The sequence below is a fragment of the Serratia sp. OS31 genome (assembly GCF_014164835.1).
Lineage (GTDB): Bacteria > Pseudomonadota > Gammaproteobacteria > Enterobacterales > Enterobacteriaceae > Serratia > Serratia liquefaciens_A.
Genome location: NZ_JACJFQ010000010.1, coordinates 1 through 56600 on the forward strand (window position 1 = coordinate 1; position 56600 = coordinate 56600).

General features: G+C 57.6%; 53 protein-coding genes and 1 tRNA gene (1 of these 54 running past the window's edge). 34 read left to right on the top strand and 20 right to left on the bottom strand.

Annotated elements, in window-relative coordinates; translation table 11 throughout:
* The first annotated feature begins 218 nt into the window (after positions 1 to 218).
* The 9 genes from citC to H5P17_RS10685 all read left to right on the top strand — a co-directional run bounded on the left by citC (position 219) and on the right by H5P17_RS10685 (position 9147).
* Positions 219 to 1292, top strand: a complete 1074-nt coding sequence (citC, locus tag H5P17_RS10645; protein ID WP_182822785.1) for a [citrate (pro-3S)-lyase] ligase — start codon at positions 219 to 221, stop codon at positions 1290 to 1292.
* Positions 1289 to 1597, top strand: a complete 309-nt coding sequence (citD, locus tag H5P17_RS10650) for a citrate lyase acyl carrier protein (RefSeq protein ID WP_182822787.1) — start codon at positions 1289 to 1291, stop codon at positions 1595 to 1597. The genes citC and citD overlap by 4 nt, the downstream gene beginning before the upstream one ends.
* A complete protein-coding gene (gene citE, locus H5P17_RS10655; protein WP_020827712.1) occupies positions 1581 to 2501 on the top strand; it encodes a citrate (pro-3S)-lyase subunit beta in 921 nt (306 codons plus the stop codon). The genes citD and citE overlap by 17 nt, the downstream gene beginning before the upstream one ends.
* Positions 2501 to 4006 carry a citrate lyase subunit alpha gene (gene citF / locus H5P17_RS10660; RefSeq protein ID WP_182822789.1) on the top strand — a complete coding sequence of 502 codons (1506 nt, stop codon included), beginning with the start codon at positions 2501 to 2503 and terminating at the stop codon, positions 4004 to 4006. The genes citE and citF overlap by 1 nt, the downstream gene beginning before the upstream one ends.
* Before the next feature lie 4 nt (positions 4007 to 4010).
* Complete coding sequence (gene citX / locus H5P17_RS10665; protein ID WP_182822790.1) at positions 4011 to 4559, top strand: citrate lyase holo-[acyl-carrier protein] synthase; 549 nt, start codon at positions 4011 to 4013, stop codon at positions 4557 to 4559.
* Positions 4540 to 5463, top strand: coding sequence for a triphosphoribosyl-dephospho-CoA synthase CitG (gene citG / locus H5P17_RS10670; RefSeq protein WP_370570036.1), 924 nt, complete (start codon positions 4540 to 4542; stop codon positions 5461 to 5463). The genes citX and citG overlap by 20 nt, the downstream gene beginning before the upstream one ends.
* Before the next feature lie 39 nt (positions 5464 to 5502).
* Positions 5503 to 6966: an anion permease gene (locus H5P17_RS10675; RefSeq protein WP_020827708.1), complete on the top strand. Its 1464-nt coding sequence runs from the start codon at positions 5503 to 5505 to the stop codon at positions 6964 to 6966.
* A gap of 151 nt (positions 6967 to 7117) precedes the next feature.
* Positions 7118 to 8347 carry a bifunctional glucose-1-phosphatase/inositol phosphatase gene (agp, locus tag H5P17_RS10680; protein ID WP_182822794.1) on the top strand — a complete coding sequence of 410 codons (1230 nt, stop codon included), beginning with the start codon at positions 7118 to 7120 and terminating at the stop codon, positions 8345 to 8347.
* A gap of 104 nt (positions 8348 to 8451) precedes the next feature.
* Positions 8452 to 9147 carry a 4'-phosphopantetheinyl transferase superfamily protein gene (locus tag H5P17_RS10685; protein ID WP_182822796.1) on the top strand — a complete coding sequence of 232 codons (696 nt, stop codon included), beginning with the start codon at positions 8452 to 8454 and terminating at the stop codon, positions 9145 to 9147.
* Positions 9148 to 9190: 43 nt separating this feature from the next.
* Here H5P17_RS10685 and rarD read toward each other — a convergent pair whose 3' ends face one another.
* Positions 9191 to 10078: an EamA family transporter RarD gene (rarD, locus tag H5P17_RS10690; RefSeq protein ID WP_044552429.1), complete on the bottom strand. Its 888-nt coding sequence runs from the start codon at positions 10076 to 10078 to the stop codon at positions 9191 to 9193.
* A 139-nt stretch (positions 10079 to 10217) separates the two neighbouring features.
* On the opposite strand from rarD, the gene alkB reads away from it, so the two are divergent.
* On the top strand, positions 10218 to 10865 hold the full coding sequence (gene alkB / locus H5P17_RS10695; RefSeq protein WP_020827704.1) for a DNA oxidative demethylase AlkB: 648 nt from the start codon (positions 10218 to 10220) through the stop codon (positions 10863 to 10865).
* Here the strand turns inward: alkB and H5P17_RS10700 are convergent.
* A complete protein-coding gene (locus H5P17_RS10700) occupies positions 10848 to 11783 on the bottom strand; it encodes a LysR family transcriptional regulator (RefSeq protein WP_370570035.1) in 936 nt (311 codons plus the stop codon). The genes alkB and H5P17_RS10700 overlap by 18 nt on opposite strands.
* Positions 11784 to 11867: 84 nt before the next feature.
* Here H5P17_RS10700 and H5P17_RS10705 point away from each other — a divergent pair, with 84 nt between their 5' ends.
* Complete coding sequence (locus H5P17_RS10705) at positions 11868 to 12497, top strand: alanyl-tRNA editing protein (RefSeq protein ID WP_182822800.1); 630 nt, start codon at positions 11868 to 11870, stop codon at positions 12495 to 12497.
* A 16-nt stretch (positions 12498 to 12513) separates the two neighbouring features.
* Here H5P17_RS10705 and H5P17_RS10710 read toward each other — a convergent pair whose 3' ends face one another.
* Positions 12514 to 12762 (bottom strand): hypothetical protein, encoded by a 249-nt coding sequence (locus tag H5P17_RS10710; protein WP_044552423.1) that lies wholly within the window; start codon positions 12760 to 12762, stop codon positions 12514 to 12516.
* A 175-nt stretch (positions 12763 to 12937) separates the two neighbouring features.
* Between H5P17_RS10710 and H5P17_RS10715 the strand changes: the two genes are divergently transcribed.
* The 10 genes from H5P17_RS10715 (at position 12938) to H5P17_RS10760 (ending at position 24410) form a co-directional block, all read left to right on the top strand.
* Positions 12938 to 14563, top strand: a complete 1626-nt coding sequence (locus H5P17_RS10715; RefSeq protein WP_044552422.1) for a TIGR04028 family ABC transporter substrate-binding protein — start codon at positions 12938 to 12940, stop codon at positions 14561 to 14563.
* Between the two features lie 10 nt (positions 14564 to 14573).
* Positions 14574 to 15518 (top strand): ABC transporter permease, encoded by a 945-nt coding sequence (locus tag H5P17_RS10720; protein ID WP_044552420.1) that lies wholly within the window; start codon positions 14574 to 14576, stop codon positions 15516 to 15518.
* Positions 15515 to 16405, top strand: coding sequence for an ABC transporter permease (locus H5P17_RS10725; RefSeq protein ID WP_182822802.1), 891 nt, complete (start codon positions 15515 to 15517; stop codon positions 16403 to 16405). Before H5P17_RS10720 ends, H5P17_RS10725 begins: the two co-directional genes overlap by 4 nt.
* Positions 16402 to 18078, top strand: a complete 1677-nt coding sequence (locus H5P17_RS10730; protein ID WP_182822804.1) for an ABC transporter ATP-binding protein — start codon at positions 16402 to 16404, stop codon at positions 18076 to 18078. The genes H5P17_RS10725 and H5P17_RS10730 overlap by 4 nt, the downstream gene beginning before the upstream one ends.
* On the top strand, positions 18068 to 19114 hold the full coding sequence (locus H5P17_RS10735) for a putative FMN-dependent luciferase-like monooxygenase (RefSeq protein WP_182822806.1): 1047 nt from the start codon (positions 18068 to 18070) through the stop codon (positions 19112 to 19114). The genes H5P17_RS10730 and H5P17_RS10735 overlap by 11 nt, the downstream gene beginning before the upstream one ends.
* Positions 19111 to 20226 carry an alkylhydroperoxidase domain protein gene (locus tag H5P17_RS10740; protein ID WP_182822808.1) on the top strand — a complete coding sequence of 372 codons (1116 nt, stop codon included), beginning with the start codon at positions 19111 to 19113 and terminating at the stop codon, positions 20224 to 20226. Before H5P17_RS10735 ends, H5P17_RS10740 begins: the two co-directional genes overlap by 4 nt.
* A 274-nt stretch (positions 20227 to 20500) precedes the next feature.
* Positions 20501 to 21124 (top strand): hypothetical protein, encoded by a 624-nt coding sequence (locus H5P17_RS10745; RefSeq protein ID WP_182822809.1) that lies wholly within the window; start codon positions 20501 to 20503, stop codon positions 21122 to 21124.
* Entirely contained in the window at positions 21121 to 22056 is a 936-nt protein-coding gene (locus tag H5P17_RS10750; protein WP_182822811.1) for a phage exclusion protein Lit family protein, read from the top strand. The genes H5P17_RS10745 and H5P17_RS10750 overlap by 4 nt, the downstream gene beginning before the upstream one ends.
* A 292-nt stretch (positions 22057 to 22348) precedes the next feature.
* Positions 22349 to 23257, top strand: coding sequence for a sugar glycosyltransferase (locus H5P17_RS10755; protein ID WP_182822813.1), 909 nt, complete (start codon positions 22349 to 22351; stop codon positions 23255 to 23257).
* A complete protein-coding gene (locus H5P17_RS10760) occupies positions 23235 to 24410 on the top strand; it encodes an O-antigen ligase (protein ID WP_182822815.1) in 1176 nt (391 codons plus the stop codon). The genes H5P17_RS10755 and H5P17_RS10760 overlap by 23 nt, the downstream gene beginning before the upstream one ends.
* On the opposite strand, the gene H5P17_RS10765 is transcribed toward H5P17_RS10760, so the two are convergent.
* Together H5P17_RS10765 and H5P17_RS10770 are read right to left on the bottom strand one after the other, a co-directional pair.
* Positions 24391 to 25497, bottom strand: a complete 1107-nt coding sequence (locus H5P17_RS10765) for a glycosyltransferase family 9 protein (protein ID WP_182822817.1) — start codon at positions 25495 to 25497, stop codon at positions 24391 to 24393. The two genes, H5P17_RS10760 and H5P17_RS10765, sit on opposite strands and share 20 nt — an antisense overlap.
* Before the next feature lie 146 nt (positions 25498 to 25643).
* On the bottom strand, positions 25644 to 26279 hold the full coding sequence (locus tag H5P17_RS10770; protein WP_182822819.1) for a flavodoxin family protein: 636 nt from the start codon (positions 26277 to 26279) through the stop codon (positions 25644 to 25646).
* A gap of 121 nt (positions 26280 to 26400) precedes the next feature.
* Between H5P17_RS10770 and H5P17_RS10775 the strand changes: the two genes are divergently transcribed.
* The 3 genes from H5P17_RS10775 (at position 26401) to H5P17_RS10785 (ending at position 28405) form a co-directional block, all read left to right on the top strand.
* Positions 26401 to 27282 (top strand): LysR substrate-binding domain-containing protein, encoded by an 882-nt coding sequence (locus H5P17_RS10775; protein WP_182822821.1) that lies wholly within the window; start codon positions 26401 to 26403, stop codon positions 27280 to 27282.
* 87 nt (positions 27283 to 27369) lie between these two features.
* Entirely contained in the window at positions 27370 to 27957 is a 588-nt protein-coding gene (locus H5P17_RS10780) for a nitroreductase family protein (protein ID WP_182822823.1), read from the top strand.
* A 154-nt stretch (positions 27958 to 28111) separates the two neighbouring features.
* Positions 28112 to 28405: a DUF2623 family protein gene (locus H5P17_RS10785; RefSeq protein WP_044552400.1), complete on the top strand. Its 294-nt coding sequence runs from the start codon at positions 28112 to 28114 to the stop codon at positions 28403 to 28405.
* Between the two features lie 27 nt (positions 28406 to 28432).
* On the opposite strand, the gene H5P17_RS10790 is transcribed toward H5P17_RS10785, so the two are convergent.
* Positions 28433 to 29002 (bottom strand): XRE family transcriptional regulator, encoded by a 570-nt coding sequence (locus tag H5P17_RS10790; RefSeq protein ID WP_116690177.1) that lies wholly within the window; start codon positions 29000 to 29002, stop codon positions 28433 to 28435.
* Positions 29003 to 29041: 39 nt separating this feature from the next.
* Between H5P17_RS10790 and H5P17_RS10795 the strand changes: the two genes are divergently transcribed.
* Positions 29042 to 29560, top strand: coding sequence for a GNAT family N-acetyltransferase (locus H5P17_RS10795; protein ID WP_048762556.1), 519 nt, complete (start codon positions 29042 to 29044; stop codon positions 29558 to 29560).
* Between the two features lie 25 nt (positions 29561 to 29585).
* Positions 29586 to 30029: a DMT family transporter gene (locus tag H5P17_RS10800; protein WP_182822825.1), complete on the top strand. Its 444-nt coding sequence runs from the start codon at positions 29586 to 29588 to the stop codon at positions 30027 to 30029.
* A 52-nt stretch (positions 30030 to 30081) separates the two neighbouring features.
* Here the strand turns inward: H5P17_RS10800 and H5P17_RS10805 are convergent, their stop codons facing one another.
* Together H5P17_RS10805 and H5P17_RS10810 are read right to left on the bottom strand one after the other, a co-directional pair.
* Positions 30082 to 32268, bottom strand: coding sequence for a TonB-dependent siderophore receptor (locus tag H5P17_RS10805; protein WP_182822826.1), 2187 nt, complete (start codon positions 32266 to 32268; stop codon positions 30082 to 30084).
* Between the two features lie 250 nt (positions 32269 to 32518).
* The gene (locus H5P17_RS10810; RefSeq protein ID WP_182822828.1) at positions 32519 to 33406 is read right to left on the bottom strand and encodes an SDR family oxidoreductase; all 888 of its coding nucleotides are present in this window, start codon (positions 33404 to 33406) and stop codon (positions 32519 to 32521) included.
* 144 nt (positions 33407 to 33550) lie between these two features.
* Between H5P17_RS10810 and H5P17_RS10815 the strand changes: the two genes are divergently transcribed.
* Positions 33551 to 34483: a LysR family transcriptional regulator gene (locus tag H5P17_RS10815; RefSeq protein ID WP_182822830.1), complete on the top strand. Its 933-nt coding sequence runs from the start codon at positions 33551 to 33553 to the stop codon at positions 34481 to 34483.
* Between the two features lie 32 nt (positions 34484 to 34515).
* Here the strand turns inward: H5P17_RS10815 and H5P17_RS10820 are convergent, their stop codons facing one another.
* The 3 genes from H5P17_RS10820 to H5P17_RS10830 all read right to left on the bottom strand — a co-directional run bounded on the left by H5P17_RS10820 (position 34516) and on the right by H5P17_RS10830 (position 37746).
* Positions 34516 to 35115 (bottom strand): hypothetical protein, encoded by a 600-nt coding sequence (locus H5P17_RS10820; RefSeq protein WP_182822832.1) that lies wholly within the window; start codon positions 35113 to 35115, stop codon positions 34516 to 34518.
* 594 nt (positions 35116 to 35709) lie between these two features.
* Positions 35710 to 36741, bottom strand: a complete 1032-nt coding sequence (locus H5P17_RS10825; RefSeq protein ID WP_044552387.1) for a methionine synthase — start codon at positions 36739 to 36741, stop codon at positions 35710 to 35712.
* A gap of 27 nt (positions 36742 to 36768) precedes the next feature.
* Positions 36769 to 37746 (bottom strand): DUF1852 domain-containing protein, encoded by a 978-nt coding sequence (locus H5P17_RS10830; protein WP_044552999.1) that lies wholly within the window; start codon positions 37744 to 37746, stop codon positions 36769 to 36771.
* A gap of 564 nt (positions 37747 to 38310) precedes the next feature.
* On the opposite strand from H5P17_RS10830, the gene H5P17_RS10835 reads away from it, so the two are divergent.
* Together H5P17_RS10835 and H5P17_RS10840 are read left to right on the top strand one after the other, a co-directional pair.
* Positions 38311 to 38568, top strand: a complete 258-nt coding sequence (locus tag H5P17_RS10835; RefSeq protein ID WP_182822834.1) for an antitoxin — start codon at positions 38311 to 38313, stop codon at positions 38566 to 38568.
* A complete protein-coding gene (locus tag H5P17_RS10840; RefSeq protein WP_044552383.1) occupies positions 38569 to 38901 on the top strand; it encodes a type II toxin-antitoxin system PemK/MazF family toxin in 333 nt (110 codons plus the stop codon). It begins immediately after the preceding gene.
* Positions 38902 to 38971: 70 nt separating this feature from the next.
* Here the strand turns inward: H5P17_RS10840 and H5P17_RS10845 are convergent.
* A tRNA-Asn gene (locus H5P17_RS10845) sits at positions 38972 to 39047 on the bottom strand.
* 348 nt (positions 39048 to 39395) lie between these two features.
* On the opposite strand from H5P17_RS10845, the gene nac reads away from it, so the two are divergent.
* Entirely contained in the window at positions 39396 to 40319 is a 924-nt protein-coding gene (gene nac / locus H5P17_RS10850; RefSeq protein WP_182822836.1) for a nitrogen assimilation transcriptional regulator NAC, read from the top strand.
* A gap of 1 nt (position 40320) precedes the next feature.
* Here the strand turns inward: nac and H5P17_RS10855 are convergent, their stop codons facing one another.
* The gene (locus tag H5P17_RS10855; protein WP_182822974.1) at positions 40321 to 41778 is read right to left on the bottom strand and encodes a heavy metal sensor histidine kinase; all 1458 of its coding nucleotides are present in this window, start codon (positions 41776 to 41778) and stop codon (positions 40321 to 40323) included.
* Positions 41775 to 42482 (bottom strand): heavy metal response regulator transcription factor, encoded by a 708-nt coding sequence (locus tag H5P17_RS10860; protein WP_044552367.1) that lies wholly within the window; start codon positions 42480 to 42482, stop codon positions 41775 to 41777. Before H5P17_RS10860 ends, H5P17_RS10855 begins: the two co-directional genes overlap by 4 nt.
* A gap of 288 nt (positions 42483 to 42770) precedes the next feature.
* On the opposite strand from H5P17_RS10860, the gene H5P17_RS10865 reads away from it, so the two are divergent.
* From H5P17_RS10865 to H5P17_RS10875, 3 genes are read left to right on the top strand one after another with little or no spacing between them, the layout of a single operon-like run.
* The gene (locus H5P17_RS10865) at positions 42771 to 43973 is read left to right on the top strand and encodes an efflux RND transporter periplasmic adaptor subunit (RefSeq protein WP_182822838.1); all 1203 of its coding nucleotides are present in this window, start codon (positions 42771 to 42773) and stop codon (positions 43971 to 43973) included.
* Complete coding sequence (locus H5P17_RS10870) at positions 43966 to 47139, top strand: efflux RND transporter permease subunit (RefSeq protein WP_182822840.1); 3174 nt, start codon at positions 43966 to 43968, stop codon at positions 47137 to 47139. The genes H5P17_RS10865 and H5P17_RS10870 overlap by 8 nt, the downstream gene beginning before the upstream one ends.
* Positions 47136 to 48539 (top strand): efflux transporter outer membrane subunit, encoded by a 1404-nt coding sequence (locus H5P17_RS10875; protein WP_182822842.1) that lies wholly within the window; start codon positions 47136 to 47138, stop codon positions 48537 to 48539. The genes H5P17_RS10870 and H5P17_RS10875 overlap by 4 nt, the downstream gene beginning before the upstream one ends.
* Before the next feature lie 47 nt (positions 48540 to 48586).
* On the opposite strand, the gene H5P17_RS10880 is transcribed toward H5P17_RS10875, so the two are convergent.
* From H5P17_RS10880 to opgB, 3 genes are all read right to left on the bottom strand, one after another.
* Positions 48587 to 49504 carry a bestrophin family protein gene (locus H5P17_RS10880; protein ID WP_182822844.1) on the bottom strand — a complete coding sequence of 306 codons (918 nt, stop codon included), beginning with the start codon at positions 49502 to 49504 and terminating at the stop codon, positions 48587 to 48589.
* A 119-nt stretch (positions 49505 to 49623) separates the two neighbouring features.
* Positions 49624 to 51084: an AMP nucleosidase gene (locus H5P17_RS10885; RefSeq protein ID WP_182822846.1), complete on the bottom strand. Its 1461-nt coding sequence runs from the start codon at positions 51082 to 51084 to the stop codon at positions 49624 to 49626.
* Positions 51085 to 51248: 164 nt separating this feature from the next.
* On the bottom strand, positions 51249 to 53552 hold the full coding sequence (gene opgB, locus H5P17_RS10890; RefSeq protein WP_182822848.1) for a phosphatidylglycerol--membrane-oligosaccharide glycerophosphotransferase: 2304 nt from the start codon (positions 53550 to 53552) through the stop codon (positions 51249 to 51251).
* A gap of 290 nt (positions 53553 to 53842) precedes the next feature.
* On the opposite strand from opgB, the gene H5P17_RS10895 reads away from it, so the two are divergent.
* Entirely contained in the window at positions 53843 to 54574 is a 732-nt protein-coding gene (locus H5P17_RS10895; RefSeq protein WP_182822849.1) for an ABC transporter substrate-binding protein, read from the top strand.
* Positions 54575 to 54627: 53 nt separating this feature from the next.
* On the opposite strand, the gene H5P17_RS10900 is transcribed toward H5P17_RS10895, so the two are convergent.
* The 3 genes in view from H5P17_RS10900 to H5P17_RS10910 are tightly spaced (at most 28 nt apart) and all read right to left on the bottom strand, a layout consistent with a single transcriptional unit that may run on beyond the window.
* A complete protein-coding gene (locus H5P17_RS10900; protein WP_182822851.1) occupies positions 54628 to 55563 on the bottom strand; it encodes an ABC transporter substrate-binding protein in 936 nt (311 codons plus the stop codon).
* A 28-nt stretch (positions 55564 to 55591) separates the two neighbouring features.
* Positions 55592 to 56359, bottom strand: coding sequence for an ABC transporter permease (locus tag H5P17_RS10905; RefSeq protein WP_182822853.1), 768 nt, complete (start codon positions 56357 to 56359; stop codon positions 55592 to 55594).
* Positions 56356 to 56600: the 3' end of an ABC transporter ATP-binding protein gene (locus tag H5P17_RS10910; RefSeq protein ID WP_182822856.1), read on the bottom strand. 511 nt of this gene lie beyond the right edge of the window; the window shows 245 of its 756 coding nt (coding positions 512–756); its start codon lies beyond the right edge, outside the window — the gene reads right to left on this strand; the stop codon is at positions 56356 to 56358. Before H5P17_RS10910 ends, H5P17_RS10905 begins: the two co-directional genes overlap by 4 nt.

Below are 56600 nucleotides of genomic sequence, written 5' to 3' on the forward strand. Positions count from 1 at the left end.
GATGTGTATAAGAGACAGTTAAATAACTTATTAACCGAAAGGGGTTTGTGAAATAGGTCAATAATTCGCTATTTTTTTCTGTTTACCATTGTTTCATTAGATGTCCTTGGTGGATTTATCTCCATGGTTTTTAAGGTTTTAATTCCGGTGATAAATGTTAATCGACACTCTTTTTTGTATTTATTTTGTTATTTAATAGTTAACCCAGAGAGCGTGTTATGTTGGGCGACACCCTATTTAATCGAGTCAAAAGGTCGGATCATAAAAGTATCGCGCAGATTAATGCTTTCCTGCGCAGTAACGATCTGAATATTGACACCACGGTTGAAATATTTATTACCGTGACGCAAAACGATAAGTTGGTCGCCTGCGGCGGCATTGCCGACAATATTATCAAATGCGTCGCCATCAGCCCGCAAATGCGCGGCGAAGGTTTGGGGCTGACGTTGGCAACGGAGCTGGTGAATCTGGCTTATGAACGTCACCACACCCAGCTGTTTATCTACACCAAAATCCAAAATGAGCCGCTGTTCCAGCAATGCGGTTTCTACCCCATCGCCCGGGTGCCGGGCATCGTGGTGCTGATGGAAAACAGCCCGTGCCGGCTGAAACGCTATGCCGCGCAGTTAGCGGGGCTGCGCCGGCCGGGTACCACCATCGGCAGCATCGTCATGAACGCCAACCCCTTTACCCGCGGCCACCAATACCTGGTGCGCCAGGCCGCTGCGCAATGCGACTGGCTGCACCTGTTTTTGGTCAAGGAAAATACCTCGCGCTTCAGCTATGAAGATCGGCGGCGGCTGGTGCTGGCGGGCACCGCAGACATTCCTAACCTGACGGTGCACGAAGGGTCGCAATACGTCATTTCACGCGCCACCTTCCCCTGTTACTTCATTAAAGATCAAGGCATTGCCGACGACTGCTACACCGAAATCGATCTGAAGATCTTCCGTCAGTATCTGGCGCCCGCGTTGGGCATTACCCACCGCTTCGTCGGCAACGAGCCTTTCTGCGCGGTCACCGCCAAGTACAACCGTGACATGCGTTATTGGCTGGAAACCCCGGCGCTGCCCAGCCCGCCGATAGCGCTGGTGGAAATCGAGCGTTTGCAATATCAGGGCACGGCGATCTCCGCCTCCTGGGTGCGCAAGCTGCTGGCCGCCGGGGACTTTCACGCCGCCGCGCCGCTGGTGCCGCCGGACACCCTGTATTACCTGCAAGATTTGCAAACGCAGCGCCGGGCCAAGCCAGCGGCACACCCCTTTGAATCCGCACAATCAGGTGAAAGATGAAAATTATCCGAGAAGCAATGGCCGGCACGCTGGAATCCAGCGATGTCATGGTGCGCATCGCCCCCGCCGAGGGGCCGGAACACGATCTGCTGATCGCCAGCAGCGTAGAGAAACAGTTCGGCGAAGCCATCCGCCAAACGTTGCTGGAAGTGCTGCAACGTTATCAGGTGGAGCCGGTGCAGGTGATGGTGGACGACAAAGGCGCGCTCGACTGCGTGCTGCGGGCCCGGCTGGAAACCGCGCTGATGCGCGCCAGCGACAATGGCCAATTGCCATGGGGGACGCGTCATGAAAACGCTGAATAAACACCGTCTGCGCCGCAGCATGCTGTTCGTGCCCGGTGCCAATGCGGCCATGGTGAGCAACGCCTTTATCTATCAGGCCGATGCGCTGATGTTCGATCTGGAAGACTCGGTGATCCTGCGCGAAAAAGACGCCGCGCGGCGACTGGTGTATCACGCGTTGCAACACCCGCTGTATCAGGAAGTGGAAACCATCGTGCGCGTCAACGCACTGGATTCCGCCTACGGGCTGGCGGATCTGCAGGCGGTAGTGCGTGGCGGGGCCGACATCGTGCGGCTGCCGAAAACCGACAGCGCGCAGGACGTGGTGGATATGGATCGCGAAATTGCCGCCATCGAAGCCGACTGCGGGCGCCCGGTGGGCAGCACCGGTCTGTTGGCGGCGATTGAGTCGGCGGCGGGGATCACCCAGGCGGTCGCCATCGCCCATGCCTCACCGCGTTTGATCGGCATCGCGCTCGGCGCGGAAGACTATGTGCGCAACCTGCGTACCGAACGTTCGCCGGAGGGCATTGAGCTGCTGTTTGCGCGTTGTTCGATATTGCAGGCGGCGCGGGCCGCGGGCATTCAGGCGTTCGACACCGTGTATTCCGATGCCAATAACGAAACCGGCTTCCTGCAGGAAGCGGCGCTGATCAAACAGCTTGGCTTCGACGGCAAATCCCTGATTAACCCACGGCAAATTGAACTGCTGCACAACCTGTATGCGCCAACCGCCAAAGAAGTGGCTCACGCCCAGCGGGTGGTGGATGCCGCGGCGGCGGCGGAGCAGGAAGGGCGCGGGGTCGTGTCGCTCAACGGCAAGATGGTCGACAGCCCGGTGATTGAACGCGCGCGGCTGGTATTGCAACGCGCAGCGCTTTCCGGCATCCGCGAAGCGTCGGTTCAGCACGGAGAGGAAGCATAATGAAACGCCAACAACGACAGATGACCCTGAACAACCTGGCGGACCTGCGCTGCTATCAGGATGCCTCCAAGGCCAACCTGCAGGCGCGCAAGCCGCGCGATATCAAACGCTGCGACACGCTGGAACAGGCGGTACGCCGCAGCGGTTTGCAGGACGGAATGACCATCTCTTTCCACCATGCGTTTCGCGGCGGCGATCTGGCGCTGAACCAGGTGATGGAAACGCTGGCGGCGATGGGGTTCCGCAACCTGACGCTGGCCTCCAGCTCGCTGAGCGAATGCCATGCGCCGCTGGTCGGCCATATCCGCAACGGGGTGGTGAGCCGCATTTACACCTCCGGCCTGCGCGGTCCGCTGGCGGATGCCATCTCACGCGGCCTGCTGGCCGAACCGGTACAAATTCACTCCCACGGTGGCCGCGTCAACCTGATCGAGTCCGGTGAACTGTCCATAGACGTCGCCTTCCTCGGGGTTCCGGCCTGCGACGAATTCGGCAATGCCAACGGCTACAGCGGCGAAGCCTGCTGCGGTTCGCTGGGCTACGCCAAAGTGGATGCCGATACTGCAGGCACCGTGGTGTTACTGACCGAAGCGATCCTGCCTTATCCGCATCATCCGGCCAGCCTGGCGCAGGATCGGGTCGATCTGATCGTTCAACTCGAGCGAGTGGGGGACGCCGACAAGATCGGTGCCGACGCCACCCGCATGACCTCCAACCCGCGTGAATTGCTGATTGCCCGCCGCGCCGCCGAAGTGATTGCCGGTTCCGGTTTCTTTACCGAAGGTTTTTCACTGCAAACCGGCACCGGTGGGGCGTCGTTGGCGGTGACGCGTTTTCTGGAAGACAAAATGCGCGCGCGTGGCGTTCGCGCCGGGTTCGCCCTCGGCGGCATAACCTCGACCATGGTGGATCTGCATGAAAAAGGACTGATTGCTCGTCTGCTGGACGTGCAGAGCTTCGACCGCGCGGCGGCGATGTCGTTGGCGCGCAATCCCAACCACATTGAGATCAGCGCCAATCAGTATGCCAACTTCAGTTCGAAGGGCGCTTCGGTCGACCGGCTTGACGTAGTAGTACTGAGCGCGCTGGAAATTGATACCGGTTTCAACGTCAACGTGCTGACCGGTTCCGACGGCGTGCTGCGCGGGGCTTCTGGCGGCCACTGCGACACCGCGGCGGCGGCACGGTTGGCGATCATCGTCGCGCCGCTGGTGCGCGGACGCATACCAACGCTGGTCGAGCAGGTGACCACCTGCGTCACGCCGGGCTCCAGCATCGACATTCTGGTTACCGATCACGGTATTGCCGTTAACCCGGCGCGGCCGGAGTTGGCGCAGCGGCTGCAAGAGGCCGGGCTGCCGGTGGTTGGCATCGACTGGCTGCGTCAGCGTGCGCTGTTGCTGACCGGCGAACCGCAGCCGATCGCCTTCACCGACAAAGTGGTGGCGGTCGTGCGTTATCGCGACGGTTCGGTGATCGATGTGGTGCATCAGGTGGCGGAGTAACCTGATGACCTGCGTCCCTCCTGAACTGGCCGCCAACCGTGCCGTCAGCCTGCCGGAACTGCTGACCAGCCGCGAATGCCGCCAGGCGCGGCAGCAGGCGTGGCAGGCTCAGCACGCTTCCACGTTGCTGGTGCTGACGCTGGTGGTGCCGGGTGCGGTAAAAGACAGCGCCCTGACCCGCAATATCTTCAACCTTGGCTGGCAGGCGCTGCAGCAAATGGGGCGCGAGCAAAACTGGCACTGCCTGCAGGCGGAAATGCTGGCGCTTTCCACCGGTTGCGAAGGGTTTATGGCGCTGCAGGACGATGCCCAACGGGTGAAAGACTGCGCCATGCAGTTGGAAGTTCAGCAGCCGATAGGCCGGCTGTGGGATATCGACGTGCTGGATCCCGAGGGACGTATTTTATCGCGTCGTGATCTGGGGCTGGCGGAACGCCACTGCCTGCTGTGCAACCAGCCGGCCAAAATCTGCGCCCGTCAGCGGCGACACAGCAGCGAACAGCTGCTGCAGGAAATGGAAAGGATGCTCAATGATGCGCTCTCACCCCGTTGAACTCGCACGGTGTAGCCCAGCGGCGCCGGCCAGTGGTTTTGCCCATGCCGCCTACCGTGCCCTGTTGGTCGAAGTGAACCTGACGCCCAAACCGGGGCTGGTGGATCGCCACAACAACGGCGCCCACCGGGACATGAACATCGGCCATTTTTACCGCAGCGCCCGCGCTATCGGTATCTGGCTGCCGCGCTTTGTCCGCCAGGGGCAGGAAGACGCCCGTTGCCCGGCTGCCGAGCAGTTGGTCAGGCTGCGCCCGCTGGGGCTGGCATGCGAAAGCCACATGTTCCAGGCCACCGGCGGCGTCAACACCCATAAAGGCAGCGTATTTTCCCTCGGCCTGCTGTGCACCGCTTTCGGCCGTTTGTCCCAGAAGCCGCAGCCTGTCGACGCAGCCACGCTGTGCGCCGAAGTGGCGTCGATGTGTCGCGGGCTGGTGGCGCGCGAGCTGCAACAGCGCAATGCGTTGCAGACCGCCGGCCAAAGGCTGTTTGCCCAACACGGCCTGAGCGGCGCGCGCGGCGAGGCAGAGTCGGGCTTCGAGCGGGTGATTAACGGTGCGCTGCCGCTGTACCTGCAACGGCTGAACGCCGGGTGCGATGAGCAAACGGCGCTGATGGACAGCCTGCTGTGGCTAATGGCCAACAACGATGACACCAACGTCGCCTCACGCGGCGGTCTCGAAGGCCTGCGCTGGTTGCAGCGTCGCGCAAGTGAACTGCTGGCGCAGGGCGGAGCCCCGGGCGAGCAAGGCATAGCGCGCCTGTGGCAGTTCGACGCCGAGTGCATTCACCGCAATCTCAGCCCAGGCGGCAGTGCCGATCTGTTGATCGTCACCTGGCTGCTGGCGCAATTACCGAATTCCACTAAGCCCGCCGCCTTTCAAGCCGCAACTTGGAATCCCTAGGGCATAGCTAAAAAAATAACCCGTCTTCAGGAGAAACTTATGTCCGAAACCAAGGAAAAAATCTGGAAAGCGCTGGCGCCGCTGTTGGTGCTGGCGATCCTGCTCTGGATACCCACGCCCGACGGCATGCCGCCGCAGGCCTGGCGCTACTTCGCCATTTTTGTGGCGATGATTGTCGGCATGATCCTGGAGCCGATCCCGGCGACGGCGATCAGCTTTATCGCCGTGACCCTCAGCGTGCTGAGCGCCAACTGGGTGCTGTTCGGGGCTCAGGAGTTGGCGGAGCCGGGCTTCAAGGCCGGTAAAGAGGCGCTGAAATGGGGGCTGGCCGGATTCTCCAGCACCACCGTCTGGCTGGTGTTCGGCGCATTTATCTTTGCGCTCGGCTACGAAGCCACCGGGCTGGGGCGACGCATCGCGCTGTTTTTGGTGAAGTTTATGGGCAAGCGCACCCTGACGCTCGGTTATGCGGTGGTGATCATCGATATCCTGCTGGCGCCTTTTACTCCGTCCAACACTGCCCGCACCGGCGGCACCGTGTTCCCGGTGGTGAAAAACCTGCCGCCGCTGTTTGACTCCTTCCCCAACGATCCCTCCTCACGACGCATCGGCGGTTACCTGATGTGGATGATGGTGGTCGGGACCAGCATCAGCTCCTCGATGTTCGTCACCGGCGCCGCGCCTAACGTGCTGGGCATCGAGTTCGTCAGCAAAATCGCCGGCGTGCATATCAGCTGGATGCAGTGGTTCCTGGCCTTCCTGCCGGTCGGCCTGCTGCTGCTGGTGATTGCGCCGTTGATTTCCTATTACCTGTACAAACCGGGCGTCACGCACAGCAGCGAAGTCGCTTCCTGGGCCAATAGCGCGCTGGGGGAAATGGGCAAGCTGACACGCAAGGAGTACACGCTGATTGGTCTGGTGCTGCTCAGCCTGTGTCTGTGGGTGTTTGGCGGCAAGATATTGGATGCCACCACGGTCTGTTTGTTGGCGGTGTCGCTGATGCTGGCGTTGCACGTGGTGTCGTGGAAGGACATCACCAAATATTCCAGCGCCTGGAACACGCTGGTTAACCTGGCGACGCTGGTGGTGATGGCCAACGGCCTGACGCGCTCTGGCTTTATCGACTGGTTCGCATTGACCATGAGTACCCATCTGGACGGATTCTCGCCGGATATGACGGTCGTGGCGCTGGTCCTGGTGTTCTACTTCGCTCACTACCTGTTTGCCAGCCTGTCGGCGCACACCGCAACCCTGCTGCCGGTGATACTTGCCGTCGGTAAAGGCTTGCCGGGCGTGCCTATGGAGCAGCTGTCGATGCTGCTGGTGCTGTCGATCGGCATTATGGGCGTGCTGACGCCGTACGCAACCGGCCCTGGGGTTATCATCTACGGCTGCGGCTACGTGAAGTCGAAAGACTACTGGCGGATGGGCGGTATTCTGGGCGTGGTGTACATCGCCGCGCTGTTGTTGATCGGCTGGCCGATCATGCGTTTGTGGATGTGAGTTTCTAAATTATCGGCGGCCCTCGACGAAGGGCCGCTGAGCAGACCTTTCCCTGTGATGCTCATCACACACTTTCGGCGTTAACCTCTCCATGATAGCCAAGCAATAGCTAACACATTAAAAATAATCACAATCCTGGAGCCCTCTGCGGATGAAAAGAAAAACTTTATTGCTGTGCTTGCCGTTATTTATGACCGGGACTGCCTTGGCGGAAACCAACGACTATCAATTGGATCAGGTGCTGGTGATGAGCCGCCATAACCTGCGTGCGCCGTTGGCCAACAACGGCAGCGTATTGGCGCAGTCCACGCCCAAAGCCTGGCCGGCCTGGGATACGCCGGGGGGCCTGCTGACCACCAAGGGCGGGGTGCTGGAAGTGTATATGGGCCACTACTTCAATGCGTGGCTCAAGCAGACCGGGGTACTGCCGCAGGAAGGCTGCCCGACCGCCGGCAGCGTTTACGTCTATGCCAACAGTTTGCAACGCACGGTGGCGACCGCGCAGTTCTTTACCAACGGCGCTTTCCCCGGTTGTGACGTCAGCGTGCATCATCAGGACAAAATGGGGGAGATGGATCCGACCTTCAACCCGATCATCACTGACAACAGCGAAGCTTTCAATCAGCAGGCGCTGAGCGCAATGAACGCCGAGCTGGCCTCGTTGAAGCTGGGCGCCTCCTACAAGCAATTAGAAAAAATCATTGATTACAAAGATTCCAGCGCCTGTAAAACCGACAAGCACTGCGATTTGACCAAGGAAGCCAGCAAAATGAGCGCGGTGCCGGGCAAAGAGCCGGGCGTGGCCGGGCCGCTGCGGGTAGGGAACTCGCTGGTGGACGCCTTTATGCTGCAATATTACGAAGGCTTCCCGATGAAGGACGTGGCCTGGGGCAAAATCACCACGCCGCAGCAGTGGAAACAGTTGGCGCAGCTGAAGGACGGCTATCAGGATTCGTTGTTCACCTCGCCGGTGGTGGCGCAAAACGTGGCCAAGCCGCTGCTGACTTACATCAACGGTGCATTGATTGGCGAACGCAAGCCGGATTCACCGAAGGTGACGGTGCTGGTGGGGCACGACTCCAACATTGCCTCGCTGCTGTCGGCAATGGAGTTCAAGCCGTACCAACTGCCGCATCAGTATGAGAAAACGCCGATTGGCGGCAAGCTGGTGTTCCAGCGCTGGCACGATAAGAAAAACGATCGTGATTTGCTGAAAATCGAGTACGTGTATCAATCCACCGACCAGTTGCGCAATGCCACTCCGCTGACGCTGAAAACCCCGCCACAGCGCGTGACGATGGCGTTAAAAGGCTGCCCAATCGATAAGCAGGGCTACTGCGCCTGGAGCGACTTTGAAAAAACCATGAAAGGGATTCTGTAATCCCGTGGTGCCTCTCCCTCGATAACGGGGGAGAGGAATAATCATTGTTGATCAGGAGCTCGGCGTCTAAAATTAGCGTTCTGCACACCCAATATGGATAACCCGTGTTCTCTTCTTTTATCCCTACCTTTGAACTGTTGAACCTGGGCGATTACCCGGGGCAGGTTGCCCGTTGCCGCTTTTCTGTGGTGCACTATCAGGATGACTGTTTCGCTGCCATGGGCATGGCTTTCCCCGACCATCTGGTGCGTGCGGTGCCAAAGCGGCGGGCGGAGTATCTGGCTGGGCGTTACCTGGCGCGAGCGTTGTTGGCGCCGCTGGGGTTTGCGGATTTCACGTTACTGCCTGGCGAAGACCGGGCACCGCAGTGGCCGCCGGGTATCGCCGGTGCGCTCAGCCACAATGCGGATACTGCACTTTGCGCGGTGCATCCGGAAACCGGGTTGGGCGGCGTGGGGCTGGACGTTGAAACGCTCATTCCCGCCGCGCGTGCGCAGGAGCTGCAGCGTGCTATCGTCAGCGAGGCGGAGTCTGCCCAACTGCACACTCATCCACAGCCATTTAACCACCTGCTGACCTTGGCGTTCTCCGCCAAAGAGAGCCTGTTCAAAGCGCTATATCCGCAGGTGCGCTGCTATTTTGACTTTCTCGACGCACGTCTGGTTACGCTGGATACGCAACGACAGACGTTCGAACTGGAACTGCTTAAAACCCTCACGCCGCAGTGCCATGCCGGTCGCCGCTTCAGCGGACGTTACTGGCAGGAAGGTGACGATGTCACAACTTTTATTTATTTATAAATCAGATAAATAACCTAAAAAATTCAGCGTTGCACTGTCACTTTTACCGGTGAATTCGCCTGCGACGCAGCAGGTGACGGGCCCCTTCCGACACCAGCAGCAGCACCGCCAGCCAGATAGGAATATAAGTCAGCCATTCATCCCGGCCGATGCTCTCACCAAGCAGCAGGGCTACCACCACCAACAGCACCGGCTCCACATAGCTCAGCAGGCCGAACAGGCTGAACGGCAGCAGGCGGCTGGCCAGGATATAGCACACCAGCGCCGCGGCGCTGATCACCCCCAACAGAGGAATTTGCCAATAAAGTGCCGGGCTGATGTTCAGCGCCGCCAGCGGCCCGTTGCCCCCGAAGGCGAACCAAGCGGCGACCGGCAGCATCAGCGTCAGCTCACACCACAAGCCACCCAGGTTGTCGGTGCCGAAACGGCGGCGCAGAATAAAGTACACCGGGTAACCCAGCGCCACCAGCAGGGTGGTCCAGGACACGCCGCCGACCTGATACAACTCGTTGCCGACGCCGATAATCGCGCAGCTGACCGCCAGTTTTTGCAGCAGCGAAAGGCGGTCGCGGAATATCAGGCGTCCTGCCAGCACCATGGTCAGCGGCAGCAGGAAATAGCCGAGCGACACCTCCAACGCCTTGCCGTGCAGCGGTGCCCAGAGAAACAGCCAGAGCTGAACCCCCAGCAGCGCCGAACTCAGCGGTAAAAACAGCAGGCGGCGCGGTCGCTGTTTTATCCAACTCAAGGTCTCGCTGACCTTGCGCCAGTCGGCGGAAAGCACCATAAACAAGGTCAAAAACGGTACCGTCAGCAGGGTACGCCAGCCAAAGACTTGCTCACCGTCAAGCGGGGACAGGGTAGAGGTGTAGTAATACATCACGCCAAACAACACCGAGGCGATGACGGAAAGAACGATCCCTTTAATCACATGCGATCCTGAAAAGTTATTGATTTTATTGCCGGTACTCTAGAGAAGTTTAGCGCTAACAACAATGCGGCGCATCAGGCTGGACAATCGGCAACGGCAAGTTAAAATGAATACTGTGTATTAATACAGGTGTTTTGTCATGACCCTCGATCTTTTTGAAGACTCCGTGCCGCCGCCGTGGCGGGAACAGATTGCCCCAGGTGCGGTGGTGATGCACGGTTTTGTGCGCGATCACGGCCCGGAGCTGCTGGCGGCGGTGCATGGGGTGATTGCCCAGGTGCCCTGGCGGCACATGACCACGCCGGGCGGCCATGTGATGTCGGTGGCGATGAGCTGGTGCGGCAACGGCTGGAGCAGCGACAGCCGCGGTTACCGCTATTCGGAGCGCGATTCGCGCAGCGGCAAACGGTGGCCGCCGATCCCGGATATCCTGATGGCACTGGCGGATGAGGCGGCACAGCAGGCGGGTTTTGCCCCTTTCGTGCCGGATTCCTGCCTGATGAACCGCTACGATCCGGGCAGCAAGCTGTCATTGCATCAGGACAAAGACGAGCATGACTTCGGCTCGCCGATCGTTTCCGTTTCCCTCGGTCTGCCGGCGGTATTCCAGTTCGGCGGCATGCAGCGCAGCGATCGGGCCCAGCGCATTCCCTTGGCGCACGGCGACGTGGTGGTGTGGGGCGGCCCGTCGCGACTGTGTTTTCACGGCATTATGCCAATTAAGGAAGGCTATCATTCGCTGGTGGGCCCACACCGTATCAATATCACCTTACGCAAGGCGCTTTAGCTGCGGCTCTTTCGCCAGGCAGGCCACCAGATAATCGATAAACACCCGCAGCTTGGGCGGCAGGTGCTGATTGGGGGCATACAGCAACCACAGCCCGCCGTGATAACTGCTGAGGAAGTCCCACTGCGGCAGCACCTGCACCACTTCGCCGTCGTCCAGCGCCTGGCGGGCGGTAAAGTAAGGCAGGCTGCCAATGCCAATGTGCTGTTTCACTGCATCCAGCCGCACGCCGGTATGGTTGGCGGCGTAGCGTCCGCGCACGTTGACCGTTACCGTTTTTCCGGCCTGGCGGAATTTCCAACGGGCGTCGTTCGGCGTTTCACCCAGATAAATGCAGCTGTGCTGCGCTAAATCCTGCGGATGCTGCGGCGTTCCCTGCTGCGCCAGATAAGCCGGCGTGGCGCACAGCAGGTGGTCGATGGTCATCAGTTGGCGGCCAATCAGCCCAGGGGAAGGGCGTTCGGTAATGCGCAGCGCCAGATCGACCCGGTCATCAATCAAATCCATATAGCGGTCTTCCAGCCGCAGGCGAACGTCTACTTTGGGGTAGCGGCGTAAAAATGCCGATATGTGCGGGTGCAGCACATAGCGTCCCACCGCCTTGGGCACGCTGACACTGACCAACCCTTCAGGCTCTATGGCACCGCGCCCGCTGAACTCCATCACCGAGTGCGCGGCGTCCAACATGCTGCGGCAGCGCTGAAACACCTCTTCACCTTGTTCACTTAGACGCAGTTTTCGCGTGGTGCGATGCAGCAGTTGCAGCGCCAAAGCCTGTTCGAGCCTGGCGACGCTGCGGCTGGCGGCAGAGGGGGAAGTGCCCAGTCGACGGGCGGCGGCGGAAAAGCTGCCGCTCTCCACCACCTGAACAAACACCGCCATCTCGGCCAGCAGCGAATGAGAAAGATTTGTGCTCACAGCGCAAAGGTCCATTGTCTTGTTGGTGGATTATCCTTTGATTATGGCATGAATATAATGGGCTCTCTAATCAGGAGAATAACCATGACCGAACGCCTTTATTATTACAGCGACGACTTACAGGGCGAAGCGCAGGTGCTGGCCTGCACCCCGATGGAAGAGGGAGGATACGCAGTAGAGCTGGACGCCACGCTGTTCCACCCTCAGGGAGGCGGGCAACCGGCCGACGGCGGTAAACTGGGTGGCATAGCGGTGCTACGGGTGGCGCAGCAGGGCGACAAGGTGCTGCATTTCACCGCCGAGCCGTTGGCCGCAGGGCCGGTGAGCGTGCAGGTTGATGGCGAACAGCGCCGTTTGCATACCCGTTGGCACTCCGCCGGACATCTGATCGGCTGGCTGGGGGAAATCCGCGGCTGGCAACCGGTGAAGGCGCACCATTGGCCGGGCGAAGGGCGGATCACTTTCGCACCGGGCGCGGAGCCACAAACGCTGGATCAGGATTTTCTACAGGCGGAGCTGGCGCGGCTGATTGCAGCCGATTTCCCTCGCAGACAAGTGGCGGTCGACGGCCTGCGGCAGGTGGGGTTTGGCGAGCTGCCGGCCTATGGCTGCGGCGGGACCCATGTGTCTTCACTGGCGGAGCTGGGGGCGGTAAATATCACGGCGCTCAAAGTGAAAAAAGGCCAGCTGATTGTTCAGTACGCGCTGGATTAAAACGTCGTCCGGGCGGCTATTTCGCCGGCCCGGCCTGCCGCAACATGGTGCAGAACGCGCACTGGCATCCCGCCTGCGGCAGCGCGGCGCAGGTACCGATATTGACCGCCTGCGCGTCCATCGCATGAAAACCGTAAAACATATTCTCCAGGCTGTTTTCCGCTGCACGCGCCTGCTCAGGCTGTGGCTCGGGCACTTTGGATTGAAACGCAGCTGCCCGCCCGGCCAACAGGCCAAGGAACAGCAGCGAAAGCTGAATCTTCATTTTCGTCTCCCTGATGTGATTTCTGATACGTTATAACAAAACCCCCGTTCTGCCAACCGTCGCTGCCTTGTGCATTTTCCGCCATAGGTTAGCGAAATTAGTTCGTTCAACTCCCCGCCGATTTGGTTTGTTATCTAATCCATAACATTCCGAAATAAAGAAGGCGTGGCTCACTATGTTTAAGTTCTCTTTCAATAGATTAACCAGCGGAATAACAGTGGCATTAGGCTTGACGGTGGCGGCTACCCCGGCGCTGGCGTCGGTGCAGGGGGGAACGCTGATCTATCTGGAACAGCAGGCGCACACCAACCTTTATCCGCCTTCCGGCGGCTTCTACCCCAACGGCGGCATTCTCAACCAGATCACCGACAAGCTGACCTACCAGAACCCTAAAACGCTGGAGATTGAACCGTGGATCGCCGAATCCTGGAGCAGTAACGCCGACAAAACCGAATACACCTTCAAGCTCCGGCCGGGGGTGACCTTCTCGGACGGGACGCCGCTGGACGCCAACGCGGTGGCGAAGAACTTCGATACCTATGGCCTGGGCAACAAAGAGAAGCGTCTGCCGGTCTCCGAGGTGATCAATAACTACGACCGCAGTGAAGTGATCGATCCCTTGACCGTGAAGTTCTACTTCAAGCGCTCTTCGCCGGGTTTCCTGCAGGGCACGGCCACCATAGGGTCAGGGCTGGTTTCTCTCAGCACCTTAAACCGTAATTATGACGAATTGGGTGACGCGCGCCATATCATCGGCTCCGGCCCATTTGTGGTCAGTGCCGAAACGCTGGGGCGCGAAGTGGATCTCAGCGTGCGCAAAGATTACCGCTGGGGCCCGGCCAAACTGACGCAGCAGGGGCGCGCCAATCTGGACGGTATCAAGGTGATCGTGACCGGCGAAGACAGCGTACGTATTGGCGCATTGCAGGCCGGGCAGGCGGACTTTATTCGCCAGATCCAGGCCTACGACGAGAAACAAACCCAGGATCAGGGTTTCACTATCTACGCCGCCCCAACGCGCGGCGTCAATGACAGCGTGGCCTTCCGGCCGGACAACCCGTTGGTGAGCGACTTGCGCGTGCGTCAGGCATTGCTGCACGCCACCGACAGCAAGCAGATCGTCGAGACGCTGTTCTCCGTTAACTATCCGCAGGCCAAATCGGTGATTGCTTCTTCCGCCGCCGGTTTTGTCGACCTCTCCGCCAAACTGAAATTCGACCCGGAGCTGGCCAACCGTCTGCTGGATGAGGCGGGCTGGAAAAAGGGCGGCGATGGCCTGCGTGAAAAAGACGGCAAAAAACTGTTGCTGAACGTCTATGAGTCGCTGCCGCAGCCCCAGAACAAGGCGGTGCTGCAGCTGGTTTCGCAGCAGTGGGGCAAAGTTGGCGCGCGCTTGAACATTCTGGCGGGCGACGCCGGCAGCAAGGTGGCGGATAACCTGGATCCGCAGAAAACCCCGGCGGCGGTGGTGGAAGTAGGACGAGCCGATCCGGATGTGATTAAAAGCCAGTTCTACCCGACCAACCGCGATGCGCTGTTGCAACAGGGCGGGACGGGCAAAAACAGCGCATTTAAAGACGACAAGCTGAACGCGCTGCTGCTGGGTATCGCCTCAGAGGTGGACGCGCAAAAACGCCTGCAGATTGCCGGCGAGGCGCAAAACTACCTGCTCGATCAGGCCTACGTGATCCCGTTCTTCGAAGAGCCGCAGGTGTTTGCCGGGGCGCCTTATCTCAAGGGCGTAAGTTTTGAAGCGGTCGGCCGCCCGAGTTTCTACGGCGCCTGGTTGGAAAAACGCTGAGGAGAGCATGATGAGCCGATATCTGGCACGGCGTATCGGGCAGGCGCTGCTGGTGCTGTGGGCGACCTTTAGCCTGTCGTTTATCTTGCTGCAGGTGCTGCCCGGCGATGCCATTCTGATTAAGTTTCAGAACCCGGACATGGGCCTCAGCCCGGCGCAGATCGCCGATATGCGCGCGGCCTATGGCGCCGATGTGTCGCTGTGGCAGCAGTATCTGCATGCGCTGGGCAACGTGCTACGCGGGGATCTTGGCTATTCCATTCAGGCCGGTGTGCCGGTGACGGAGCTGCTGGCCACCAACTTGCCCGCCACGTTGCAACTGGCGCTATTGGGGTTTTCGCTGGCGCTGATCCTGGCGCTGGCGCTGGCCTTTATCTCCAATTTGACCCGTTTTGGCTGGCTGCGGTCATTGCTGCAGTCGCTGCCCTCGCTGTTTGTCTCGGTGCCGACCTTCTGGTTGGGCATCGTGCTGATCCAGCTGTTTTCATTTCAGCTCAAGCTGATCCCGGTGATCAATCCGGGGGAGTGGGAAGGGTTGATATTGCCGATTGTGACGCTGGCAATACCGATTTCCGCCCCGCTGGCGCAGATCCTGATCCGCAGTATCGATCAGGTACAGACTCAACCTTTCGTTGCCGTGGCCCGCGCCAAGGGGGCCAGCCGCAGCCGGGTGCTGTGGCGGCACGTGGCCCGTAACGCCATGCTACCGGTGCTGACCATCGCCGGTATTTTGCTCGGCGAACTGATCGCCGGTGCGTTGATCACTGAAACCGTGTTCGGCCGCAGTGGGCTGGGGCAGCTTACCTTGCAGGCGGTGCTGAATCAGGACGTCGCGGTGCTGCAAGCGATCGTGGTGATCTCCGCCGCCGCTTTCGTCACCCTCAATCTGCTGGTGGATCTGCTGTTCCCTCTGCTGGATCCACGATTGAAAACCGCTACAGGAGCCGCCGTATGAGCAGTATCTCCTTTGAGAAATCCAGCGCGCCGGAGCGCGATCTGGGCGGTGTGGAAAGCGAAGGCACCTTGCCAACGCACCGCCCGCGCCGCCGTCGTGTGCCGCTGACGCTGTTGCTGGCCTGGACGGTGATTGCCATCGCGGTGCTGTGGGCGCTGGCGCCGCAGCTGTTCACGGCCTACAGCGGCACCGAAGGCATTGCCGGGGCGCAGCGTCTGGCACCGGGGGGCGAACATTGGCTGGGTACCGATCAGTTGGGGCGCGATTTGTATGCGCGCATTGTTTATGGCGCTTCGCAGACGCTGTCCGCCGCGCTGGTGGCGGTCGCTTTAGGCCTGCTGTTGGGCACCGCGCTGGGGCTGATTGCCGGTGCGGTGGGCGGCATCGCGGATGACGCGGTGATGCGCCTTGTCGACGTTTTGCTGTCGATTCCCGGTCTGCTGCTGTCGTTGAGCATCATTATTTTGCTGGGCTTCGGCACGGTAAATGCCGCCATCGCCGTGGGGATCACCTCGGTGGCGAACTTTGCCCGCCTGGCGCGCGCCGAGGTGGTGCGGGTACGCCACAGCGATTACGTCGAGGCGGCCTATGGTAGCGGCGGTACCTTCTGGGCGGTGCTGTGGCGGCACATTTTGCCGAACTCGTTAACCTCGGTAATTGCCTTCTCGGCATTGCAGTTCGGCAGCGCGATTCTGGCGATTGCCACCTTGAGCTTCCTGGGTTACGGCACGCCACCGCCGACGCCAGAGTGGGGGTTACTGATCGCCGAAGGGCGCAACTATATTTCCACCGCCTGGTGGCTAACCACCTTCCCGGGGCTGGCGGTCGTGGCGGTGGTTCTGGCGGCCAACCGCATCAGCCGCGCTTTGGGGAGAACGCCAGTATGAGTATTCAGAGCGCATTACAACGGGCGAGCGCCACGCCACCGGTACTGGAGCTGGAACAGGTTTCGATCGCCTATCAGGGCGCGGCCGGCAATCAGCGGGTGGTGCATCAGGTGTCGTTTGCCATTCAACCTGGGGAAGTGGTGGCGCTGGTCGGCGAGTCCGGTTCCGGCAAAACCACTACCGCGCAGGCAATCATTGGTTTGCTGACGGAAAACGGTCGCCTGGAGCAGGGGGCGATACGGCTGAACGGCACCGACATCAGCCACTGGTCATCAAAGCGTCTGGATGCGGTGCGCGGGGCGCAAATCAGTTTGATCCCACAAGATCCCTCCAGCTCACTCAATCCGGTGAAGACCATTGGCGATCAGGTGGCGGAGATCATCAACATTCACCGTCGGCTACCGCGCAAGCAGCTGCAGCAGCGGGTGGTGGCGTTGCTGACCCGCGTCGGTTTGACGCATCCGGAGCTGCGGGCGCGTCAGTATCCGCACGAACTTTCCGGCGGCATGAAACAGCGGGTATTGATCGCCATCGCGATGGCGCTGCAACCGGCGTTGATTATCGCCGATGAGCCGACCAGTGCGCTGGATGTCACGGTGCAAAAACGTATTCTCGATCTGATCGACGAGCTGCGGCAGGAGTTTGGCACCGCGGTGCTGCTGGTGACCCACGATCTGGCGGTGGCGGCGGAACGCGCCGATCGGCTGCTGGTGTTTCGCCATGGCCGGGTACAGGAGCAGGGAGTGACTGCCGAAGTGCTGCGCTCGCCAGCCAGCGATTATACCCGCCAACTTTTTGCCGACGTGCCGTCGTTGACCCGGGCGGTGGTACCGCAGCCCCGCCACAGCACGCAAGAACTGGCAATCCAGGTCAAGGGGCTGGTGAAAGACTTTCCCCTGGCGGGCAGTGGCGGGAAAAATTATCGGGCACTGGATCAGGTGTCGTTCAGCGTGCCTGGCGGTACGACCCATGCGCTGGTGGGGGAGTCCGGATCCGGCAAGACCACGCTGGCACGCTGCCTGCTCGGTTTCCAAAGGCCGAATGCCGGGCAAATCATTATCGACGGCGTCGACTTCACCCGCTTGAAGGGCGAGGCGCTGCGCCAATTCCGTCGCCGCATTCAGTTGGTGTATCAGAATCCGTTCGGCTCGCTCGATCCATCCCAGACGCTGTACCAGGTGATTGAAGAACCGCTGCTGAATTTCGAGCCGCTGGCCCAGGCTGAGCGCTATCGTCGGGTGCGAGATTTATTTGAACGCGTGGCGCTGCCGAGTGAATTGCTGAGCCGTAAACCGCGCGAGCTTTCCGGCGGCCAGCGACAGCGGGTGGCGATCGCCCGGGCGCTGGTGCTGCAGCCACGGGTGCTGGTGCTGGATGAAGCCACTTCGGCATTGGATGTCACGGTGCAGGCGCAGATCCTGCGGTTGCTGCAGGATTTGCAGCAGGAGTTGGGGCTGACCTATTTGTTTATTTCACACGACCTGGCCACGGTAAGGCAGATCTCCCACAGCGTATCGGTGTTGCACCGTGGCGTGCTGGTGGACAGCGGGCCGACCGGTGAGCTGTTCGCCATGCCGGGCAGCGATTACACACGCCAGTTGATTGAAGCCATTCCCGGCCGTCAGTTTTATGCCGAACAGCCCCAGATTGAGGATGCATTCTATGAGCAGTAAAAGACTCGGTTTTTTCACCCGGCTGCTGGATCAGGGCAGCGCGCAGCAGCGTTACCGGCTGGCGACCGAACAGATCGTGCATGCCGAACGGGCCGGCTTTGACAGCGCCTGGGTGGCGCAGCACCATTTTCATGAGGATGAGGGCGGCCTGCCTTCGCCACTGGTGTTTCTGGCGCAGGTGGCGGTGCGAACTCGCCATATCCGGCTCGGCACCGGGGTGATCACGCTGCCGATGGAGTCCGCGATTCGGGTAGCCGAAGACACTGCGGTGCTGGATCTGCTGTCCGACGGCAGGCTGGAAGTCGGCATCGCTGCCGGCGGCACGCCTTCTTCGTTCAGCGCTTTCGGTTTCGACGCCGCACAGCGTCACGCGGTGTTTGCCGACAATTTCAGTACCCTGCTGCGAGCCTGGCGCGGTGAGGCCCTGGGTGGCGAAGATAACCGCCTGTATCCGGCGGCACCGCAGTTGGCCGAGCGGGTCTGGCAGGCGACCTTCTCGGTGGAAGGCGGAGAGCGCGCCGGGCGGGCCGGGGACGGTCTGATGTTGTCGCGTACCCAACCGCGCCCGGCAGATGCGCCGGATTTGCCGCTGGACGAATTGCAAAACCCGATTATCGACGCCTATCTGGCGGCGCTGCCGCCCGGCATTGCGCCACGCATTATGGGGTCGCGCACCGCGCTGGTGACCGACCACGGCCAGCAGGCACGGGACTTTGCCGCCAAAGGCTTGAGCCGCGGGCTTGAGCGCCAGCGTGCCAGCGGTCACCGGCCGTCCGACGAATCCCTTGATGGGCTGATCCGCGCCTTCGACGTGCATCTGGGTACTCCGGATCAGGTGATCGCCTCACTGCAAAAAGACAGCGCGCTGGCACGAGTGACCGATCTGGCGTTCCAGGTTCACTCCATCGATCCACCGCACGCCACCATTTTGCGTTCTATTGAACTGATCGCTCGCCACGTTGCCCCGGAGCTGGGCTGGCAACGCCGCAATCCCGCATCCGTCTCCTACGAACATCACGCTGAGGAAAAGGTATGACTGCAACATTGCACCCTAAAGATTTGCTGGCTGAGCTGGCAGAGATCGCCCCCGGTTCTGCATTGGCTAAGGCCAGAACCACGCGGCAAGCGGCAACAGATGCGATCCAGGCCAGCTATCTGGCGCTGTTTTCCCCCGCTGATGCCGGAGATTTCCCCGTGGCGCAACGGCTGCAGATCGCGCAGCGCATCAGCGAATGGCATGCGGACAAGCTGCTTTCTGCGCACTATGGCACCCTGCTGCAGCAGGAGGGCGACGTTGAGCATGGCCCACATTTACAGGCAGCGTTTGATCATGCCGAACGGTTGGCGTTCAAACCCGCCAGCGCCGACGCGCAGCATCTGCAGGCGTTGCAACAGGCCGGCTGGTCGCTGAACGCTATCGTCACCCTGTCGCAGTTAATCGCCTTCATCAGTTTTCAGAGCCGTCTGCTGACGGGATACCGGTTGCTTGACGGAATCCCCCTCGAAAGCGCGGGTGGGGCACCGGTCAGGGCGGGCCGTTGGCGTACCGAATCCTTGACCCTCGGCGGTCGTCACGCACCGCCGGTGTTTACCCGCCAGGAACTGGGTTGGGAGCCCTGGATAGCCGCCAAACCGCTGGCGGAGTTTGATGAGCAAGGCCAGGCGCTTTTGACGCGCTTCGGGCACAGCGACTCGGATTACTTCCGCCTGCTGGCGCGTAATCATCCGGTGCTGGAGCAGAGAACGTTGGCGGATCGGGCCATTTTCTATACGCCCGGCGGGCTGGAGCGTAAGGATCGGGAACTGGCGGCAACGGTGGCCAGTAAGGTGAATGGCTGCATCTATTGCGCTTCGGTACATGCCCGCAAGGCGGCGCAGTTGTCCAAAAACGCGGATGAAGTACAGCACCTGCTGGATGTGGCACCGGGCGGCATTTTGAGCGAGGGGCAAGGGGAGCCGTGGCGGACGCAGATAGACTTTGCCGCTGCGCTGTCCGCCACGCCGCCGCAGGTCAATGCCGGGCATCTGGCGGCGTTGCGCGAGCAAGGGTTGGATGAACTGGCGCTGCTGGATCTGGTGCAATCGACCGCGTTCTTTGCCTGGGCCAATCGGCTGATGCTGACGCTTGGCGAGCCTTTCGACGATTGAATATATTTCGTGTTGAAAATATAAGTTTATTTAGAAGAAACGTTTTTTATAAATAATACATACGGTTTTTTATCGTTACTATTTTTTAGTGGCAGGCTGTTGGTTAGGCCTGCTGCTATTACTACTATGATTTTTATTGTATATTTATTTCATTCTCCTGCTAATCGTTTTCCTGTCACCTTAAGTTTTTTATTCCATCGTTTACATGATTGTGGTTATGCCTGATTGTTGTTCTATATTATCAGAGAGCGTAAACATTTCTGAGGCGATGATAATGCTTATTCGGCTTATGATTTTTGTTTTTTTATGCATATTCAATACGGATTTGAAAGCAGCCTCTTCTGTCGGAGGGAGCGAGCCTAATGGATGCGGTTCTGGTTGGAATGCTCCTTTTGTTCCCGATAAAATTTTTGCTGTGTGCGACTTTACCCAAGCATGCAACGAGCATGATGGTTGTTATGGGAAATGTGAAAAAAGTTTGGTAGGTAATTGCGAATATCGTCGATGTAGAGAGGGCGGTGATCTCTATGGGAAGTCTGAGTGTGATAACGTTAAATTCCTAAAGTTAATGAATGCTGCAAATATAAGAAGAGAACAGTGTGATATTGATCTTCAGAACAAGATAATATCTACAAATCACAATAAGGTCTGTTCTGTTGTGGCAATAGTTTATCGTAAAGCTGTGAGGTTCGCTGGCGATCAGGCTTTTGTCGGCATTGACCCCATTCCCGCACCTCCCGAGCCGAAACAGTATAATAAAGCTATAGAGGATTTTTTAACGTTCGGAACGGATAAACAATTCAACGATTTTATTAAAGCGGAGCAACAAGGCGTTCCTGATGTGGATTTTCAACGCGAGTTGATTTTTACTCATGAGAATGGATTGAAAAATAAATGAAAACATTAAATTTTTCTTTATTTTTTATTATATTTATCCTGAATGTGATAAGCACGTCAGCTGCAATGGAACAACAAAAATCACAGGATGAACTTTTGCAAGAAACTCAAGATGCAGGGCAGAGAACATTACAGAGATTAATGAATGATTATCATAGTGAAGTATTTAACTTGGAACCTGAATTGTACCAGGATAGAGCGGTTAAAGTGGCGGCATATGCTGATTTTAACGTCCTTTCCGATGTCAAGAATAAGAAGATATTATTTCCGTTGGCATTTGTTTTTGAAATAATGCTGCAGGCTAAGGCATTAATGCAAGTTTATGATGAAAAGCTTGATATGATGCTGTATCAGAACTACTTGCAATATTTAGAATCAAGAACAAAGAAATCACTTGAAATGAAAAAGGAAATTCCGATAGAGGAGTTTTGGTTCTGGGCAAAATTAACACCGCCTTGCTGTAAAAATAAGGAGGATGAAGTGAACTACCGAAATACTCTTGATAAAATCATGCTAGATGCTATGGCGTTTCCGCTTGCTCACGAAATAGGGCATGTCGTTCTTGGGCACCGAAGGTATAATGAGAAAACAGCGGAAGAGTCCCGTAAGGATGAATATGATGCTGATGAGTACGCCATCAACCTTGTTGAGAAATCTAATCACAACGTTGATATTACTATTATTACCGTTTTTTTCCGGTTCGACTGGGCGGAGCGTCTTCAAAGAAATGGCGTGAGCAAACAGAATACCCATCCTTCAGCACCTTGCAGGATAGAACACGTGATGAGAGGTGTACTCAAAAGAATAAGCAACGATGCCGCAGAAAAGGCGCTTTTTGAGTCAAGGAGCGCTATGTCGGTATCTCAACTACAGTCATATTTTAGGGATGTTAAAGTTCATTGCGACGTTGACGACCTCTATATTCCTCAATAAACGCTCTTTACCAACTCATATCTCAGGGCCTGCTCATGGCGATCGTTACAAAGTCCTGCAGCAAGTCGCAAGGCGAACTTTAATCATACTTTAAAATAATTATTACCGTTCCCTACAGATTTTTAACTCGGTTAACAAATCCACACACCTCTTTTCGTTAACATTACGAAGAATTCAAAATGCAATAATTGCCCATGGTCATTAATGCTCAGATACTCAGCCCTACAATAAATCTAATGCGGTCAGGACAGTTCTGTTCGGCGCAAATACATTTTTACAGGGCAGGGATACGATGGGCAGTTTTCTTAAGCAGGTGTATCGCTATTCTCATTCACGGCCTTATCGACACAATGAAAATCTCTGGCCTTACGTAAAAATCGAACGTGCAGACAGCGGTGAGATTGCCGAATTACATTATAAAAAGCAGACTGTTCCTATAGTGACGTTGTCAGCACTTAAAGACAGCTGCAAGGGGCCGATATTGTTGACCGCGACGGGACCGTCGGTGAACTCCGTTCGCTTTAGTGAACTGCCTGAGATGCCGGCGATTGGGGTCAATGGGGCTTTTAGCCTGAGCCAGAAGGTCAACTTTCGGTTTTATGTGATTGTCGATATGGGGTTTATCGATCGGCGGCCGGATATTATAGAAAGCATTATTCAGGCACCGGATTTAATCCTTTTCACTACGGTTCACGGCGTGGCGAAAATCATCGATTACTTCACGCTGGCGGGCGTGAAATGCCGGTTTTCAGTGGTCGAGGACGCAACCTGCAAAATTTACAGTCCTCAAATTCCTCTCTCGGCATTGTGGGATCATTATCACAAAGACCGCAGCGTTTTCTTCTCACCTGGCAATAAAACCATCGCCTTCAGCCACGATATTCGGCACGGGGTTTTTGATGCCGGCACGGTAGTGTATTGGGCTTTTCAGATCATTGCCTTTCTGGGATTTAAACAGCTCTTTATTGCCGGTCTGGACATGAATAATTTCCATTTGCCGCGCTTTTATGAAACTCCCGAAAATAAACTGCCGACATTTTTGCCGGAGAAGGTCGATGACCTGATTATTCCGGCCTTTAGCCATGCCGGAGAAAGAATGAAAATGAGAAAAATGGTGATTAGAAACTTTTCATTAAGCAGTGCAATAGATACCGGTATTTTTGAAAAGGTTGATAGTAATGATTTTTTCAAAAACGATTGAGCTCACCGGTCGGATCTCTTTTTATGCCATGCTGGCCTTTTCTTTTTTTAGCGCCATTTTTTGCGGTTTTACCCGGGTCAATAATTTATTCCACATCGCGGCGCTCTTTTTCCTGCTGACGCTGGCCTCACGCCCCGAGTTTCGCTCGGCCTGGCTTAACCGGCGTGCCGCAATCGCGGGAATGGCGCTGGCGGCCTGCTTTCTCGCCTATTATGCCGTCAGCAATCTCTGGGGCGGTACGCCGGATGATACGGCATCTACCCTGACGCACAGCGTGTATATCCTGCTCTATCTGGCCTTGCTGGTCACCGTGTTGGACAGCCCCGATCGCAATCTGCTGCTCTGCGCCGTGATTGCCGGCATCACGCTGTTGTGCTTGTATCTGGCGTGCGTTGATTTTCGGGAAATTTATACTCTCAGAGAAACCTCCGGGGCTAACCCTGGCCCGCGCAACGTGATCGACCTGGCCGGCTATGCGGCGTTGGGCATCATTCTAAGCCTGATGGTGTTCCGTGATACCGGGAGGAAAAGGGCGCTGTCTGCGATCCCGCTGTTGTTCGCCTTTATGGTGTTCACCCAAAGTCGCGGGCCCCTGATGGCCTTGCTGGCCGCGTTGGCGTTAACCACTTCCTATTTGGCGTTGAACAAAAAATCGCTGCTGGCCATTGCGGCTGCGGTGTTATTTGCCGTGGGCGCAGTGCTGTTTTCACCGATCGGTGAAATGTTGATTACGCGTTTTGAAGCGCTGTATCAACAGAGCTTTGTGCGGATGAGCATCTGGCGGCACAGCCTGTTGTTGATCGAACAGGCGCCGTTCTTTGGCTATGGCTTTGATAAGCAACTGACCTTTACCAATTACACCGGTGAGTTTATTCATACCACCCATAGCCTGTATTTGGGGGCGTTGCTCAAAGGCGGGTTGGTTGGGTTTTGCCTGTTCGCCGCGTTATTGGCGTATGGCGCGCAGCTGGCCGTGCGCCATCTCCGGGCCGGTCGCCGTCTGGAAGCGGCTTTATACCTGTTTATGCTGATTTTCTACTGCTCACAGGGCATGTTTGTCATCGCGAATCCGGCCGAGTTTTGGTACCTGTTTTGGTTCCCGCTGGCGATGGTCTTTGCCCAGCCTCCGTTGGTCAACCCTCGGGGGCGCTAAGTTTCAGCGCGTTGGTCACTTTTTCAAACACCTCATTTTCAGTGATGATGCTGAGCGGCTGTTGGCGTTGCGCGGCATTGAGCTTTTGTTCATCCACCGGGACGTACATCACCTGATGCAATTCGCCGTTTTGATAGGGGCCGGTGTGCTGCGGATTGGCGGTAACAAACAGGCTGACGGTCGGTGTTTTCAGGGCGATGGCCAGGTGCAGTGGGCCGGTGTCGCCGGTGACCAGCACCTGCATATTCGACATCACCGCCAGCAGTTGCGGCAGGGTGGTTTTGCCAATATGGCTGACCACGCGCAACTGCTCGGCCGCCGTCAGCCCCGCGATAAACGCCTGTTCAATAGACAGTTCTTTCGGACTGCCGATTAATTCAATCTGGTGGTGCGGCGAAGACGCCAGCAGCAGTTTCGCCAAGCGAATAAACTGCGCGACCGGCCAGCAACGCAGCGTTTCAGAAGCGCCCATTTGCAAGCCGATCGAAATTTTTCCTGCGGCTTTAGCCACTGGCGAAAACTCGACAGGAATAAACATCTCGGTGTTGTCGCTTTGGCAGCCCAACTGAGCCACCAGATCCAGCTTGCGTTGAATCAGATGGCCGCCGGTGCTGCGGCTCACGCCACACAGCCAGGGCTCCATGCCGGTGGCTTTATTACCGTAAGCGTCTTTGAAGATATATTGGCAACCGGCAGTAATGGCGACCATCACATCGTAAGGAGATTTGGAGTGCAGGATAATCGCCAGCTGAGGCTGGTGTTGGCGCAGCTGGCGAATAATGCCGAGCATGTCTTTCGCTTTATGATCCCAATAAATGACCTGATTAAAGCAACGGCTGGTCGCGACCAACTGTTTGTTCTTGTGGCTGGAAATCAGGGTGATGTTTGCCGCCGGGTAGCGTTCACGCACCGCGCGGATCGCCGGCGTGTTAAACATCAGATCGCCGAGGGCGCTGGTGGAAAAAATCACGATGCGTTCAAAAACCTGCTCAGGCTGAAAATGGGCCTTATCCTTAAAGTTGCCACCCAGCCGGGTATACATCCGCAGGCCAAGGTTGGCCGCCGCTATTTTCCACTGTTTTGACATCTTGTTCCGCTTTGGGTTAATGGGCATGCCGATTTGAACTTTGGCATCATATGACGTTTGCCCGGGTGGGCCAATGGGCGGCAATATCTTGCTACATATGCTTGCGCAACCTTGATAAAGGGGCAGCAGGCTGCCCCTTGGCTGTGTCAGTTTTGCCAAACCTGCGGGCTGCGCGGCGTATCCATTCGGTAATCTGAATAGGGACGAGTGAAGATCTCGCGTCCCAACTCGCGGGCGGCCTGCAACGGGTTACGCGGATCGCGGCTGATTTCGCCCCGGCTGTTGCCCGCCCCCTGAACCAGCCCGACGAATTCGGAATGCGAATAGCGGCTGAACTCCTGAATTTGATGCACAATCCCCATCGCGGCACCGGGATAGGTTTCCTCCGAGGCCACTGCCAGCCCGATACGTTTGCCGCTCATACGCCGATGCACCTGTTCCGCATCGGGGTAGGCGCTGGAGTAGTAGCTGAAAGAGCGGTCGAAAAAGGCCTTGGTTTGCGCCGACATGCCATACCAGTAAAGCGGGGTGCAGAACACCGCCGCGTCCGCCGGCAGAAAATGCTCCAGGAACAGTTCGCCATAGCGGTCGGCAGGCGGAGCGGCGTGGCGCTCGTCCACCAAAAAACCGCTGATGTAATCGTCTAAGAAAAACAGGCTGGCGTCGGTGCCGGCCTCGGCGGCACCCGCCATAATGGCCTGGGCCAGGGCGGCACTGTTGCCGTCGCGGCGTGGGCTGCCAACCAGGACGATAAGTCGCTTCGGCTGATGAGATGAATTCATGTCACTCTCCATTACTTGATCGTGGAATACGAGTGTCAATTTACGGTGCTTGCAGCGCGAGAGACAAATGACGGCTATTCTGTCTGGGTGAGTTAAATTCATCTTAACGAGGCCGTACACCATGTTCGCCACGCTACCGGTTACCGCATTGCGCACTTTCGAATCCGCCGCCCGACTGCGTAGTTTTAAACAGGCGGCTTTGGAGTTGGCGGTGACGCCGACGGCGGTGTCGCATCAGATTAAAGCGCTTGAGCAGCAGCTGGGCTTTGCATTATTTGACCGAATACCGCGGGGGGTACAGCTGACGCCAAAGGGCGAGCGTTTGTTCGCCGGAGTACACGGCGCCTTGCTCGATGTGGCAACGGTGTTGGATGCCCTGCGACCGACGCCGAGCGCGGGGTCGCTATGCGTTTCCGTCACCCATTCCTTCGCGGCGCTGTGGTTGGTGCCGCGCCTGGGGCGTTTTTATCAGGCCTATCCGCACTATTTGGTTCGTCTGGAAGCCTGCGCTGAGGTGATTGACCTGCAGCAGGACGCCAGCGTGGACATCGCCATCCGTTACAGCCGCGCAAATTACCCGCAGTTGCATCAGGCGGCGCGGCTGGAAGAAAGTTTTGGCGTTTACGGCGCTCCAGGACTCTGCGCGGCAGAGCAACCCACGCCAGCGCTGATCACCGTTCGCTGGCGTGATTCCACCCTGTATGAAACCGGCTGGCGCGACTGGTGTCGGGCCGCCGGAGTTGACTGGTGGCAGCAGCACACGACGCTGCGGGCTTATGACGAAGAGCATTATGCGTTGCAGGCGGCGGTGGCCGGGCAAGGACTGGTGCTGGCAAGCTCGGTCATGGTGTCCGATCAGGTGCGCAATGGTCTGTTGGTGTCTTACCGGCCGGAAATTCGCGTGCCGGGGGCGGCTTACACCGCACTGTGCGTCCCTGGGCGTGAACGGCACCCGCCGGTGCGCGCATTTCTCGACTGGCTACAGCAGGAGCTTGGCGGCTGATGAAGAGCACAAAATAAAAGTTTTTCTGGCGTGCAGCATGGGAATATTGGATAAATTTGATATTCCATTCCCATGAGAGAGATGTCCATGAGCCAGCCAAGAGTTTCCGATCACCCGATTGATGCGCAGTTTATTGAACGTTGGTCGCCGCGTGCGCTGGCGAATGATCCTATCGACGATACGACCCTGTTGAGCTTCTTCGAAGCGGCACGCTGGTCGCCTTCGGCTTACAACATTCAGCCGTGGCGTTTTGCTTACAGCAAGCACGGCTCGGCCAGTTGGGACAGCTACCTGGATTTCCTGATTGAATTCAACCGCGGCTGGGCGCAGCACGCTTCGGCGCTGGTGGTGATCATTTCGAAAACGACCAGCCTGAACGGCGAGAAGGAAGTGGACAACCCAAGCCATTCCTTTGATACCGGCGCCGCCTGGGCCAATCTGGCGCTGCAGGCACATCTGAAAGGCTGGCTGACCCACTGCATGGGCGGCGTGCACCACGATAAAATCAAGGCTGCGCTCAACCTGCCGGAAAACTATCAGGTGCACGGCATGGTGGCGATCGGCAAGGCGGGCGACAAATCCCTGCTGCCAGAATTCCTGCAGCAAAAAGAGATCCCTTCAGGGCGTTTGCCGCTGGAGCAGACGGTGGTGGAAGGGCTGAACTTTACCCTGTAATCGCCCCGTCAGATCAATCAGCCCGCAAGGTTTCTCCTTTGCGGGTTTTTTTATGCCCGCGAAGAGGGGATAAAACTTTGTGAGTATGTCCATCAGCAGGATGATCGCTATATGATATTTTATATAGCGATTTTTGAACGATGGGGAAAAGCACATGGACAATCACTTCGGTAAGGGGCTGATGGCGGGGTTAGCCGCGCAGGACGCCAAGCCGGCTGCGCAACTGTCCCGTTTCTGCTGTGACTACAAGCGGGGTTTCGTATTGGGGTATGCCCATCATCTGGCGGAAAGCCTGGGTGACGAAAATCAGGCCGCGTTCGAGGCCGGGCTGCTCTGCCGGGCCTATGATCTCAACGGCGAGATGATGAGCGAGTTTTTCTCTGGTGGCAGCAACCGCCTGGCCGAAAAATTTTTCTGCGCAGGCTACAACCGGGAAGGGCAAAGTTAACCGCCGTCATGCAGCGATCTGCGTGGTTCAGGCCTTGTTCATCACCACCACCAAATAGATGCAGAGTTCGGCGCTCTCATTCTTGAACACGCAGTCGGTCGGGGGGCCAAGTTCCAGGCAATCGCCCTGGTCCATTTCGTGGCGGGTTTCGCCTTCCTGAAACACCAGCGAGCCGGACAAAACCCAGATCAATTGCCGCATAAAGGCATAGGCCGAAGCCGGCATGGGGATCGCCGCCCCGGCGGGCAGTTCAATGCGTACCAGATCGAGCGGCATATCCGACTGCGGCGACACATGGCGACGGACATAGCCGCTGTCGGGATCGACCCACAGCGGCTGGTCCTGCTTACGCATCAGCCGACCTTCCTGCGTTTCTGCCCGGGCGATCAGTTTGGACATGCTAAGGCCGAACGCGCCGGAAAGCCGCCCCAGCAACATCGCCGTTGGGCTACTGTCGCCACGTTCAATTTTGTGCACCATCGCGCGCGAAACACCGGCCCGTTCCGCCAGATCGGACAGCGACCAATGGCGGGCCTCACGTTCGATGCGGATCCTCGCGCCGATGCGCTGATTTAGGTTGTCTAATTTATTATCCATATCGTAGTATGATAGTAGACGGTCAACCAAGAGGTCAACATGCTTATCCGTAACGCGACTATAACCGATAGCGCAGGCATCGCCGCTATCTATAACGACGCCGTGCTGAACACCACGGCAATCTGGAATGAACTTAGCGTCGACGAGGCAAACCGCGCCGCGTGGATAACAGAACGGCAGGGGATGGGCTATCCGGTGCTGGTGGCGATTGACGCTGCGGGTGAGGTGATGGGCTATGCCTCATTTGGTGATTGGCGGGCGTGGGACGGCTATCGACACACCGTCGAGCATTCGGTGTATGTTCGGCGAGACAGCCGCGGCGGCGGGGTAGGTAAAACGCTGCTGATTGCGCTGATTGAGCAGGCGCGGGCGATCGGCAAACACGTGATGGTGGCGGGCATTGAGTCCGGCAACCACGCGTCTGTGCAGTTGCACATTAATCTGGGCTTCGAGATGGTCGGCCGTATGAGCGAAGTGGGTGCCAAGTTCGGCAAATGGCTGGATCTGACCTTCCTGCAGCTGAAACTCGACGACGCCAGCGCACCGCCGAAGCGTTAATGGCACTGCTAAAACCGAGATCGCTATGAATATCATGCTATTGCTGCTGGTGGCTGCCGGGATCAGCCTGGTCATTCAGAACCTGTTGATGGTGCGTATCACCGAAAGCGTGTCGACGGTACTGATTACGCTGGTGATCAACTCCAGCGTCGGTCTGGTGTTATTGATGGGGCTGCTGTTTGCCAAAAACGGCGTAGCTGCCCTGACCGAAGTCACGGGTTCCCTGCGGCTGTGGATGTTGTTGCCTGGCTTATTGGGATCTTTTTTTGTCTTTTCCGGCATTTTGGGTTACCAAAAGCTGGGGGCGGCAACCACCATTGCCGTACTGGTGGCCAGCCAGTTGGTGGCGGGATTGATGGCCGATATTTATAAGGCCGGGCCGGCGGCAATGCGTGAAAATTTGCCCGCGCTGCTGGGTGCCGTGTTGCTGGTGATTGGCGCTTTTCTGGTGGCCAGAAGAAGTTTTTAAAGCCTAAAGAGCCCGTCGGGCTTTCCCCCGAACGGGCCTGTTTTTTATTCGATCAGAATGACAGGGTCATACCGGCGTAATACGCGCGCCCAGGTTCGTTGTAAGTCGATGCCCCTTGGTTCTCGCGGTACAGCTGTTTGTCGAACAGGTTGCTGATACCGGCATTCAGGCGCAGATCCTTGGTCAGATCGTAATTCACGCCAACCGCGGCCACGGTGTAAGCTCCCACCTCATTGGTCGCCAGCGAACCGACTTCATTACGGCTTTCGGCATATTCACGTGGCTTTTGACGCCCATAGAATGTCCAGGTGAGGTTGGTCGAGAGTTTGTCGGTCACCTGATAATCCAGCATGGTGTTAACGGTGTATTTCGGGATCACGGAAAGCGGATTCCCGGTATCCTTGTTCTCCGACGTGATCATATAGGTCGCGTTGGTACGCCAATTCAGCCGGTCTTTCACTACCGGGATCACCAGGTTGCCTTCAAGCCCTTCCACCACCGCCTTGCCGCCGTTTTCCCAACGCAGAATGTTATACCCGTTAGAGGCGTAACCCACCAGATCGGTCCCGGAAACGATTTTGTTTTTATAATCGTTGCGGAAATAGGTGATGCCGGCGTTGAACCCTTCATAAGTGAACTCCAGGCCGACCTCTTTGTTGATGCTGACTTCCGGATCCAAATCGGCATTGCCCATCAGGTAGCAGCTCCCTGTCGCAATGTTGTTCGGGCAGCCGTTGCCGCGGGTGGCAAGCAGGTAGCCTTCACTGGACTGGTACAGGTTGGGGGCTTTGAAGACGCGGGCGATCCCGGCTTTCAGTTTGAAATGGTCGCCAAGTTCCTGCGAGGCATTCAGGCTTGGGCTCCAGTTGCTGCCGAATTTGCTGTGATAATCAAAACGCATACCGGGGATCAGCAGGGTGCCGGGCACCACTTCGATATTATCTTCGAAGTAAAGGGCGCTGAGTTCGGCGCTGTTTTTGGCGCTGCGCCCGGAAGGATCGCCGGAAATATCGCCGATGGTGACGCCGCTGGCGTCGGTGACCTGCATGGAAGCCGGATCGTCGAGCTGCTCACGGTTCCACTCGGCCCCCAGGGTCATGGTTTGTTCGAGCCACAGGTTGAGCGGCAGCGTCAATTCACCGGTGGTTCTGACATTTTTCAGCCGGCTGGTGTTGAATTGATCGCTGTTGATCATCCCCTCTACGCGCCCGGTTGAACCTTCCTGAAGGCGAGTATTGTTGGTTTTTTCGTAGTAAACGCCGACGCGTGACTGGCCCCAATCCCAGATGCCGTTATGGGTGATGCCATAAGTCTGGCGATACAGGCGGTTGGTTTCTTGTCCGTACAGTGACGAGACCAGATCGTTCGGGCTGAGATTACCGTTGCTGTACTGGGTGTCGCCGGCGTAGATATTGCCCTGACGGCTGTAGCCCAGCTCAAAATCAACGATCTGCGTCGGGGTCATTTTCCAGGAGAACAGGGCATTGACGTCTTTGTTACGCACGCCTTCGTTGCCGGCAGCATAGGATCCGTTTTGTGCGGTGTTGATATCCGCCGCATCGGCGTCGGTCTTGTTAAAGTTACCGTACAGGCGCATGGTGAGCGCGTCGCCGGCCAACGGGCCGCTGAGGCTAAAGTTGGTGCGTTTCGTTGCGCCTTCCTTGTCGTTTTCAGGCTGGTTGGTAAACAGCGACAGGCTGCCATGCCAGTCATTGGTGGGGCGTTTGGTGATGATATTAATCACGCCGCCGGCGGCACCGGAACCGTAACGCGCCGCCGCTGGCCCGCGCAGCACTTCGATGCGCTCAACCATTTCCGCCGGTACCCAGTTGGTATCGCCGCGGGTGTCTCTTTCGCCGCGCCAGCTGTAGCGAACAGAATTGCGCGACGTAGTGGGCACGCCGTCGATTAAAATCAGCGTGTTTTCCGGCCCCATGCCGCGTATATCAATCTGGCGGTTATTGCCACGGCTGCCGCTGGCGCTGTTGCCGGTCAGGTTCACGCCCGGCATCTTACGGATGATGTCGGATAAATCGTTGACCGGCGGATCCTTGGCGATATCTTCAGCGGTAATAATCGAGACGCCCGGCTGCTGTTTTAATTGTTCTTCTGCCGGCGCCAAAACCACCATCTCCTCACTTTCACTCACGAGGTCATCGGCGGCATAGCCGCTCCCGCTAATTAACCCCGCCAGCAATATCGCGCCTGGTTTCAATTTGAAAGCGTGTGTGTAAATCATGCATCTTATCCCTGAAAGTGTGTGCAAATATTATTGAATAATTATGATAACGATAACTATTCTCATTTATTGTAAAGGAAGTGCAAATTCACAATATCTCCACAATGTCGTTTCAGGCGGGGTGTGTTTTTATCTGATTGATAAATTTATGTTTTAAAGAAATTTTCTGATGGTGAGCCTCAGTGGCGCAGGGCAGATGTAAAGCTAAAGCCCGCCTGGTTTTCCCCAAACGGGCCAGATAAAAAAGGGATTAATAGGCGAAAGCGGCCCGATGTTTGCGGATAAACTCTGGCCAACGAACCGGCTCTTTGCCGGCAATTGTCGGGAAGTTGTCAAAGGTTTCTTCAACGCCGGGAATATCGCGTTCGGCAATGCGGCGCAGATTGTCGCCAACGCAGTTCATATAAGCCATTTCGGCACCGGATTGCCGCATGTTCTCCAGGAATATCCGGTAATCGAGTGCTTCATAGCGAAATGGCTGGCCCAGTATTTCCGTCATCATTGCCGCAATCTCGCCATAGGATTTGGCGTCATAACCCAGCCGATAGGTTTTGCCCGCATGTTGTTCAGGGTGCAGCAGTGAACAGGCTGCCGCCAGCGCGACGTCTTCGCCGTCAACCCAACTGAAGGGAGCATCACCGGTGTATTGCTGAATGACGCCGTTGACCACCGCGGGAGTGCCACCGTAACCGATCAGATTTTGCATAAAGCACTCCGGCCGCAAATGCGTAAAACTGAAACCCAGTGCCTCAATGTAACGTTCGATCAACTGATGCCAGGCCCAGTGAGCAATGGTGGTGTCGTCGCGCCCACAGGCACCGAGGTGCACAATATGCTGCACCCCGGCCCGTTTCGCCTTATCGAGAAACACCTTGCTCTGGCGCAGCATGTCGACGGTATAGCCTGTTGCCAGAAAGACGCGATCAATGCCCTGCAGCGCCGGCGCCAGCGTTTCTTCTTGATCAAAATCCATAATGACGGTGCTGATGCCCTGAGCGGTAAAAGGCTCGGCTTTTTTCGGGGAACGTACCGCCGCCACCAGGGTAATGGTGGTGTCCGCCTGCAGGTTACGCAAAGTATCGCCGCCTATCTGGCCGGTGGCGCCGGTAATCAGCACCCTTGGTTTGTTTATGCTCATCAATAAACCCTTGTCATGGTCGGTGGTTGAATCGGGCCTGGCCCTGAGGATGTGTTACCAGATCGAGTTTACGGGGAATAAATTTCCTATTTAGGCTATAAATTACCAAGTTTATGGAATTAAATTCATTAATGGTGGCGGGCTATGTTTTCTTCCGAACGACTCAAAGGTATCGATCTGTTTGTCTGCGTAGCCGATCTGGGCAGCTTTACGGCCGCCGCAGAACGCCTGAATTTAACCGGTTCCGCCATCAGCAAAGGCATTGCCCGTCTGGAGAGCCGGCTGCAGGTTCGCTTGTTTAACCGGACCACGCGGCGTCTGTCGCTGACCGACGCGGGGCAAACCTTTTACCGCACCTGCACCAGCGTATTGGGCGAGCTGGAAGAAGCGGAGCTTGCCATGCAGGCCGAAAATGCCGAGCCACGGGGAAGGGTGCGCATCGATCTTCCCGCAGCTTATGGTCGTCTGCATGCTTTACCGGTGATCCTCAAGCTGATTGAGGATCACCCGCTGTTAATGCCGCATATTTCGTTTTCCGACCGCTTTGTCGATCCTGTGATAGAGGGTATCGATATTATTGTGCGTATCGGCGGCGCGGATATTTGGCCGAATGCTTTAGGGCACTGTTATCTGGGGGCGCAGCGGCATATTTTCTGCGCTTCACCGGCCTATGTGAAAAAGCGCGGCGTGCCGAACAACGAACAGGATTTGGATAATCACAGCTGCGTGGTTTACGGCGAAGGCAACGGTATGCTCACCCCCTGGCATTTTGCCGGCGTGCAGGCGAATAACAGCGAGAAAAGGGTGTTACCGGCGCGGGTGGCTATCGGCGATGCAGAAGGGCAGCTTACCGCCGTTTTGGCCGGGCACGGCATTGCGCAGTTGCCCACCTGGTTGGTGAAACGGCAGCTTGCAGAGGGTTCGCTGGTAGAGGTATTGCCTCATCTGGCAACCGATGGATTACCGATTAATCTGGCCTGGCTCAAGAGTCGGCAGGCGCTGCCGAAAGTTCGCGCATTATTGAAGATCCTGACTGACAATCTGGGGCCAGATGGCAGCATGACGGAGCGCGCCTGAGGCTTGCCAGGCAGTCAGCGGCGGAAAAAGGCTCAGGAAATGGCGGCGGCGAGGTTGCGCAATTCCGGCAACACGCCCAAATTTTTCTCCTGCACGATATCCTGGCAAACTTTCAGGATCACCGCTTTGACCACATCGGAGCTTCGCATCAGGTTCTGTTGTTCCATTAGGCTAGTTACTTCAGCCAGCTGCTTTTTAGTGACTTTCATCGACAGCCGCTTCGACGCTTTGGCATTTGCCAGCTCGCTGCCTAACAGCGCTTTCAGCCCTTCCTGATGGTAGTAACCGGTGGTCAGCGCATGAAGGTAATACAGGATCAGCGTCTTATGAAAATCTTCGCCCAGTGAAGCATCTATTTTCTGCGTGGCGACGCTAAGAATATCGAGATAGTGCGCCGGAACCCGGACTTCCAGCGCCGACTTGCTCTGTTCAAACTCGTTTTTAATTTGCGGCGTGGATTGAGCAGGGACACTGACCACGGTGTCGCACTGGTTACAAACCGCGGCCAGAATATTCTTCACCGTGCCACGTCGATCGCTGAAGTCCACGTCGCGTAAACGATAAGTCGCGATAGATTTCCCGCAGTGGTGACACAGAACGGCGCGCGTATCGCCTTCTTTAACAATTTTCACTTTGAACTCCTTGTCGATTTATTGGTGCACGCTGATAAAGATGACGTCGGGTTCCATAAAATAAAATTTTACGTACCAGTAGCAACCGGACTGCCAGGGTTGAAGAATGTGAACGTCAGTAGCGGCATCCTGATGATGTGGACGGCACTGATATGCATCACCGGAAGTTTTCCTGATAAGTTCGATTACCCCGTTTTTATCAACCTGACCAGTGGCAAACAGATTCTTGACATCGATGTTGCCACGTACCTCATGGTCATACGCGCCTTGCTGAAGACAGCGTATAGCGAGCTTTTTTACGTCCCTGAATCCCATCTTATCTCCGCATATTGTACGATATTTTACGTACATGCAAGGTGTCTGAACAATTTCGTAGCACTCACTCTACCGGCGATAGCGAGGGGGAAGCTAAGTGATGAACGTGTGTCGCGGGGAGAAAAGACGAAAAGGCGGAGCGCTGCGCAAACTGATGCAACACGTACCAACGATGGCGGATAAAAATGCGAGAAGCCCGCTCAGGTTTCCCTGAGCGGGCTCAAATAGGGTTTTACCACTTCGCACATTTATCCGCCGGAAGCAGGATATGGGGCGAAGTTACTTTGCTAAGAGCTCTCTGCGGATGATCTCTGCACCTGCGCTTAAGGCATTGAGTTTGCCTGTGGCTACCCGACGCGATAAAGGTGCCATGCCGCAGTTGGTCGAAGGGTAGAGTTTGTCGGCATCGACAAACTGAAGCGCCTTCCGCAATGTATTGGCCACTTCCTCCGGGGTTTCTATGGTGTTGGTCGCCACGTCAATGGCGCCGACCATCACTTTTTTACCGCGGATCAGTTCAAGCAGATCCATAGGAACATGCGAGTTATGGCATTCCAGCGAGATGATATCGATATTCGAGGTTTGCAGTTTGGGGAACGCTTCTTCGTATTGTCTCCACTCTGACCCCAGCGTCTTCTTCCAATCCGTATTGGCCTTGATGCCATAGCCATAGCAGATATGTACCGCCGTTTCACATTTAAGCCCTTCAATGGCTCTTTCCAGGGCGGCGATCCCCCAATCATTCACCTCATCAAAAAAAACGTTAAAGGCGGGTTCATCAAACTGGATAATATCGACGCCCGCAGCCTCTAATTCTTTGGCTTCCTGATTGAGGATCTTGGCAAATTCCCAGGCCAGTTTTTCGCGGCTCTTATAGTGATTATCATAGAGCGTATCAATCATGGTCATCGGGCCTGGCAGGGCCCATTTGATGGGTTGCTTGGTCAGCTGACGTAAAAACTTGGCATCTTCCACAAAAACGGGTTTTTGACGCGCCACAGCGCCAACCACGGTCGGTACGCTCGCATCGTAGCGATTACGGATTTTAACCACCTCACGCTTCTCGAAATCAACGCCGCTCAGGTGCTCGATAAACGTAGTGACAAAGTGTTGGCGCGTTTGCTCGCCATCGCTGACAATGTCGATGCCTGCCCGCAGTTGATCTTCCAGGGACAAGCGCAGGGCATCTTGTTTTCCCTCAATTAATTCCTCATTTTGCAGTTTCCACGGTGACCAAAGTGTCTCAGGTTGTGCAAGCCAGGAAGGTTTCGGCAAACTGCCGGCAGTCGAAGTTGGGAGCAAAATTTTCATAATCAATGACCTTTTATTTTCGGTTAATCAAAGAGCGTAGTGAGCAGACCATTGCTCAAGAATGTTCTTGTAGGGTTTGATGAAATGCTCTTCAGTAAATTTCCCCTGCTCAATAGCCAACTGGCTGCGTTCTTCTCGGTCATAAACAATTTTTGTCAACGAATGATCCTGCTGATTCAGGCTCGGCTGATAATATTGCCCTGCGGCAGAGTTCGCATTGTAAATCTCAGGCCGATAAATTTTTTGGAAAGTCTCCATCGTGCTGATGGTACTGATAAGCTCAATATCAGTGTAATCACTCAGCAAATCGCCGGAGAAATAAAAGGCCAAAGGCGCAACGCTATTTTTCGGCATAAAGTAGCGAACCTGTAACCCCATTTTTTCGAAATATTTCTCAGTCAAAGAGGAGTCGTTTTGCTGATACTCTATGCCCAATACAGGGTGCTGGTTACCCGTCCGCTGATAAGTGTCCTTACTTGATACGCTTAAGCAGATTACCGGTGACTTTTTAAAATTCTCTTTGTACTCAGCTGAGTTGACGAAATACTTGAATATGTTGCCGTGCAGGTCGCCAAAATCATCTGGAATGCTAAAACCAGGTTTGTTTTTGTTGTGCTCCAGCAGCAATACGCTGAAGTCATAATCTCGCACATAAGAAGAGAAGTTATTCCCGACAATGCCTTCAATCCGCTGGTGAGTTTTTTTATCAATAATGTTGGTTTTTAATATCTCAATCACTGGGAAGGTATTGCCATTGCCTTCAATGCTCATCTCGACAGAAATGATTTCAAGCTCGACAGAGTAACGATCGCCTTTTGGGTTGTCCCAATGCGCTAATGTATTGAAACGATTATCAATCATTGTCAATGTGTTGCGCAGATTCTCCTGGCGATTTTTTCCTCGGGCCAAATTAGCAAAATTGGTGGTAATACGCGTATTTTCAGAGGGGTTATAATCCTCATCGAAAAGGCTGCGCTTAATCGTAAATGTAAAGTCTCTGCTCATCGCGATGTTGCACCCTAAGTTCTGAGATGAAAACTGAATTGGCTTCTTGATTTCGTAGAAGTTACTGGTTTGTTCGCTCATCAGTCTTCATGTTGTCAATAAGTTAACGTTGCATATTTTATGCCAGAGCCATGGGACGAGTGAAAGCGACTAAATTTCATTACCACATGAGTCATCTTCATGATCTGAGCGCGGCGGGTACCGACAGGGTGCCAAAACGCCGGGCCCACAGAGCCGCAGTGGCATCCTGCGGGCAGAAATGGCTCACTAACAGGCCTTGGGGTAGGGGATAAAGAGAGGTGGGGGTGCTGATTGCCGAAGCGCTCGGTATCGCACCAGAGCAAATCAGGCCTTCGCGTGATAGCTGAGATATTCCCGGCGTAGCCTGATCCGGAATCTGCGCCGCATTTTGTTTATCCGATTTGTCATAATCCTTTGAGCCGTAAGAATAGTTTTCTATCGTACGCCTCGTTACGTTAAGGAAAATGCCCTATGAATCTGACTAAAAATCGTGCACCACCCGCCGTTGATGTTATATTAAAATATAATATCCGGAGGTGCTTTATGTATACAACTCGCCTGAAAAAGGTTGGCGGATCCGTCATGCTGGCGGTTCCTCCTGCCGTGCTGAAAACGCTGGCGCTGTCGGCGGACAGTGAGGTTGGCATGACCATTGATAATGGCTGCCTGATTATTGAACCCCAGAAACGGCCCCGCTATTCGCTTGAGGAACTGCTGGCGCAGTGCGACCCGCATGCTGAAATAAGCGAGGAAGATCGGGAATGGATTGATGCGCCGGCTGTGGGTAAGGAGATCCTGTAAATGGACAGAGGCGAAATCTGGCTCGTTTCACTTGATCCGACTGCCGGGCATGAGCAAAGCGGAAGCCGACCGGTCCTCATCGTATCGAAGGCATCGTTTAACAAGTTCACCCGGTTACCCGTTATTGTTCCTGTGACCAGCGGCGGAAACTTTGCCCGCATGGCGGGGTTTACCGTATCACTGGATGGCGCAGGGACGAAAACAACGGGTGTTATTCGTTGCGACCAGCCCAGAACCATTGATATGGGGGCTCGTAGCGGCAAACGACTGGAACGTATACCTGACAGTATCATGAACGAGGTGCTGGGCAGGCTGGAAGCTATTCTGACCTGAAGTTTTTAATTAAATAGAAAACCAAAAGCAAAACGCCCGCTTAAGTTTCCTTAAGCGGGCGTCTTTAATATGGCTCCTCTGACTGGACTCGAACCAGTGACATACGGATTAACAGTCCGCCGTTCTACCGACTGAACTACAGAGGAATCGTGTGAACGGGGCGAATAATAGCGGGGTGGTGCGGGCTTGTAAAGCCTGAAAATGCCTTGCCGTTTCGTTTGCTGCAAGATTATTCAACCTGCTGCTTTTTATGGCTTTTATTGATGCTCTGCTGCGCAATGGATCAGGGGCGGCCACGGGCTGTGCTCCGCGTGCTTCACGCTGGTGCAAACCTTCTCCGTTCTGAGTCTTCCAATGCTGGGGGGCTATCGACCGCCAGCATCATTTTTTCTTATTTTTCCGGCAATTAGTTAACGGTTTCTCTTATTTCGTCGCTCTGGCCCGGATCTTGCTGCCGCTTTGTCAACGCAGTTCAGCGGCATGACGGAGGCAATATGAATTTCAGACGTCTGAAGTATTTCGTGAAAATCGTTGATATCGGCAGCCTGACCCAGGCGGCGGAGGTGCTGCATATCGCCCAGCCGGCGCTCAGCCAGCAGTTGGCCACCCTGGAAGGGGAGCTGAAACAGCAACTGCTGATCCGCACCAAGCGCGGCGTGATGCCGACCGAGGCCGGAAACATCCTGTATGCCCATGCCCAGACCATTTTGCGCCAGTGCGAACAGGCACAGAGCGCGGTCAACAGCGCCGGGCAGGCGATGAGCGGTCAGGTGTCCGTCGGGCTGGCGCCGGGCAGCCTGGCGTCGCAGTTGGCGCTGCCGCTGCTGCAGGCGGTGCGGGATCAGCATCCGGGTATCTTACTCAGTCTGAATGAGAACATCGGCTCTACGCTCGCCGGACAGGTTGCCGGCCAAAGCCTGGATATGGCGGTGATCTACGGTGCCAAAATGCCTGCGGGCCTTCAGGCCACCTCGCTGATGCGAGAAAATCTCTATCTGGTGGCGACGCGTGCGGTGCCGAATCCCGGCAACAGCGTTGATCTGCTGGACGTTGCGCGCCTGAATCTGTTCCTGCCGCGCGAAGGTGATGTGGTACGAACTCAGGTGGATGAAGCCATGGCGGTGCGCAAGCTGGCCGCCAATGTGATTGGCGAAATCGAGTCCTCCGGCACCTTGAGCGCGGCCATCGCCAGCGGTCTGGGGGCCACCATTTTACCCGAGTCGGTGGCGCGGGCGATGATAGGGCCTGCCAAGGCCTGGATGGCTCGAATCAATGTACCGTCGCTTAGCGTGCCGCTGTCGCTGTGCATCTCCGCCGAGCACTCCCTGTCGGCGCCGGCGTTGGCCGTGAAAGATATCCTGCTGTCGATCGCCGCCAGCCGCAGTCAGGAAAAACGCGTGTTGGCGTTGGTACAATAAATCACGACAGGCTTTCCCGCTTGATCTCGGCGATGGCGGGGGCCGCCGCTAGCGGTTTTGGCGCCGGTGGCGTTGGGTTTTCCTCTGGCTGCGACAGCGCCAGTGAGAAACCGAAGGTGTTGATGCCATCGAGACTGTGGACGAAGGCTTCCCCCTGGTGCATGAGCGCGATGGCGCGTACGATAGACAACCCCAGCCCGTGGTGCATGTCGCTGCGAACGCGCGAAGAGTCGACGCGATAGAAGCGTTCAAACAGTCGGCTCAGGTGCTCGGGGGCGATGGTTTCGCCCTGGTTGGCGACGGCGACGACGGCAAATCCCCGCTGCTCCTGCAGCAGTACCGAAACGGCGCTGCCCGCGACGGCGTGGCGCGCACTGTTTTCAAGCAGGTTAGCCAGCGCACGATGGAACAGCCGCCGATCGACCTGCGCCCGCACCTCTCCGGAAATCTCAATGGTCAAATCGTTTTCCATAAACGAAGGTTCGACATATTCCGCCGTTTTCAGAGATTCTTCCCGCAGCGACACTTCGCTCAGTTGGGTGGCGTATTGCCCGGCCTGAGCGTGGGACAGGAACAGCATGTCGTTGACGATGGAGGTCATGCGTTCCAGCTCTTCCAGGTTCGACTGCAGCAGTTCTTCCAGTTCCTGAACGCTGCGTTCGCGAGCCAGCGCCAACTGGGTTTGACCAATCAGATTGGTGAGCGGGGTGCGCAACTCATGCGCCACGTCGGCGTTAAAGCTCTCCAACTGCCGCCAGGCCACTTCCTGGCGCGCCAGTACGCCATTGAAAGACTCCGCCAGGTTGCGCAGTTCCGCCGGTAAGGTGGCGCTGTCCAGCCGCTGGCCGGTAGTGCCGGGCACCAGACGGTGCGCCTGTTCACTGAGATTGAGCACCGGCCGCATACCGAAGCGCGATATGGCGTAGCCCAGCAGGGCCGCCAGCCCAATCCCCAGCAGCGAAATCACCACCAGCGCCTGGGTGAACTCTCTCAGCGTGCCCATATAGGGGGCAGAATCAATTGCGACCACATAGCGCACCTCTGGGCGAGCTCCCAGCGGCGGCAGCGTCGCGATCAGCATATACAACGGGCAATCGCCATCAGGATTGGCGGCAGTGGCGAAACCGTCCGGCAGTTTTGACCAGCGGGTACCCGGCGGGGGAGCACCGCCGAAGCGGTAGCGCGGATCCTCGCTGATCACCCAATATTTCACCTGGTTGCCTTCGCTGTTGGACAGGGTATTGAGTTTTTGTTGCACCATTGGCCAGTCGCGCGCGGTCCCTTTGGCTTCGATATAGGGGGAGATTAGCGAATGGCGAAAGTGCAGCTCGTTGTGCATCTGGTTTTGCAACGAGGTCAGCAGTGAACTGCGCAGAAACAGCGCCAGTACCAGCATGATCAGCGCCATGGTCAGCGCGAACATCAATGCCATACGGCTGGAAATGGAAATTTTCATCAGGCGGTTATCCGTGGCGCATCGCGATGCTGCGGACGATTTTCCAGCACGTAGCCCATGCCACGCACCGTGTGCAGCAGCTTTTGCGGGTAGGGGGAGTCGATTTTGGCGCGCAGTCGCTTAATCGCCACTTCCACCACGTTGGCGTCGCTGTCGAAGTTCATGTCCCAAACCTGCTCGGCGATCATCATTTTGGACAGTATTTCCCCCTGATGACGCGCCAACAGGCTGAGCAGGGCAAATTCTTTGGCGGTCAGATCGATACGCTCCCCGCCACGGGTCACTCGCCGTGCCAGCAGATCCACGTGCAGATCGTCGATTTGCAGTTGGGTGACGTCAATGCCGTCGCTGGTACGGCGGCGCAGTAACGCCTGGATGCGGGCAACCAATTCAATCAGCGAGAACGGCTTGGGCAGATAATCATCCGCCCCGTGGCGCAGGCCCTTGACGCGTTCATCAACCGAACCACGGGCAGACAGCATCAACACCGGCGTTTGTTTGCTGGCGCGCAGGCCCTCCAATACCGCATAGCCGTCTTTGCCCGGCAGCATCACATCCAGGATCACCGCGTCATAGTCCTGTTGCACCGCCAGGTGCAAGCCCTCAATGCCGTCGCCGGCGACGTCTACGGTGTAGCCCAGTTCGCTCAGTGCGCGGTTAACGTAGGACGAGGTTTTCTCTTCGTCCTCAACCAACAGTAATCGCATGGCCACTCCCGTCATTATCACCTGATGATTAATTAATCATGAAACCCGCCACCTTGCCACAAGACATCATGTTCAGTGATGAGTTTATGACAGCCATGCGGTCGTGAAGCTGACGGCTGGCTGACATTCTTGTCAGCTAACGCCGCCGCCAGACAAAAAACACGTTAACTGACACGAATGTTATCTGCGGGTCACGTTGAGGTCAGTTTGCCGCTCGTACAGTAACCTTTGGCCGCTTTGTGGCGCGCCGCGCAACCCTTGACCCAGCACCTAAAAGGATACGGACTCATGAGCCTCAAAATCGCCTCTCTTGCTGTCGGCGTGGTGGTGGTCGCTACTTCGCTTTCCCTGTGGCTGGTGGTGGCCGCACGCGATACGCCCCCTGCTGCACCGCCGCCACCGCCACGGGTCGGGGTGGTAACGCTGAAAAGCGAACCTATACCCCTGACCAGTGAGCTGCCGGGACGGGTTGCCGCCTTTCGCAATGCGGAAGTGCGGCCACAGGTCGGGGGCATAGTGCAAAAGCGCCTGTTTACCGAAGGGGAAGAGGTCAAGGCCCAGCAACCGCTTTACCAAATCGACCCTGGGCTGTTTCAGGCGGAATACGATCGCAGCAATGCGGCCTTGGCGCGAACGCGGGCGCAGCTGCGTACCGCCGCGTTGTTGATTCAACGTTACCGGCCGCTGGCAGAGAGCCGGGCCATCAGTCGTCAGGTGTATGACGACGCCGTTGCCGCCCATCAGCAGGCGGTGGCCGACGTGCAGTCCGCGGAGGCGCAGTTGGAAACGGCACGTATCAATCTGGTTTATACCCGGGTGCTGTCACCCATAGACGGCATTATCGGACGTTCGCTGGTGACCGAAGGGGCGCTGGTGACGGCGCAGCAGGCCGAGGCGGTGGCGGCGGTGCAGCAGATAGATCCGATTTATGTGGACGTGACCCAGTCCAGCGTCCAACTTTTGCGGTTGAGAAATGCGCTGGAAAGCGGCGCGGTTGCGCAGGCCGACGGCCCGCAGTCTGCGGCGGTTACCCTGACGCTGGAAGACGGCTCACGCTATGCCCACGGCGGCAAATTGCAATTTTCAGAAATCACGGTGGATCGTTCCACCGGTTCGGTAGTGTTGCGGGCGGTATTCCCCAATCCGGAACGCAAGCTGCTGCCGGGCATGTTTGTGCGAGCCCGGTTGTTAGAGGGCATGGCGGCGCAAGGGGGGTTGCTGGTGCCGCAGCGAGGCATTACCCGCAATCCGCGCGGTGAGGCTACCGCCCTGGTGGTGAACGTGGCGGGCAAGGTTGAGCTGCGCGAACTGACCACCGAACGGGCGATGGGGGACAGTTGGCTGGTGTCGACCGGGCTGGCGGCGGGCGATCGGGTGATTGTCGAAGGCTTGCAGCAGGCCAGCCCCGGCGCACAGGTCAATGCGGTGGAGTGGGCTCCGGCTGCCACCACGCTGTTAAGCAGCACTCGCAAGGAGCCGGCGCATGGCTAAATTCTTTATCGAGCGCCCGGTGTTTGCCTGGGTGCTGGCCATCATCATGATGCTGTGCGGCCTGCTGTCGATTGCCAATCTGCCGGTGGCGCAGTACCCAAGCATCGCACCGCCCACCGTCAGCATTCAGGTCAACTATCCTGGTGCCTCGGCGAAGACGGTGCAGGATACGGTGGTGCAGGTGATTGAACAGCAGATGAACGGTCTCGACAATCTGCAATACATCTCTTCCGAAAGTAATTCCGACGGCAGCATGAGCATTGCGTTGACCTTTGCGCAGGGCACCGATGCCGACACCGCTCAGGTACAGGTACAAAACAAGCTGGCGCTGGCACAGCCGCTGTTGCCGCTGGAGGTACAGCAGCAGGGGATCCGTGTCACCAAGTCCACCGCCAACTTTATGATGGTGATGGCGTTTGTCTCGACGAATGGCAGCATGACCCGGCAAGATCTGGCGGATTATGTCGCCTCCTATGTCCAGGATCCGATCAGCCGCACCAACGGCGTTGGGGACTTCCAATTGTTCGGTGCGCCTTATGCGATGCGCATCTGGCTGGATCCTGCTGCGCTGGTGAACTACAGCCTGACCGCCACTGACGTCAGCAATGCAATTCAGGAACAGAACGTTGAGGTTTCATCCGGTCAGTTGGGGGGACAACCGGCGTTGCCCGGCCAGGAACTGAATGCCACGGTGATTGGCCCCTCACGCTTGCAGACCCCGGAGGAGTTCGGCCAAATCCTGCTGAAAACCGATCCTGACGGTTCGCGGGTTCGCCTGGCCGACGTGGCGCGCATTGAGCTGGGCGCGCAGAACTACGCGATTGATAGCTACTACAACGGCAATGCGGCGGTGGGGCTGGGCGTACGTCTGGCAACCGGTGCCAATGCGTTGCAAACCGCGCAGGCGGTGCGTGCCACGCTGGCGGAGCTGAAACCCTTCTTCCCGCCGGGAATGGAAGCCGTGGACGCCTATGACACCATTCCGTTTATCAGTCTGTCGATTGAAAACGTGGTGCGTACGCTGGTGGAGGCGGTTGTGCTGGTGTTTGCGGTGATGTACCTGTTTTTGCAGAACTTCCGCGCGACGCTGATCCCGACCCTGGCGGTGCCGGTAGTGCTGCTGGGGACCTTTGGCGTGCTGGCGGCCTTCGGTTACTCGATCAATACGTTGACCATGTTTGGTATGGTGCTGGCGATTGGCCTGCTGGTGGATGACGCCATCGTGGTGGTGGAAAACGTCGAGCGGCTGATGCACGAAGAGGGCCTGTCGCCGAAGCAGGCGACCCGTAAATCGATGGACCAAATCACCGGCGCCTTGATAGGCATCGCCATGGTGCTGTCGGCGGTATTTGTGCCGATGGCGTTTTTTGGCGGGTCGACCGGCGTGATCTACCGGCAGTTCTCCATCACCATTGTCTCTTCGATGGTGCTGTCGGTGATGGTGGCGGTGGTGTTTACCCCGGCGCTGTGCGCTACGCTGCTCAAGCCGGTAAAGCCGGGGGAGCATGCCGCACGCAAAGGCTTCTTTGGCTGGTTTAACCGCCGCGTCGAGTGGGCCAACCGCAGTTACGCGGCTTCGGTAATGCGCGGTCTGGGCCGCCCGCGCCGGCTGATGCTGATTTATCTGGTGATTGCCATTGCTACCGGCTGGCTGTTTACCCGCATTCCGACCTCGTTCCTGCCGCAGGAAGATCAGGGCATGTTGTTCGCGCAGGTGCAGGCACCGGCCGGAGCCACCGCAGAACGGACGCAGGCCACCTTGCGCGGTGCCACGGAGTACCTGTTGAAAATGGAGAAGGACAGCGTGCGTTCGGTGTTCGCCATCTCCGGGTTTAACTTCGGCGGGCGTGGGCAGAACGTCGGCACCCTGTTCATTCGCCTGCATGACTGGGACCAAAGACCGGATGCCTCGCAAAAGGCCGACGCGGTCGCCGCTCGCCTCAACGCCATGTTCGCACGTGACTTTCGCGATACCCGTATCTTTGTGGTTTCGCCCCCGGCCGTGCGCGAGTTGGGCAACGTGGCGGGCTTTAACTTCCAACTGATGGATCGCGGCGGTATTGGGCATCAGCAACTGCTGGCGGCGCGCGACAGGTTCCTCGCCGCTGCCCGGCAGAGCCCGGTGTTGAACAACGTGCGTGCCAACGGTCTGGAGGATGCTCCCCAGTATGAACTGCTGATCGACCGTGAAAAGGCGCGGGCGCTCAGCGTGCCGATCACGGAAATTAACCGCACGCTGTCGCTGGCCTGGGGCTCGGGTTATGTGAACGACTTTATCGATCGCGGTCGGGTGAAGCGTGTTTATGTACAGGGAGATGCCTCGTCGCGCATGCTGCCACAGGATCTTGATCAGTGGTTTGTGCGTAACGACAACGGCGATATGGTGCCGTTCTCCGCCTTTGCCACCGCCGAATGGACCTACGGCGCACAAAAGCTCAATCGGTACAACGGCGCACCCTCGTTTAACCTGCAGGGCGAACCGGCGGCGGGTTTCAGCTCCGGCGACGCGATGGCGGAAATGGAACGCATTGCCGCCACCATGCCGCCTGGCGTGGGCTACGACTGGACCGGACTGTCGTTTGAAGAACGGTTGTCCGGCGCCCAGGCACCGGCACTCTATGCAATTTCACTGCTGGTGGTGTTTCTGTGTCTGGCGGCGCTGTATGAAAGCTGGAGCGTTCCCAGCGCGGTGATGCTGGTGGTGCCGCTCGGGGTGATTGGCGCGGTGGTGGCCACGTTGCTGCGTGGGCTGGCCAACGACGTTTATTTCCAGGTGGGGTTGCTGACCACCGTTGGGCTGGCGGCCAAAAACGCCATTCTGATCGTGGAGTTCGCCAAGGCGCACTTCGAAGCCGGAGCCAGTCCGGTGGAGGCGGCGGTGCAGGCCGCCAGGCAGCGGCTGCGGCCGATCCTGATGACTTCGCTGGCGTTTATTCTCGGCGTGGTGCCGCTGGTCATTGCCAGCGGGGCGGGCTCCGGCAGTCAGAATGCCATCGGCACCGGAGTGATCGGCGGCATGCTGACCAGCACCTTCCTGGCCATTTTCTTCGTACCGGCGTTCTTCGTCATCATGCTGCGGCTGTTTCGGGTCAAGCGGCTCAGCGAACGCCGCCGGGTGGAGGATGAAGCGGAGCTAAGCGCTCCGGCACCGGGAGCCGAGCCATGATAAAACTTTTGGCTATCATGCTGACCACCGCCACCCTGACGGGCTGTTCGTTGACGCCGGACTATCAGCGCCCTGATGCGCCGGTAGCACCGACGTATCCGGATTATGGCGTCGTGCAGGTCGACGGAGTGACAGCGGCTATCGGCTGGCGTGAATTTTACCGCGATCCGCTGCTGCAAACGCTGATTACGCAAGCGCTGGCGAATAACCGTGACTTGCGCATTGCGGCGTTGAACGTGGAGGCGGCTCGCGCCAGCTACCGCATTCAACGGGCGGATACGCTGCCCACCCTGGCGGCGCAGGGCAGTGGCTCGGTACAGCGTACGCCGGGCAGTCTGTCCACCGGCGGGCAGTCTGCGGTGGGGCGCAGCTATCAGGTCGGGGGGGCGCTGTCGTGGGAGCTGGATCTGTTCGGGCGCCTTCGCAGCCTTAACCAGCAGGCGTTGGAATTGTATCTGGCACAGGATGAAACCCGGGCCGCCGCGCAACTGGCGCTGATCGCCGAAACCGCCAACGCTTATCTTACGCTGCGTGCCGATAGCGAACTTCTGGCGCTGGCGCAGGAAACGCTGAGCTCACAGCAGGCGGCCTTTGGGCTGGTAGAACAAAGCTTCCGGCTCGGTGTGGCGACCGAACTGGATCGCAGCCAGGCGGAAGTTGGGGTACGGACGGCGCAGCGCGATTTGGCCCAGTATCGGCGTCAGGTTCGTCAGGACAACAATGCCCTGACGCTGTTGGTTGGGCAGCCGTTGGGCACGGAGACGAGCGCGCGTCTGGCGCAGGCCAACACCTTGCCGGACGACCTGTTGCCGGAAACCATCCCGGCCGGGCTGCCGGCAGATTTGCTGACCCGGCGGCCGGATATCCGAGCGGCAGAGCATCAGCTGCGCGCCGCCAATGCCAATATCGGCGCGGCGCGGGCGGCGTTCTTTCCGTCCCTCAGCCTGACCGGTTTCGGCGGCACGGCCAGCGCCGGCCTGGACGGTTTATTTTCTGCCGGTTCCGGCGCCTGGAGTTTTGCGCCGCAGCTCTCGCTGCCTATCTTCTCCGGCGGCTCTTTGCGTGCGGGGTTGGATTTGGCGGAGGTGCAAAAACGCATCGAGGTGGCGCGTTATGAGCAGGCGATACAGCAAGGGTTTCGCGAAACCGCCGATGCGCTGGCCGGTCGCGACACGCTGGATGAGCAAATCCGGGCGCAAACGCAGTTGGTGGCGGCCAATCAACGCGCTTACAGCCTGTCGCAGCAGCGTTTTCAGCAGGGCGTGGATAACTACCTGAACGTGCTGGATTCCCAGCGTTCCCTGTACGCGTCGCAACAGGTGTTGGTGGATACGCGGCTGGCGCGATTGACCAATCTCGTCGATCTTTACCGTGCGTTGGGCGGAGGATGGCGGGAGTAACGGTTTTGGCAACAGGCGCGGGGTTCACCGCGCCTGAAGGGCCTGAGTTAACTGAGCTGGTAACGGCTGTCCGGCTGTGCGGCCGCCGGCAAATCTGTTTCGTCGTTCATTTCGCGCAGGTTGATCTCAATGGCGTTGCACATGGCATTGAGCGGCAGGTCATTGGCGGCGGTGCCGAACGGATCTTCCAATTCTTCCGCCAGCGAGTCCAGCGAGATGAAGGTGTAGGAGATAAACACCGACACCAGCGGCGTCATGTAATGCAGATCCGGCACCAGCGCGAAAGGCAGCAGGGTGCAGAACAGGTAGACCGTACGATGAACGATCAGGCTGTAGGCAAAGGGGATCGGCGTATTGGCGATGCGTTCGCAGCCACCGAGGACCTCCGACAGCCGGTTGAGATTTTGGTCGATGCTGTGAAACAGCATGTCCGACAGCTGTGCCGATTGTCGTTTTTCGCCCAGCCATTGGCCCATCATCAACAGCAGCCGGTTGCAGGGGGACATGCTGTTTTCTATCGCTCGCAAATCGACGTTGGGCAGCAGCCGTTGCAGGTCGGCGCTGCTATCGGTGCCGCGCAGCTGGTGTTTCAGACAGTAACTGAAGGCGATCAGCAGGGCGGCAAACTCGCGCGCCGCCTGATCCTGCTGCGGCAGCAGGCTTTTTATCTGACGCAGCAGCGAGCGCTGAACGATCAGCAGGCTGCCCCACAGCAACCGGGCTTCGGTGAAGCGCGCATAGCTGACGCTGTTGCGAAAACCGAGGAAGATAGCGATCGCTACCCCCAGCAGGCTGAAAGGCGCCAGGGTCAGTTTGACACCCAGATGTTCGTACCACTGGAAGCACAGCACGGCGACGATGGACATCGCCACGTTGAGGCTGAGGCGAAACAGAATTTTGGATAGCACCGAACCGTGCCAGACGAAGAGCCGCCTGAACCAGTGTTGCTGAGGTCTGACAATCATATGTGTGCTGATGACTGGGGAATGAGAGCCGCTGTTGTAACAGATTTGCGGTCGGTACATCAACGTTCTGAGTATGAAAAGTTAAAAAGCCCGCCGAAGCGGGCCCAAAGTCTTCGCCATCAGCGGAACGGCGGCTCGTTAAAGGTGCGCAACTTGCGCGAATGCAGGCGATCGCCCTCGGCGCGCAGCAGGTCGATAGCGCAGATACCGATCTGCAAGTGTTCCGAAATCGCCCCTTCATAAAAGCGGTTGGCCTGGCCGGGCAGCTTGATTTCACCGTGCAGCGGTTTGTCGGACACGCACAGCAGTGTGCCGTAAGGCACCCGGAAACGGTACCCCTGAGCGGCGATGGTGGCGCTTTCCATATCCACCGCGACGGCGCGGCTGAGGTTGAATCGCAGCGCCGAAGCGGAATAGCGCAGCTCCCAGTTGCGATCGTCGGTGGTGACCACGGTGCCGGTGCGCAGGCGTTGTTTTACCTCTTCGCCGGGCATGCCGCTGACCATTTTGGTGGCGTCATACAGCGCACGCTGTACTTCGGCAATGCTGGGGATCGGGATATCCGGCGGCAGTACCGAGTCCAGCACGTGATCGTCACGCAGGTAGGCGTGCGCCAGCACGTAGTCGCCAATCGACTGGCTTTCGCGCAGGCCGCCGCAGTGGCCGATCATCAGCCAGGCGCTGGGGCGCAGCACCGCCAGATGGTCGCAGATGGTTTTGGCGTTAGAGGGGCCGACGCCGATATTGATCAGCGTGATGCCCTGGCCGGTGCGCGAGATCAGGTGGTAGGCCGGCATCTGGTGATTTTTCCAGGCCAGGTCGGAGACCGCCTGATCCGGTGCGGTGGTTTCCGGCGTGATATAGATGCCGCCGGCGCTCGACAGCGCAATATAAGGGCTGGCCGGGTCGGCTATTTCGGCGCAGGCCCAGCGGACAAACTCATCCACATAGCGGGTGTAATTGGTGAACAGCACGAAGGGCTGAAAATGCTCCACCGGGGTGCCGGTGTAGTGCCGCAACCGCGCCAGCGAAAAGTCGGCGCGCAGGGCGTCGAAGTGCGAAAGCGGGAAGGTGCTGGTGGCGTGAAACAGGCCATCGGCGGTCTCGTCGCCAATTTGCGCCAGCTCGGTGGTGGGGAAATGCTGCGCCAGGCTGGCGCTCATCGACCGATCCAGCATCAGGTTTGAACCGTCGATCACGTAAGGGAAAGGAATTTCCTGCTGTGACGGCCGCACTTCAATATGCGCATCGTACTCCCCGGCCAGCATGGTCAACTGCTCGGTCAGATAATGGCGGAACAGGTGCGGGCGGGTGATGGTGGTGGTGTAGCAACCGGTGTGGGTGAAGCGGCCATAGGCGCGGGTTTTGGTTTGACCGGGCGATTTTCCATCCCAACTGACGCGCAGCTCAGGGTAAACAAATAGCCCTGCCGCGCGGATCTGCGCGTCGGGCAGACCACCGTGGCTGATAAAGTCACCGACCGCCTGGCGTAGCGCCTCAACCGAGGCGACATACAGCGCTTCCAGTTGTTCGACTGCCTGAGCGGGGGTGAGGCCGGTGCCGGATTGCTGACTGCTCATACTTTCTCCTTGGTTCTCCCGGCTATGCGGCGGGGAGGCATACGGATGCCGATGTCAATTCACAGCAACAGGTTAGCCGAAGATGGGCGCAAAAGCTTTGGAGAAACGGCAGGGGGCGAATAAATTCGCCCCGAATAACGCGGACGCCGCATGCAGCGCCATGATCAGGAGGCGGGGGCAGCCTGCTCCACTTTCAGCGAGACCAGGCCAATACCCAGTTTCTTCGGCACAAAACCGCCGCTGGCGGCTTCTTGTGGCTCCGTGGGGGCCGGAGGCGTGATGCTGATGTTTCTGGCGCCGGCAGGGTTGTCGAAGCGCAGCGTCACGGTGGTGTCCTGTTCGCTGAGCGTCACAAACTGTTCCTGACTGCCTACGCGTACCGAGATAGGTTCGCCGACGTTTTTACCGTAGGCGCGGGCACGCAGAACCAGATCGAATGCAGATGGCAGCGGATCGACGTAATCAATATTCACCGTCGGCGCCAGGTTGGCGTCTGACCAACGGCCCCAGTCCTCGACGCTGGAAACGCCGGTGATCGCCTTCACCTGTTCCGGCATGCCCGGCAGCATAAAGGCGATGGCGTCCGCGTGATATTTAACGGCGGCGTCATCCACTTTCAGTTTGTCGACGGCGCTTTGGTAAGCGGCAATGCTATCGTCTGGCCGGCTGTTAAAGTCTATTTTGCCGCGATAGCTGCCCCCTTTGGCCTGCACGATGTGCGGAGGGGCGGCCAGGCTGCCCGACGCGACGCAGGTGTCGGTGCTTAACGCCAGTTCTGGCGACCACACCCGACCGATTTCATAACACTTGTCGACCCAGACGAATTTCTCGCCTGCGCCCAGCCCGGCAAGCTGTTTTTTAAGCGGCGTGGACAGGTAGACGTTAAACATCGGCTCAATTTTGTTGTCCGTCACCTTCAGAATAAACGGCACCTTAAAGGTGATGCCGGAGAAGGTAAAGCGGTTGCCCCGATCGTCGAGACTGTAGTTTGTGATGCTGTTCGGGAAGCCCCACTGTTTCACCACCGCTGGCTTCCAGGCGTTGATTTTTTCGTCGATGTTCAAGAACAAAGTCGCCAACGTCGGGCTGGACAGGCTGCTTCGGCCGAGGCCAATGTAGTTATCGCCGCCCATCACGTCCAGCACGGTGGCGCCGTTGTCCAGGGTGCTGCGCTTCTCATTATGCAGCGCGGTCTGCGGGCGGGTGCCGTCGATAATAAAGAACAGGTTGCGGCGTTTCTGCCTGGTCAGGATGTCATAGGCGGTATTGTTCATCGCCAGGTGGTCCGAAGACACCACGATAACGGTATTTTTGAAGTACTCGGACGCCTTGATTTTGTCGATCAGCGCGGCGATATGCTGTTGACTGCAGGCCACTGCGCTCAGCGAACGGTTTTCTTTATTCTGCCAACGGAACGACTTTTTGCTGCAGCTGGCGGAGATAAAACCGTCCGGATGATGGGTGTCCACGGTCAAGGCAAACAGCGAGAACTTTTTGTTCTGCTTCGACAACTCGACAAACTTGTCGAACACCACGTCCAGCACGGTATCGTCGTACCAGCCCCAGTCATTTTTGTAGCCGGGGTCGCTGACCTGGTCGCGCAGTTCCTTAAAACCGTAGGCATGGTCAAAGCCGTGCGATTTCAGGAAGGTATCTTTGCCGGCGAAGGCCAGCTCGGCACCCTGATAGAAGTAGTTGTCGTAACCGGCGGATTTCAGTACGTCGCCCAGGCAGACGTTTTCCGGGTAAAAGGTGGATACGGCGCTGGAGGCGTTGCCGTCAAAGGGCGCAAACAGCGGGATACCGCACTGCGAAGACACCATTCCGGCAATGGTGTAACCGGTGCCGGGCAGCTGTTGGGTATTGCTGAAGTCGATGCTGTTCTCGCGGTGCTGGTTCAGTTCGTCGGCCAGGCCGGGGAAGGTCTGCTGATCGAAATAGGTTCTCTCCAGGCTTTCGGCATAGATATACACCAGGTTCGGCGCTTTGCCCTGTACGGTTTTCTTCGGCGCTTTGTAATAGGTGTCAAAGTCGGCGGTATCGCCGCTGATTTGGCTTTTAACCAGCAGCGAAATGTCCTGAAAGGCCGGGGTGGTGCCGACGGAAAACAGCGCCAGCAGCACGGCGACCAGGCTGTAAACCACGCTGCTGCTTTTGGCTTTGCGCCGCACCAGACTCCAGGTCAATACGGTGAAGATCAACGCCAGCACCGCCAGCAGGCCGACAAACGGCAGCAGGTATTTGCCGACGCCGGCGCCCTTCAGGCTGCTGGTGAGGGTGTAGATCACCGCATCGGTAATGCCGTCACCGGTAAAGTAGTTGCTGGCGATCAGCACCACGTTGAGGATCAGGTAGCTGCCCAGCAGCGTCAGCAGGGTGGCCAGCCACCAGCGGTTGGCGGCGGCCCGGGTCCGGTAGATTAAAATTGAGGCTAAAAAAAGTGCAAACGAGATTAATGCTGAAACCATCCACCGTACCCTGTCTGGTTAAAAAGAAATCTTAACTGCCCTGGCAAACGCCGCCGACCCCAGCACGACGCGAAAGAGGAAGGGTATAGCGCATTGAAAGCGCCAGGGTCAATGCGTGTTTGCGTTGCCCAGGCGCGGCAGAGTGCGAACGGTCGTTTTTGTGACAATAGTGTGACATGAATCACGCCGATGAGGTGAAAAGCGGCTGAATGTTGCTCATCCGACGTTTGGCTCTAGCCTTAATGGAGAGCGTCAACGAAACACCTTCACCCTTTGTTCAGGAGAAAACCATGCAGAGCATTCCCGCCGCCGTACTCGCTGATTTGGCCCCGCAGGGGATGCTGCGGGCGGCCATCAATCTGGGCAATCCGGTGTTGGCGCAGAAGGGGCCAGACGGCGAACCTCAGGGGGTTTCCGTGACGCTGGCCCGCGCATTGGCCCGCGAGTTGGGCGTGGCGCTGGAGTTGGTGACCTATGATGCCGCAGGCAAGGTTTTTGCCACGTTGGAAACCGGAGACTGGAATATCGCCTTTATGGCCATCGAACCGGTGAGGGCGGCACAAATTGCGTTCAGTGCGCCTTATGCGATCATTGAGGGGACCTATCTGGTGGCCCAGGCGTCTCCCTGGCAGCAGGTTGCCGAACTCGACCGGTCCGAGGTGCGCATTGCCGTAGGCCAGGGAGCGGCTTACGATCTGTACCTGTCGCGCACCTTGAAGCATGCGCAACTGGTGCGTGCCGATACCTCCGCCGACGCGATAGCTTTGTTTCTCGAACAGGGGTTGGATGCGGCCGCAGGCGTGCGTCAGCCGTTGCTGGCCGCCGCGGCGGAAAATCCGGGGTATCGGGTGCTGGCTGGGCATTTCACCGCTATCCAGCAGGCGATGGCGGTTCCGCGACAAAAAGCGTCGGGGGCGGACTATGTACGTGATTTTGTGGAGCGGTGCAAGGCAAGTGGCCTGGTGCTGCAGGCTTTGCAACGCAGCGGTCAGGGGGATGTTACCGTCGCGCCTTCTGCCTGAGGGGGGAATGGCAGGGGCGCTGCATACTGCGCCCCCGATAAAGCGAACAACGTTTAATGCAGCTCCACCGCGTACTGTTCCACCGGGGTGATTTTCTTGATCAGCTTGTTGTCGAACAGGAACTGTTCGTAAGCCTGGTAGCGGGCCTTGTCCAGCCTGGCCGGATCGGTTGCGAACAACGGCAGGCTGGCTTGCCAGGCCTGTTTGTTCAGCTCGGTATTGAGTTCCGGATGGGCTTTGGCGAACGCCAGCCAGCTTTCCTGTGGGTGGGCGTGCAGGTAGTCGCTGCCTTTTTTCAGCGCCACGAGGAATTTTTTGATTTTCGGCTCGGCCAGCGCGTCGCGGTTGGCGACGATAATCAGCTCGTCGTAGGTCGGCACGCCGTAGTCTTCCACGTTAAACACCACCGGATCTTTGCCCTGCAGTTTCAGCTCCAGCGCTTCAATATTGCGATATCCGCCGATCACCGCATCGACCTGGCCAGCCAGCAGGGCGCTGGTCAGCTGAAAGTTAACGTTGATCAGTTGGGTGTCCCTGGGGGTGAGCTTTTCATGTTCAAGCATGGTTGCCAGCGTAGCCTGTTCGATCCCGCTGACGGAATAACCGATTTTTTTGCCCTTCAGACCTGCCGGCGTGGTGATGCTTTTATCCAGCGTAATCACGGTATTGAGCGGCGAGTTGATCAGGGTGCCTACGCGTACCAGCGGCAGGCCCTGATCGGCAAAAAAGTGCAGCTGCGGCTGGTAGGTGATGGCCAAATCGGCCTGTTTTGCTGCTACCAGACGCGGCGGCAGAGCCGGATCGGAAGGAGGCACAATCTTGACGTCCAGCCCTTCGGCCTTGAAGGCCCCGATCTGCTCGGCCACCATGATGGGCGCGTGGTCGGGGTTGATATACCAGTCGAGCACCAGCGTCAGTTTTTCAGCGGCGGCGGCCTGGCCGGTCAAAGCGGCGCTGAGCAGCAGCGCGCCGACGGTTTTCTTAAGCATGGATATTCCCTTTGTCGTTGAAAGGCGATCAGTCATTTTCCGGCGCCCAGTCGATCAGGCGCAGCAGCAGCGCGTCCACCGTCACCCACAGCAAGACGGTCATCAGCACCAATATAAACAGCGCGGCAAAGCAGATGTCGGTCTGCATGCGCGCGTTGGCGTTAAGCATTACGTAACCCAGCCCTTCCGCCGAGCCAACCCATTCGCCGATGATGGCGCCGATAGGGGCGACGGCGGCGGCCATCCGCAGCCCGGAACCGAAGGCCGGTAGCGCAGCCATCAGCCGCACGTGGCGCAGTTGGGCCCAGGGAGAAGCTCGCAGGGTGCGGGCCAGATCGAGATAATCGTTATTGACCCGGCGCAGCCCATCGAAGAAGGCGGACGTGACCGGGAAGAAAATCACCAGCACCGCCATCACCACTTTGGCGCTCATGCCGAAGCCGAACCACAGCACCAACAGCGGCGCCAGAGCAAACACCGGTATCGCCTGGCTGGTCAGCACCAAGGGCATTAACCAGCGCTGCAAGCGCGGCGAAAAGATCATGCACAGCGCCAGCGAGGCACCGAGCAAAACCCCGGCCAGCAAACCGCAGGCGATCTCCGAGGCGGTGATCAGCGTGTGATAAGCGAGGTAAGCACGGTTGTCCCACAGCGCCTGTGCCACCGCCGAGGGGGAGGGCAACAGGAAGGCAGGGATATCGCCCAGCGTGACCAGCCCCCAGAGCAGCAACAGGCCGACGAACACCGTCAGGCTGCGACGCATCCGCGACAGACGGCTTTCAGGCAGGGTTTTCATCCGGCGGCCCTCACGAGTTGCAGCAGCAACTCGCTCTGGCTTTTCAACAACTGAGGATTGTCCGGCGCTCGTGGCGGTAAGCCCTCGATAACATGGCTGTCGTCCAGCCCCGCCGGATAACGGGACAGCACCAGCAGGCGGTGGCTGAGGCGGCAGGCCTCCATGGGGTCGTGAGTGATCAGCAGCACGGTATGCTGCGCCAGCAGTTCGGCGGCCAACTGCTGGATCATGGCGCGGGTAA

Excerpts from the sequence above, each read along its gene's own strand:
- citC (WP_182822785.1), top strand. The coding sequence starts at position 219 with ATGTTGGGCGACACCCTATTTAATCGAGTCAAAAGGTCGGATCATAAA.
- citD (WP_182822787.1), top strand. The coding sequence starts at position 1,289 with ATGAAAATTATCCGAGAAGCAATGGCCGGCACGCTGGAATCCAGCGAT.
- citE (WP_020827712.1), top strand. The coding sequence starts at position 1,581 with ATGAAAACGCTGAATAAACACCGTCTGCGCCGCAGCATGCTGTTCGTG.
- citF (WP_182822789.1), top strand. The coding sequence starts at position 2,501 with ATGAAACGCCAACAACGACAGATGACCCTGAACAACCTGGCGGACCTG.
- citX (WP_182822790.1), top strand. The coding sequence starts at position 4,011 with ATGACCTGCGTCCCTCCTGAACTGGCCGCCAACCGTGCCGTCAGCCTG.
- citG (WP_370570036.1), top strand. The coding sequence starts at position 4,540 with ATGCGCTCTCACCCCGTTGAACTCGCACGGTGTAGCCCAGCGGCGCCG.
- H5P17_RS10675 (WP_020827708.1), top strand. The coding sequence starts at position 5,503 with ATGTCCGAAACCAAGGAAAAAATCTGGAAAGCGCTGGCGCCGCTGTTG.
- agp (WP_182822794.1), top strand. The coding sequence starts at position 7,118 with ATGAAAAGAAAAACTTTATTGCTGTGCTTGCCGTTATTTATGACCGGG.
- alkB (WP_020827704.1), top strand. The coding sequence starts at position 10,218 with ATGACCCTCGATCTTTTTGAAGACTCCGTGCCGCCGCCGTGGCGGGAA.
- H5P17_RS10705 (WP_182822800.1), top strand. The coding sequence starts at position 11,868 with ATGACCGAACGCCTTTATTATTACAGCGACGACTTACAGGGCGAAGCG.
- H5P17_RS10710 (WP_044552423.1), bottom strand. The coding sequence starts at position 12,762 with ATGAAGATTCAGCTTTCGCTGCTGTTCCTTGGCCTGTTGGCCGGGCGG.
- H5P17_RS10715 (WP_044552422.1), top strand. The coding sequence starts at position 12,938 with ATGTTTAAGTTCTCTTTCAATAGATTAACCAGCGGAATAACAGTGGCA.
- H5P17_RS10720 (WP_044552420.1), top strand. The coding sequence starts at position 14,574 with ATGAGCCGATATCTGGCACGGCGTATCGGGCAGGCGCTGCTGGTGCTG.
- H5P17_RS10725 (WP_182822802.1), top strand. The coding sequence starts at position 15,515 with ATGAGCAGTATCTCCTTTGAGAAATCCAGCGCGCCGGAGCGCGATCTG.
- H5P17_RS10730 (WP_182822804.1), top strand. The coding sequence starts at position 16,402 with ATGAGTATTCAGAGCGCATTACAACGGGCGAGCGCCACGCCACCGGTA.
- H5P17_RS10735 (WP_182822806.1), top strand. The coding sequence starts at position 18,068 with ATGAGCAGTAAAAGACTCGGTTTTTTCACCCGGCTGCTGGATCAGGGC.
- H5P17_RS10740 (WP_182822808.1), top strand. The coding sequence starts at position 19,111 with ATGACTGCAACATTGCACCCTAAAGATTTGCTGGCTGAGCTGGCAGAG.
- H5P17_RS10745 (WP_182822809.1), top strand. The coding sequence starts at position 20,501 with ATGCTTATTCGGCTTATGATTTTTGTTTTTTTATGCATATTCAATACG.
- H5P17_RS10750 (WP_182822811.1), top strand. The coding sequence starts at position 21,121 with ATGAAAACATTAAATTTTTCTTTATTTTTTATTATATTTATCCTGAAT.
- H5P17_RS10755 (WP_182822813.1), top strand. The coding sequence starts at position 22,349 with ATGGGCAGTTTTCTTAAGCAGGTGTATCGCTATTCTCATTCACGGCCT.
- H5P17_RS10760 (WP_182822815.1), top strand. The coding sequence starts at position 23,235 with ATGATTTTTTCAAAAACGATTGAGCTCACCGGTCGGATCTCTTTTTAT.
- H5P17_RS10765 (WP_182822817.1), bottom strand. The coding sequence starts at position 25,497 with ATGTCAAAACAGTGGAAAATAGCGGCGGCCAACCTTGGCCTGCGGATG.
- H5P17_RS10770 (WP_182822819.1), bottom strand. The coding sequence starts at position 26,279 with ATGAATTCATCTCATCAGCCGAAGCGACTTATCGTCCTGGTTGGCAGC.
- H5P17_RS10775 (WP_182822821.1), top strand. The coding sequence starts at position 26,401 with ATGTTCGCCACGCTACCGGTTACCGCATTGCGCACTTTCGAATCCGCC.
- H5P17_RS10780 (WP_182822823.1), top strand. The coding sequence starts at position 27,370 with ATGAGCCAGCCAAGAGTTTCCGATCACCCGATTGATGCGCAGTTTATT.
- H5P17_RS10785 (WP_044552400.1), top strand. The coding sequence starts at position 28,112 with ATGGACAATCACTTCGGTAAGGGGCTGATGGCGGGGTTAGCCGCGCAG.
- H5P17_RS10790 (WP_116690177.1), bottom strand. The coding sequence starts at position 29,002 with ATGGATAATAAATTAGACAACCTAAATCAGCGCATCGGCGCGAGGATC.
- H5P17_RS10795 (WP_048762556.1), top strand. The coding sequence starts at position 29,042 with ATGCTTATCCGTAACGCGACTATAACCGATAGCGCAGGCATCGCCGCT.
- H5P17_RS10800 (WP_182822825.1), top strand. The coding sequence starts at position 29,586 with ATGAATATCATGCTATTGCTGCTGGTGGCTGCCGGGATCAGCCTGGTC.
- H5P17_RS10805 (WP_182822826.1), bottom strand. The coding sequence starts at position 32,268 with ATGATTTACACACACGCTTTCAAATTGAAACCAGGCGCGATATTGCTG.
- H5P17_RS10810 (WP_182822828.1), bottom strand. The coding sequence starts at position 33,406 with ATGAGCATAAACAAACCAAGGGTGCTGATTACCGGCGCCACCGGCCAG.
- H5P17_RS10815 (WP_182822830.1), top strand. The coding sequence starts at position 33,551 with ATGTTTTCTTCCGAACGACTCAAAGGTATCGATCTGTTTGTCTGCGTA.
- H5P17_RS10825 (WP_044552387.1), bottom strand. The coding sequence starts at position 36,741 with ATGAAAATTTTGCTCCCAACTTCGACTGCCGGCAGTTTGCCGAAACCT.
- H5P17_RS10830 (WP_044552999.1), bottom strand. The coding sequence starts at position 37,746 with ATGAGCAGAGACTTTACATTTACGATTAAGCGCAGCCTTTTCGATGAG.
- H5P17_RS10835 (WP_182822834.1), top strand. The coding sequence starts at position 38,311 with ATGTATACAACTCGCCTGAAAAAGGTTGGCGGATCCGTCATGCTGGCG.
- H5P17_RS10840 (WP_044552383.1), top strand. The coding sequence starts at position 38,569 with ATGGACAGAGGCGAAATCTGGCTCGTTTCACTTGATCCGACTGCCGGG.
- nac (WP_182822836.1), top strand. The coding sequence starts at position 39,396 with ATGAATTTCAGACGTCTGAAGTATTTCGTGAAAATCGTTGATATCGGC.
- H5P17_RS10860 (WP_044552367.1), bottom strand. The coding sequence starts at position 42,482 with ATGCGATTACTGTTGGTTGAGGACGAAGAGAAAACCTCGTCCTACGTT.
- H5P17_RS10865 (WP_182822838.1), top strand. The coding sequence starts at position 42,771 with ATGAGCCTCAAAATCGCCTCTCTTGCTGTCGGCGTGGTGGTGGTCGCT.
- H5P17_RS10870 (WP_182822840.1), top strand. The coding sequence starts at position 43,966 with ATGGCTAAATTCTTTATCGAGCGCCCGGTGTTTGCCTGGGTGCTGGCC.
- H5P17_RS10875 (WP_182822842.1), top strand. The coding sequence starts at position 47,136 with ATGATAAAACTTTTGGCTATCATGCTGACCACCGCCACCCTGACGGGC.
- H5P17_RS10880 (WP_182822844.1), bottom strand. The coding sequence starts at position 49,504 with ATGATTGTCAGACCTCAGCAACACTGGTTCAGGCGGCTCTTCGTCTGG.
- H5P17_RS10885 (WP_182822846.1), bottom strand. The coding sequence starts at position 51,084 with ATGAGCAGTCAGCAATCCGGCACCGGCCTCACCCCCGCTCAGGCAGTC.
- opgB (WP_182822848.1), bottom strand. The coding sequence starts at position 53,552 with ATGGTTTCAGCATTAATCTCGTTTGCACTTTTTTTAGCCTCAATTTTA.
- H5P17_RS10895 (WP_182822849.1), top strand. The coding sequence starts at position 53,843 with ATGCAGAGCATTCCCGCCGCCGTACTCGCTGATTTGGCCCCGCAGGGG.
- H5P17_RS10900 (WP_182822851.1), bottom strand. The coding sequence starts at position 55,563 with ATGCTTAAGAAAACCGTCGGCGCGCTGCTGCTCAGCGCCGCTTTGACC.
- H5P17_RS10905 (WP_182822853.1), bottom strand. The coding sequence starts at position 56,359 with ATGAAAACCCTGCCTGAAAGCCGTCTGTCGCGGATGCGTCGCAGCCTG.